Genomic DNA, 57,671 nt, shown 5'->3' on the forward strand with positions numbered 1-57,671 from the left:
AATCTGGGGGTGGATTATGAAGTGTTGGAAGCAATGGAGGGCTTTGGCCCTACTTCCTTGATCATCCGAGGGAAGAAGATGGATCTCAGCAAGCCTGAGGAAGAAGTCGATTGCGGCAACTCCGGCACCGGCATGCGTCTGCTCGCCGGTCTGCTGGCTGCTCAGCCATTTGAGTCGGTTCTCACCGGAGACGCCTCGCTTTGTTCTCGCCCCATGGGGCGGATCATGAAGCCGCTGGCTGAAATGGGGGCAAGCATTGAAGCGCTCGGCGAGAAGCCTGGCTGCGCACCACTCCGTATCACCGGAGGCAAGCTCAAGGAGATGACTTACGAGATGCCGGTCGCCAGTGCTCAGGTTAAAAGTGCCATTCTGCTTGCCGGTTTGTTTACCGAAGGGAAAACCACGGTGGTGCAGCCCTCGGAAACACGCGACCACACCGAGCGGATGCTGGCGTATTTCCAAGTGCGTTCGGTGCGCGATGGTAATCACATCTCCGTTTACGGCGGGCAGATGCCGGAATCTCGCGATTTCCGCATTCCCGGCGATATTTCATCCGCTGCTTTCTGGATTGTCGCTGCCGCCTGTCTGCCCGGTGCCCATTTGTTGATTAAAAATGTGGGCTTGAACCCCACGCGCACCGCGCTGCTGGACGTGCTGATCCGCATGGGAGCGCAGATCAAAGACGTCGTCCTCTCTGAAGAATACGGTGAGCCTTACGGCAACATCGAGATCACCGGAAAATCTCTGCATGGCACGGAAATCAAACCTGAAGAAGTGCCAAATCTCATCGATGAGGTGCCCATCCTCGCCGTTGCCGGTGCGCTGGCCCAAGGCAAGATGAGCATCCGCAATGCCAAGGAACTGCGGGTCAAGGAAAGCGACCGCATTTCCACCGTTGCCGACAACCTTCGTGCCATGGGTGCCGAGGTGGAGGAATACGAGGATGGAATGGAAATTTCAGGTGGAAAACCACTTCACGGACAGGTTCTGGATAGCTTTGGCGATCACCGGATTGCCATGGCCTTCGCCATCGCGGGTCTTCACGCCAAGGGCGAAACAGAGATCACCAACACCGATTGCATCAACACCTCATACCCTGGTTTCTCCAAACATCTCGAGGCCATCAAGGCTGGGAAATCTCCCAAGTAAGGAGAAGATCTAATATTACAATTTCATGTCCGATAGTTCAAACTTCGCCGTCGCCATCGACGGCCCTGCAGCCTCTGGAAAAAGCACGGTCGCTCGTCGGCTGGCCGAGCGCTTAGGTCTGATTATGATTAACACCGGCGCGATGTATCGTGCCATTGCCTGGGCGACCATCGAGAATGAGGTGGACGCGGCAGATAGTGCTGCGGTGCTTGCCATGTTAGATAAGCTTGAGGTCACCTGCGGAGTGAAGGATGGCACATCCACCATCCTGATCGACGGCACCGACCCAGGCGATGCCCTGCGCGAGGACGCGGTGAATTCCCGTGTCTCCACGGTGGCGGCGATCCCTGAAGTTCGTCATCTGTTAGTGGAGAAACAGCGTGAGTATCTCAAACTGGGTAGCCTGGTGATGGAAGGCCGCGATATCGGTTCGGTGGTTTTCCCCGACACCCCTTACAAAATTTACATCGATGCCTCGGAGGAGGTTCGCTTGGCTCGCCGCTCCGCCGAAGGGCTTACCGATGTGGTGAGCAAGCGCGATGAGGAGGATAGCAAACGTAAAACCTCACCCTTAGTCGTGGCAGAAGGGGCAACGGTCATTGATAGTTCTGAAATGGATATTGATGAGGTTGTGGAAGCCGCTCTGGCGACGCTTCGCACACAGGGAATGAACGATTAAACATTTTGATATAGCTTTATGAAAACGATCTACTGGTTCTGTTACCGTCTTTGGCAGAAGTGCTTTGTGTGCTTTTTTGCTTATCGCGTGATTGGCAAAGAGAAATTGGTCACCGATGGCCCGGTGCTCATCGCATCGAACCATGAAAGCTTCCTCGATCCGCCGCTGGTGGGGATCGCATATGAACAAGAGGTCTACTACCTGGCTCGCAAAACCTTGTTCCGTGGCTTTGGGGCCTGGCTCTATCCTCGACTCAATTCCATCCCGGTGGATCAAGAGCGTCCGGACATGACCAGCCTGAAAACGATCATCAAGCTACTCAGACAGGGGAATCAAGTGGTGGTCTTTCCTGAAGGGGCTCGCACCTTGGACGGCAAGCTCCAGAAAGCTGAAGCAGGAACCGGTTTGATTGTGGCGAAAAGTAAGGCGGTGGTTCAGCCGGTTCGTATTTTCGGCGCCCGCAAAGCGCTTCCACGAGGTTCTAGCAAGATGAATTTCTGCCCGATCACATTGGTCGTGGGCGATCCGATTAGCTTCACCCCGGAAGAGCTCAAGGCCAAGGGACGTGACGATTACCAGAAGATCTCAGATAAGATCATGGCAGAAATTGCCAAATTGGAGATGTAAGCATCTGCAGCGTAGAGATCTGCAGCGTAAGGAAGTGCGATGACCTGAGAGCCTGACGCTCTCGCCTGCGTCGGAATGCCCCCTTCGTGATGCCGTGGCTGTTTCCGTCACTTGATGATCACTAGAAGCGCTCGGTGATCGCTGCCAGTTTCCCAATCGGCAGGGTCTAGGATCTTGCTGTTTTCCTGATCAATGAAGGGGGTGAGGGCTAAGCTGCTCATGCAGAAATCGATGCGCGAGTAAATGTCCTCGCGTTTCCAGTGATGGGTCCAGAGCTCGCCTCGGGAGTCGGCAAGCTCGATCATTTCTAGGCGCTTGCGGCTATTGGCACGGCCCTTGATCGTGTAAACGGATTTGGTCCGTTTGGTGTCGTTGAGATCACCGTAAACCATCAGCATGGCCTTGGGGTCGTCTGTCAGTATGGTATCGATGTGTTTGCGCACAATAGCTGCTTCGTTACGGCGCATCATCTCCTCATCGGCCTCCTTGATGGGGCGTTTCGATTTTAGATGGGCTCCGATGAAACGGACGGTTTTGTTTGGCAGGTGGATGCTGGCATCAAGCACGCCTCGGCTGATCTGAAATGGGTTGCCGGAGAGGGTGTAGCTATCGACTTTTGGTTTGGCGGTGGCAACGATCGGGTATTTTGAAAGGATGGCCAGTGAGCGGACGGTATCGGCTCCCTGTACGAGGTGAGCATGAGGGAGGTCGAGGCCTAGCTTGGCCAAGCGCTGTTGCAGATCGCTAAGGTCTTTCTTACTGCCAATTTCGCAGAGCCCCAAGATATCCGGCTTGCCGTTGACGATGACCTTCAGTACGGCGGAAATTTCCTCTTCCGGCTTTCCTCGTCTGTTCGCCTTGCCGTCGATGTAACGGATCATGGTGAGGTAGTTTCGCAGGTTGTAAGCGAGGAAACGGACATTGCCGCTGGGTTCCGATTCTGTGATGGCGCTTGAATCTGGCTGGTCTGGTTCCTCCGTGCTCACCATCTGGCTTGAGCTCGGAGCGGTTTCAGTCTGATTGTTCCAGTCTTCCGTGGAAGCGGTGGATTTTTCCTCTCCACAGCACGAGAGAAGGAGGCAAAAAAAGGCCCCGAAGATCATCGAGGCGCTTTTGATTGAAATTGGGGGTTGGAGCATGACCGTCTTAGCTTTCGGATTCCTCGGAGCGGGCGGTGCTTTCCTTGGGCTTGCTGGACGAGGTGGTGACTTCGTCCTCGCCGCGGGTGATCTCATGTTCGAATTCTTCTTTGGCTTTTTTAAATTCGCCCATGCTCTTACCTAAGCCGCGAGCGAGCTGAGGAAGTTTTTTAGCTCCAAAGAGCAAGAGGATGATCAGGAAAATGACCACCATTTCTGGATATCCGAGAGGTCCCATAATAAGATAGATGTGTTGGTAATTGAATGCGGACTCCGCTGTGGGAGTCAATCGACGATAAGGTCAGAATGCCGGTTTGGCAAATGGAATCGCCACTCCGGTTACGCACCCTGTGACGACAACTTTCAAGATTCCGCGGCAATCTCACGCGATCTAGCCGCTGCGGCTGCCACTCCGGTGGCGACGCTTTTCTCGAAACCACTGTCAGTCAATGCCTTCAAGCCTGCCAGGGTGGTGCCACCGGGTGAAGTGACCTGGTTGCGAAGTTCGGCAGGGGACATCGGTGATTGTTCCACCATTCGGGCGGCGCCAATGACGGTTTGGGTGGCGAGCTGCAGTGCGTCATCGGCATCGAGGCCTTCTTTCACTCCCTGCGCAGCCAGTTCTTCGATGAAGGTGTAAACATAGGCTGGACCGCTGCCGGACACTCCAGTGACTGCATCAAGCTGGTCTTCGCGGGTTTCCAAAACGATGCCGACCGAACCGAGAAGTTTCTGGGCAATGGCAATGTCCGCATCGGTGGCATGGCTTCCTTTGCTGATGCCGGTGGCTCCCATTCCGATGAGCGATGGGGTGTTCGGCATGGCCCGGATAATGCGTGTGCCCTCTGGGCTGGCGCCTTCCATGCTCTGGAGGGTGATGCCGGCGGCGACCGAGACCAGGCAGGTATCTCCAGGTAGTTCGGCTGAAATCTCGTTAAGAATATCGATGATTTGGTAAGGTTTGCAGCCGAGCAGCACGAGATCGCTTTCACGGGCGACTTGGCTGTTGTTTTCAGCCACCACGGCACCGCATTTATCGGCTAATGTTTGTGCTGACTCCTTGCTTCGGCTACTCAGTAGCACGTCACTGGAGGCGACTAAGCCTGCTGTAATTGCGCCTTCAATCAATGCTCCTCCCATGCGGCCGCAGCCAATCAGTCCAATCTTCATGCGCCGATCTATGGACCACGTAGTTTGCAATGCAAGGGCTGAGGCTGACTTTATCTAACAGATATCCTGGTTTCAAACAGGTGCTTGACGCTTGTGGTTGCAATTTAAGCAGGTGATTGAATCATGTGCTTCATGCCTGCTGAAAAAGTCACCACGAAAGAGAAGATCCTGAATGCGACTGAGCACCTGCTGGCTGAGCGTGGCTTTGATGCTGTTTCTTTGCGCGACATCACCAATAGGGCGGAGGTCAACGTGGCGGCGGTGAATTACCACTTCGGTAGTAAGGAAAAATTATTCGAAGCCGTGCAGTGCCAATGCATGAACCCTATCAATGAACAGCGTATCCAATTGTTGGAAAGCTTGACGGCCGGTGGGCAAGTCGCTGGTATTCGCGATATCTTGGATGCCTTTATGAGACCTTTCCTCACAATGACGATTCAGAGCGAGCTGAAAGAGCAGGTTTTTTACAAACTCATGGGGCGCTGCTTAAGCGATCAGCATCAGGATATTCCCGATGCGGCGTTGCCTTTGTTGGACAAAATGGTGGCTGATTTCAGTCGAGCCATCAGCGCCGCGCTGCCACATCTCCCCGTGGATCAGCAATTGTGGCGGCTGCATTATAGCTTTGGAGTCATGATTCACACCTTGATGTATGCCGATACCGTGCAAAAGCTCACCAAAGGTGCTTGCGGTGAACCGGACATGGAGCAACAACTCGAGTGGATGATCGATTTTTGCCATGCAGGATTCCTCAACAAGGAGGAGATGACTTCATGAAATTGAATCAGGCTCAGGCGATAGCTCGTCGTTATTCAGTCTGTGGTCTGGCCACATTATTGATAGGTTGCGTGGGGAAACCACCGGCTTCTTCGATCGGAAAAGTCGCAGGCGTAGCTCCCGGGAGTTGGTCGGCGACCCAACAGGCGAAGGCAGGTGTTGATGACAACTGGGTTTCCCGTTTTGGCGACAGCCGACTAAATGGGCTTGTGCGCGAGGCCTTGTCGCAAAACCACGACATGCGCATTGCTGCGGAGCGTGTTTATCGTGCTGCCGAGGCGGCTAAAATCTCCGATGCCACCTCGCGCCCGCAGGTGGGGCTGAGTGCTGATGGCACGCGCCAGAAAGTGAACTACGTCGGCTTTCCCTTTGGCGGTGCGTTTATTTCCAACTCCTTTGGGGTGGAGATGTCGGTTGATTGGGAACCGGATATCTGGGGCAGTGCCAGAGCGGGGAAATCGGCGGCCTTGGCCGAGTGGCAGGCGGGCGGACAGGATTACCGTGCCGCCCGCGCATCGCTCGCTGCGCAGGTGTGCAAGGCATGGTTTGCACTGGCCGAGGCCAACGAACAGGTGGCGCTGGCGAAAGAAGCGCTGGCCATCCGGAAGAAGACAGAAACGGCGGTGCGTGAGCGCTTCGAGCGGAATTTGATCGAGGAAGGTGGCTCGGCATCCCAGCTGAGACTGGCTCAAACCGATGTCGCCTCGGCAAAGGCGGACTTGTCCGGACAGCAGGGGGATCTGGAATCGGCACGGAGGCAGCTTGAGTTGTTAGTCGGGCGTTATCCCGCAGGAAAAATCTCCGGTAGCGTGCGTATGCCGCGGGTGCCATCGAGCCCACCTTCCGGGCTACCATCGGAGCTCTTGCTGCGTCGTCCGGATATCATCGCAGCCGAGCGCCGCTACTCCGGCACCATCAAACGAGTTAAAGAAGCCAAGCTCTCCGTCTTTCCCAGTTTCAAACTCACAGGCACGAGTGGCACAACCACCTCCTCCCTGGGGCAGATTCTCAACAGTGATTTTGGTGTGTGGTCGCTCGGCTCAAGCATTGCCTTGCCGGTGCTGACGGGGGGACGAGTCACGTCGGAAATCCGCAGTCGGCGGTCTAACCAACGTGAAGCATTGGCGACCTTGCACAAGACGGTGCTGGAAGCATTCGGCGAGGTGGAAAAAGCCCTGGCCGCGGAACGTTGGCTGAAACGTCGCGAGGCCGAAATGGCCGAGGCTGTGACCCTGGCCAAGGATGCCGCGCAAGCTGCCGATGACGATTTTCGCGATGGCAATGGTGACGCCCTGACTCTTTTCTCCGCCCAGACGCGCCGCATCCAGCTGCAGTCTCAATATGCTTCTCTGCGCCGAGTGCGCCTGACCAATCGGGTCGATCTCCACCTCGCCCTGGGCGGTGGTTTTAAAGTTTCCCCCTAACTCACATCGAATGAAAATCTCTTCAATCAACTCCCACCGCAGCGCTGCTGGCTCTGTCCGCACCGTGGTGATCATCGTCGTGGTCCTGGCCATCCTGGTTCTCGGGCTGATCGGCATGGTGGTCCTGCAGAAAACCGGACCCACCGCCGATAAAAGCTCTCCTCCACGTGCAATTCCCACGGTGAAAATCATCGTGGCTGAAAAAGGCGACCACCAACTCTACGTTCGCACCCAAGGTGAGGTGAAGGCGAGTATGTCCACCCAGTTATCGTCGCAGGTGATGGGGCGTGCCACCATGGTATCGCCGAAGCTGAAAGCCGGCGGGTCGTTTGCCAAGAATGAGGTGATGATCGAAATCGAACGGGCGGATTATGTCTCGGCTCTGGCCCGTGCGGAGTCCGCGCTGGCAGATGCCCAGTTAGCGCTCCAGCAGGAGCAGGCGAGAGCGGAACAATCACTGCGCGACTGGGCGAAACTCGGCAAAGGGGCCGCCCCCGACCTGGTGGCTCGGAAACCTCAAATCGTCAGTGCCAAAGCCCGGGTGACCGCGGCCGAAGCTGATGTTGTGCGTGCCACCCGCGATTTGGAACGCACCACCATCCGCGCCCCCTACCGCTGTCGGGTGGATCAGGCCTATGTCGACTTTGGCGCCACCATTGCTGCTGGCATGCGGGTTGCGGATGTTTATTCCACCGATGTGCGAGAGCTGCGGGTGCCTGTGCCACTGGACGAGCTGGGCTATCTCAATGAAGGAGGGCTGGTAGGCTCACCAGTCGACATCGAAGCCGAGTTCGCCGGGGAAACCAGGACCTGGAGCGGGGAAATTATTCGCAGCGAAGGGCAGGTGGATCGGACCGCGATGATGATGTATCAGGTGGTGGAGATTGCCGCTTCCGATGAGCAACCGCTCAGCGACTTACCCCCGCCCGGACTCTTTGTCAGGGCATCCATCAAGGGACGTGAGATGAAGCAGATTGTGGAAATTCCTCGCACCGCACTGAATGCCGACCACTCTGTCTTGCTGGTCGATGACCAGGATCAGTTGCAAGTGGTGGACGTGAAAGTCGCCCGCACGATGCAGGATACGGTGCTGATTTCCTCCGGAATTTCCGCAGGTGATCGGGTCATCGTCAGTGCCATCGAGACACCTGTCACAGGGATGAAGCTTGAGATCGAAACCGTAGTCAACGAGGAGAAGTAATGGAAAAAGCCATCCATTGGTTCAGTAAGAACCACGTTGCGGCGAACTTCGTCATGCTGCTTGTTCTCCTGGCTGGGTTCACCACCTGGTTCAAGCTGAAGAAGGAAGTGTTTCCCAACGTTTCGCTCGATGCGGTGCTGATCCAGGTGCCGTTTCCCAATGCCACCCCCGAAGAGGTGGAAGACGGGATTTTGCTGCCGGTGGAAGATGCCATCGCAGATGTCGACGGCATCAAGCGGGTGACCTCGACCGCCATGGAGTCGATGGGCGCCGTCACCGTGGAGGTGGAAACTGGCTACGATGTCCGCGAGGTGATGACGGATGTGAAAACCAAGGTGGATGCCATCACCAACCTCCCGGAAGAAGCGGAGAAGGCGACCATTGAAGAGGCTCGTCTGGATATGCAGGTGATGAGCGTCGCGGTCTCAGCCGATGTCGATGAAAAGACTCTGCGGCAAATTGGGGAGAGGGTTAGAGATGGTTTGTTAGACTACCAGCCAGCACCTCCAACCAAAGATTTTGCCGGCATGAAGGACGGCATCATGCGGATGCTGCGCGGCGTCCCGAAGATTACCAAGGCGGAGCTGTCAGCGGTCCGCCCCTATGAGATATCCATCGAGGTGTCCGAGCAAACATTGCGCAGCTATCAGTTAACGCTGGGGCAGGTGGCGGATGCGGTTAGACGCAGTTCGCTCGATCTTCCCAGTGGCTCCGTGCGGACCTCTGCCGGTGAAGTGGTGATCCGTGCCAAGGGCAAACGTTACACCGCGAAGGAGTTCGAAAATGTGGTGGTGGCCACCAAGCCGGACGGCTCTCAACTGCTGCTCCACGACGTTGCCGAGGTGGTCGATGGTTTTGAAGATGTCGACATCAGCTCCCACTTTGACGGTCGGCGCACGGTATTGATCAATGTGTTCCGCACTGGCGAGCAAGACACGCTTCTGATGGCGGAAGGGGTGCGTGATTATATTGAAAATGTCGCCCCCCAGGATCTCCCCGAGGGCGTTCAGTTAGAGCTGTGGAATGACGGCAGTTTGCTCTTGGACGGTCGACTGAGCCTGCTGCTTCGCAATGGTGCTACCGGCTTGATTCTGGTGTTCATCGTCTTGGCGCTGTTTCTTCGTCCGAGCCTGGCCTTCTTGGTGGCACTCGGGATTCCCGTTTCCTTTGCAGGAGGAATCTGGCTGATGCCTGAAATGGATATTTCGGTGAATATGATTTCACTCTTCGCCTTCATCCTGGTGCTTGGTATCGTGGTGGACGATGCCATTGTGGTGGGTGAGAACGTTTACAGTAGAATCCAAAAAGGAGAGCATCCACGTGAAGCCAGTTGGAAGGGCACCCACGAAGTTGGCACGGTGGTCATTTTCGGCATTCTAACCACCATGGCCGCATTCACGCCGATGTTAGGCTTGAGTGGAGTTAGTGGTAAAATTTGGCCGAACATCCCCCTCATCGTCATTCCGGTGCTGTTGTTCTCGCTGCTGCAATCGAAGTTGGTGCTGCCGTCTCACCTGGCATTGCTGCGGCCTCACAACGACAATCAGAACGTGAATTTCATCTTCCGTTTGCAGCGTCGCGTGGCCAAGGGGCTGGAGCGCTTTGTCGAGCATTTCTACCGCCCGCTGCTTAGCTGGTGCCTGCGCTTCCGCTACATTGTGTGGTCGGCATTCATCGCCTTGTTTTTCCTGATGATCGGTCTGGTGGCCGGCAAGTGGGTGCCCTTCGAGTTTATGCCCAAGGTGGAAGGGGACGTGGTCACCGCCAAATTGGAAATGCCGGTGGGTATTGCCTTCAAGAGCACCGAGGCGGAAATCGAGAAGATGGAGAAAGCCGCCCAGCGCGTGGGAAATCGGCACAAGGACATCCATGGAGATCCGGTGCTGGTACACGTCCTCGCCACAGCTGGCACGCAGCCGTTTCAGACTGGCTTCGGCGGCCAAAGCGTGCCCATTGGCAGCAATGTGGGTGAGGTCACTGTGCAGCTGTCTGCCGCTGCCGATCGCACGATCTCCGCCGACGAGTTCATCACCGAGTGGCGCAAGGAGATCGGAATGATCGCCGGGGTAGTGGAGCTGAGTTTCCGACAAGAAACCGGTGCCGGCGGGAATGCCATCGACATTGAAATCTCCGGTCGCGATCTCGAGATGTTGCAAAAGGCGTCCGACCACATTACCTCCGAGTTAGCTGGCTACAGCGGGGTGAAAGATATTTCCACCAACAGCCGGAAAGGCAAACGTGAGATGGTCTTCGATGAAATCACTCCGGCGGGTAAAGCGCTTGGGTTTGACTTGGCGAGCGTTTCCAACCAAGTCCGCCAGGCATTTTATGGCGACGAGGTGCAGCGTATTCAGCGGGGGCGTGATGAGGTGAAGGTGATGGTGCGCTATCCGGAGGACGAGCGTCGATCAATTGAAAATCTGGAGGATGTTAGACTGCGAACCGAGACCGGCGACGAAGTGCCACTCGGCGTGGTGGCCAAGGCGGTGCCAGCACGTGGACCGGCGTCGATTCATCGGGTCGACCGCAAACGGGCGATCAAAATCAGCGCGGACGTGGATCGGGCCAGAGCCAATGCCAACGAAGTGGTCGATCGCTTTAACTCGGAGGTGTTAGATGATCTCTCGGTGAAATTCCCTGGAGTCAAGTGGGACTATCTTGGTGAGCAAAAGGATCAGAAAGACAGCATGACCGAGATGAGTCAGAAATTCATCTTTGCCTTGTTAGGTATCTATGTGCTGATGGCAATTCCGCTGAAATCCTACGTGCAGCCGATCATCGTCATGGCTGTGATTCCTTTTGGCATCGTCGGAGCGGTGCTGGGTCACATTGTGATGGGAATGGAGCTCAGCATCATGTCGATGTGCGGGCTGATTGCGCTCTCCGGTGTGGTGGTCAACGATAGCTTGGTGTTAGTCGAATACGTCAACCGTCACCGCAAGGAAGCTGGCGGACTGCATGAGGCGGTGAACAATGCCGGTGCCGCCCGATTCCGCCCGATTCTGCTGACCTCGCTCACCACCTTTGCGGGGCTCATGCCGATGCTGGTGGAGACGGATATGCAGGCGCGTTTCCTGATCCCAATGGCGGTGTCGCTTGGTTTCGGCATCTTGTTTGCCACCTTCATCACCTTGCTGTTAGTTCCCTCGGTGTATGTGATGATGGAAGACCTGGCTAATTTGTTCAGAGGCAAAAAACAAAGCAGCGAGAGCTAATCGATCACTCCAGGCTGCCACCGCATGAGGACCCGTGCCCTGCGGTGCAGCCGAAACAATGGTCGCCGATCTGGATGGGGATTTCAGCGTAGCTGTTAGGATCGATATCCCAGACCATCAGCGGTTCTTGGGTGGTCTCGTTTTTCAGTCCCATCTTCAGCATTTGGTTGAAATCGCAGTCGAAGACTTCGCCGGTCCATGAGCTGTTGATGGTGTTCCTGCACATCAATCCATCGACGGTGGCGGGGTTGAATGCCTCGCGCAGCGTTTGCATGTATTCGTCCAGCTGACCATTGCGTTTCAAGTAGGAAGCAAAGCGGGCGATCGGCATGTTGGTGATGGCGTAGAGATCGTTGAAATCGATTCCGAAATGCTTCTTCATCTCGCGTTTGTAATCCGCCTTCAGAGCCTCCTGTTCCGGCGGCAGGAAGCCTCCGTTTGGGTTGTAGACAAAGTGCAGCGGCAGCTTGGGGTTCCGACCGTAACCGAGCTCGTTGAGCTTCTGGAAGGCGGAGATGGAGGAGTCAAAGACGCCGTTGCCGCGCTGTTCGTTGACATTTTCCGGGCTGTAACACGGCATCGAGGCGATGACCGTGATTTGGTGGCTGGCGTGATACTCGGGGATCCACTCGTAACCAGGTTCATTGATGATCGTGGCATTCAGCCGGGTCATGACCTCGCGCGGCTGATTAAAGGAACGCACGCTATCCACCAGGTGCCGAAAACCGGGAACCATCTCGGGAGTGCCGCCTGTGAGGTCGAGGGTGGGGATGTCTGTTTGGGCAAACCATTGGATGATGCGATCGATGGTTTCATCGGTCATGATCTCCTTACGGGCCGGCCCGGCATTCACATGGCAATGGACGCAGGTCAGGTTGCACAGCTTGCCGGTGTTTAGCTGTAGAATTTCAGGTGTCGATCTGGTGAGTGGCGTGTGGGCTCTGGCGAGTGCTTGTTGGAAAGATTCGGGCATTGGGGACATGTGTGATAAACCTCGGGTCGTTTTGTAATGGCAATGAGTGAAAATACTCATATTGTATGAATCATCCACTCGCTGGATTATTCCAACAAATATCATCCGCTATGACCATCCTATACATTATTCTCGCGATCCTCGTCGGTGTTGTTCTCATTGCTGTGTTCTGGGCAATGGGAACTTACAACGGCTTAGTCAAACTTCGCAACCGCTACCGCAATGCCTTTTCCCAAATCGACGTGCAGCTGAAGCGTCGGCACGACCTCATCCCGAACTTGGTGGAAACTGCCAAGGGGTTCATGAAACATGAACGTGAAACGCTCGAGGCTGTGATCGAAGCTCGGAATATGGCCAGCAGCGCACGCAAGGATGCCAGCACCGAGGACGCCGAATCGATGGGCGCTCTGATGGCTGCCGAAGGCGGACTGGGCAATGCCTTGGGGCGCTTGTTTGCGCTGTCCGAAGCCTATCCGGATATCAAGAGCAACGCCAATATGATGCAGCTAAGCGAGGAGCTGACATCGACCGAAAACAAGGTCGCTTTTTCCCGTCAGGCATACAACGACGCGGTGACGGAATACAACACCCGCACCGAGGTGTTTCCAGCCAGTGTCATTGCCGGAACGTTTAATTTTGGCCAGGCGACCCTTTTCGAAGTGGCCTCCGAGAGCGAGCGCGATCCGGTGAAAGTCGAATTTTAAGCATCAGCGGACGGGGCACAGTAGTAGGAGGGCAGGAAAACTTTTGCGTAACGAGCGTATTTCGCGGTCGAACCGGAATAATCAACCCCAGCAATGTGCGTGCATTCCGTGCATTGCGTGGTTCAAAATGAGTGATCAACCCCAGCAAAAAAAAATCGCCCAATTCGTCAGATTCGTGGTCAAACGCCGTAGGCATCAACCCAAGTCTTTCCCTCAGATACGGGACTCATTTCGCAAATTTTCTCAGTAACAAAAGATGAACTTCTTCCAAGCTCAGGACGATGCCCGCCGTCGCACCAAATGGCTGGTGCTCTATTTCATCTTGGCGGTGATCGGCGTGATCCTCTCGGTCTACGCCATCGTGGCGGCGGCGATGACTTACCTGGGGGCTGGCAATCCGCTGATGCCCGGCGTGTTCATCATGACCGCTCTGATCACAGGCGGCGTCATGGGGACGGGGAGCTTATTCAAATCCATGCAGCTGAATGGCGGGGGCTCGGTCGTTGCGCGCGACATGGGCGCACGCCAGGTGGATGCTCATACCACCGATACCGACGAGCGGCGGCTGGTCAATGTGGTGGAAGAAATGGCCATCGCTTCAGGTGTCCCCGTGCCGGAAATCTGGCTGATGGATGATGAGCTGGGTATCAATGCCTTCGCGGCCGGCACCGAGCCGGGGAATGCGGTGGTGGCGGTGACCCGTGGCTGTCTCCAGCGTCTAACACGATCTGAACTTCAGGGGGTGGTGGCGCACGAATTCAGCCATATTTTGAATGGCGACATGAGGCTCAACATGCGCCTGATGGGCCTGCTGTTTGGAATCTTGATGATTTCAATGATCGGTCGCACCCTGTTCCATGCCCTGCGCTTCGTCAACGTCCGCGGCTCGTCACGCGATAGCAAAGGTGGCGGGGGTGCCGTGGTGATTGCGATTTTGTTAGCCGGGGTGGGCTTGATGATTGTGGGCAGTATCGGCGTCTTTTTCGGTCGACTCATCCAAGCGGCGATCTCGCGTCAGCGCGAGTATCTCGCGGATGCCTCGGCGGTGCAATTCACGCGTGATACCGATGGTATTGCCGGCGCGCTGATGAAGATCGGCGGCCAGCAGTATGGATCCAAGATCAATGCGGCCAAGGCGGCGGAGGCGAGCCATTTGTTTTTTGCCGACGGGGGCATGTTCAGTTACGGCTTGGCCACCCATCCTCCCTTGGATCAACGGATCAAGGCCCTGCAGAAAAGCTGGGACGGTGAGTTTATCGAGACCCATCTGCCGGACGTCGCCACCGGCCGTTCCGCATCAAGGGACGCTCGGATGAGCGGGTTTTCCGGCCACACACCACCACCGCTTCCCGGTCGCGGTAATGTGGACCGGGTGGAAATGCAGAACCTGGGCGAACCCTCGCAGGTGAATATCAGCATCGGTAGCCAATTGCATGAGAGCCTGGAGCGCGAGTGGATCCACGCCTGCCACGACCGCGAAGAAGCTCAAGCGCTGATCTTCGGCCTGCTACTCGCCGAGGACAACGAGCTGCGTCAGGAAGAGGTGCTGTTTGTCAACAATGGGGCTGGCCAGGACGCCGGGGCCTTGGCTGTGGAGTGGAATCACTCCCTCTCCGGATTGCATTCCTCGGTGAAAATCGCCTTGATCGACCTCTGCGTCCCGACCCTGCGGAGACTGAGCCGACCCGAATACGAGCGCTTTGTCGAAATCACCCAGTGGCTGATTGCCAGCGACGGGCAGGTGGACCTTTTTGAATTCATGCTGCAACACATCGTGGAACGGCATCTCGACAGTCATTTCCAGCGTCGGGGATACGGTAAGATTCGTTACCGGAGGATCGAGCAGCTGGAGCGGGAGTCCAATGTCCTGCTCACCACCTTGGCGGCACTTGGTGGCGAACAGCAGATGCAGGAGGCTTATCAGGCGGCACTGAGCGATTCCGGCAAAACGATGGAAATGCTGCCTCCCGAAGCCTGCGGGCTGAAGAACGTCGAGCAAGCTTTGGAGAAATTCGATGCTGCCACGCCCTTGGTCAAAAAGCAGCTGCTGCGGATGCTGGGAGTGGCGGTGATGCATGATGGCGTGATTGAAAGCCGCGAGGCGGAGCTGCTGCGCGCCACCGCGGATGCCATCGGCTGTGCGGTGCCGCCCTTCGTCAAAAACCGTTGAAGATCAGTGGTAAGTGGTGTTTTATTCCAGCTGATACCATGTGGGTTTTGCAGCAGTAGATGGGGATTTTAGAAACATGAATCTTATTGCCCCGTATCTAAGGCCACTGAATACTTCCCTGCAGATGATTTCCCATAAAAACGTTCTTATTCTCGGACTGTCCTTGATCACCGCCTCCAGTCCCGCGGTCTTCGGTCAGAAGAAAATGCTCTCCCAGCGCAAGCAGGCGTTCTCTCCAGAGCAACAGCTGAAGCAGTTCCAACTGCCAGAGGGGTTTGTCATCGAGCTGGTGGCTTCAGAAAAAAATGGCCTGATCAACCCGATCGATCTGACCTTTGACGATGCGGGTCGACTGTGGACGCAAACGGCACGGATGTATCCATTGGACCCGGTGACCGGCATCCGATTCAGCCAGGCGCTGAAAATGATGAAGGACCCGAACTTGGCGGAAAAATTCCCCCGGGTGGCGGAAATTCAGCAGCTTTATAAACTGGAAAAAAAGGGGAGAGACCAAATTCTCATTGTTGATGACCCGACAGAGACAGCCGATGGCCCACTCAAGGTGTGGGCGGACGGGCTCTCGATTCCACAAAGCATCTACCCCTACAAGAACGGTTGTTTCGTGGCGCATGGGTCGGAGTTTTTATACCTCAAAGACAGCGATAACGATGGCAAACAGGACGAGTTCGAGAGCGTGATGAGCGGCTTCGGGTTTTTCGATACCCACACCATGGCGCACTCGATTGTGCGAGGTCCCGGCGGCTGGCTGTATTTCACCCACGGCGCTCTGAACTCAGGTAAGGTGAAGGTGACCAAGACCGGCCAAGAGCTCGAGGTGAGCTACGCCAAAAACCTACGGGCCAAACTGGATGGCAGCAAGCTGGAGATCATCGGCACCGCCAAGGACAACGTTTGGGGTTACCAAATTCGCTCGAATGGTCAGTGGTATTCTACATCGGCCAACGACAACGGCCTCTCCGTGCTGCCCACCGAGGAGCAAACGGGCATCAGTGGTATCGGTGGCGATTCCATCCGTCCCTACCAGCCCTTGTTGGACAAGGTGCACAAGTTCCGGGTCGGTGGCACAGGCATCTCCGGTCTCGCGTTTTCAGAGGATGGTGCCTACGGGTTTCCCAAGGAGTGGAAAAACGTCGCCTTTCTCGCCAACCCCATCACCAATGGCATCAGCTGCGTGAGGATCGATCGCTTACCGTCCGGCGAGGTCAAAGCCGAGCTCCTGCCGGATTTCCTCAAATGCGAAGACGACTGGTTTCGCCCGGTGAATATCGAGTTCGGCCCGGACGGCTGTCTGTATATTGCCGACTGGTATAACAAGGTGGTTTCCCACAACGAGATCAGCACCGATCACCCGGACAGGGATCGGAAACACGGCCGCATCTGGAGAATCCGCCACAAGGATCAGAAGACCTTTGAGATTCCCAACATTGCCAAGGTGGCCAATCAGGACCTGCTCAAGCATCTGAACGGACGCACGCTCTGGGAAAAACGCGCAGCGTGGCAGCAGATTGTCGATCGCCAAGCCACGGAATTGACACCAGAGCTGAAGAAGCTGGCACTCGACCGCTCGATCGACCAAAGCGTCCGCATTCTCGCCATCTGGAGCCTCGAGGGCCTGAACCAGTATGACGAATCGGTGCTCAAGCAACTCATCGCCGATCAAGATGGTGACATTGTCCGGGAAGCGATCCGCACGCTGTCGAACTCCAGCCTGCCAGCGGCAAAAGTGGCCGCGCTCATTGGCGGTCAGATTGAGTCCGAGAATGCCATGGTGCGCTCGCAAAGCATCAGAACCCTCGAGGAAATTGGCAAAGCGGACCTGAACAGCATCGATCTTCTGGTCACTGCCTGTAAGCCGGCAGCTCCAGGGAAAAGCTTCGGTGGCGCCTACGAGCGCAACTTCGAGCGATTCTTGGCTCGCAAGGCGCTGGAGAATTACCCCAGCGAGTTGGTGCAATACCTCGCGACGGATGCCGCGAAGAAGCAGCCGGCTGGAAATGTTTTGTGGGCGATTCAAGCCCTGCCAGCGCAGCAGCGGGTGGACGTTTTTGTCAAAGTGTGGGACCAAGCAACCCAGGGAGAAATCGATCAAAACACCTTCATCGCGGTGAGTAAGATGCTCAACAATCCGAAGGTGCTCGCCACCGTGCAAACGACCTTTGACAAGCGGGCCGACGAACTCCTGCCGATGGCCATCGCGAATAAGTCGATGATCGACGGGCCGGCGGTGTCGCAATTCTATCAAAAGAAAATTGCCGCGCTGTTCAACTCCGGTGACGAACAACAACAACGTGAAGCACTGCAATTGGTCAATGACCTGCGGGCGCCGCATCATCTGAAATCGATTACTAAAATTCTGGGGTCGAAATCCAAGTCGAGCCTCCACCAGGCGGCAATCGAGGCGGTGCTGCACAGCAAAGGAAACCACGCGGAACTCTACCAGGCCGTGGCGGCCGATCCGGCATACGGTTTCGAAGTCCGACTGCACGCCGCCGCCGCCCTCTGCATCAGCGATGGCAAGGCTGCGAGGGGAGTGGTGGCCAAGATGGTCGACGAACTGAATGACGCTCAGAAAAGCCAGCTGGTCCGCCGATTGAGCTTCAGCAAACAAGGCAACAACGTCCTGTTCCCGCTCTGGAATCAGAAAAAGATCACGCCGAAGCACTGGGACTACCCCTCCGCCGCCAGAGTGGCTCAGCTGCAGAAGCGCAATAAAACTGCGAAGGCCATCTACGCTGCGATGAAGAAGCAAGAGATGTCCGATCGGAAAAAGCTGACTGAAAAGGTGGAGCATTACGCCAAGGTGGTGGATCAACTGAAAGGCAACCCCATGGTTGGCCAAGGTCTGTTTGGCTCCTGCCTCGCCTGCCACGCGGTGGGGGATCAAGGGCAGAAGATCGCACCGCCACTCGACGGCTCGGCTTCGCGCGACACCGAACATTTGCTAACCGCCATCGTCAACCCGGACGAAGCCATGGAATCGGCCTTTGGTCTGTATTTCGCGACCCGGAAAGACGGATTGGGCGTGGAAGGTTACTTGGCTAAACGCGACGACAACGGCATTGTCATCGCCATCCCCGGAGGTGCCGAGGTCTTCATCGCTCGCTCCTCTCTGATCGCTGACGGAGCCATCAATGGGCGTTCCTTCATGCCGCGTGGCTTTGGTGAGCTGCCCGATCAAACTATGGCCGATCTGCTGGCCTATATCAAAACGCTGAAGTAAGCGGCGGCTTCTAACTCATTTTTTCACCATCGCAGTCCGGAGCGTCCCGGGCTGCGTTTTTTTTTGTGGTCGTTGGGCTCAGCATCGTCTCTCTGTGACAGCGACCGACTTCCATCTTTACACTTTTATGAAGGCGGCTCATTTTGATTGAATTAATCATTCATGAATAAGCTGTTATTTTGGTCGATCACCTCTGCGCTGGCGGGGTTTCTCTTTGGTTTTGATACCGTCGTGATCTCTGGCGCCGAGCAGAGGATTCAAGAGCTTTGGGGGCTGAGCGATATGTTGCACGGCTTTGCCATCGGCGCGGCGCTCTACGGCACAGTGATCGGTGCGCTCATCGGCGGCTGGCCGACGGATCGCTTTGGTAGAAAACAGACACTACTATGGATCGGCGTGCTGTATCTCGTGTCGGCCATCGGTTCGGCGCTGGCACCGGATGTCTATTCATTCATTGCCGCCCGTTTCATTGGCGGTTTGGGCGTGGGGATCTCAACTATCGCAGCTCCTCTCTATATTTCCGAAATCGCTCCAGCCGACAAACGTGGAAGATTAACCGGCATGTTCCAGTTCAACATTGTGTTCGGGATTTTGATCGCCTTTCTCTCCAACGCCCTGATCAGTGACGTGGGCGAGGATGCCTGGCGCTGGATGTTGGGCGTGGAGGCCTTTCCTGCCCTCGTCTACGCTCTGATGTGTCGCTTCATTCCCGAGAGCCCACGCTGGCTGATCGGTAACCGTGGCGATCGGGAGGAGGCTAGCCGCATCCTGCGTGAGGTCGATCCCAGCGCCTCCGCGGAGTCGGTGGATCTGCTGGTGGACGAGATTCAACAACATTATCACCAACAAACGAGCCGTGTCCGTCGGCCATTCTGGGTGAAGAAACTCAAGGCTCCGATTCTGCTCGCCCTGCTCATTGCCTTTTTCAACCAACTCTCCGGCATTAATGCGATCCTCTACTTCGCGCCCCGGATTTTTGAAATGACAGGGCTGGGGGAAAAAGCGGCGCTGCTGCAATCCACCGGCATCGGGGTGACCAACCTAGTGTTCACCTTTGTGGGGCTGTGGATGATCGATCGGATGGGGCGTCGAGTGCTGCTCTACATCGGATCGGTCGGTTACATCCTCTCCCTGGGGCTGGTCGCCTGGGCATTCCAGTCCGAGCACTACTCCATCGTGCCTGCCTGCATCTTCGCCTTCATCGCCGCCCACGCCATCGGTCAGGGGGCTGTGATCTGGGTATTCATCGCGGAAATTTTCCCCAATGAATACCGTGCCAGAGGGCAATCGCTCGGTTGCTCCACCCACTGGGTTTTCGCTGCCTTGCTGACCACCTTTTTCCCAAAAATGGTCACCGCCTTCGCTCCGGCCACCGTCTTCGCCTTCTTTGCCGGCATGATGGTGCTCCAGCTCATCTGGGTCTGGCTGATGGTGCCGGAAACCAAGGGCATCAGCCTGGAAAGCCTGGAAGACGATCTCGTGGCGGAGCGATAGGACGACAAAAAAACGCCCCAGTTTTTTCAAACTGGAGCGTTTCTTGGAAATGGTGGAGGCGACGGGAGTTGAACCCGTGTCCTAGATGTCTTCTACTTGAGCTTCTACATGTTTAGCTGATGATAGGTGTTTAAGAAGACGTGTCGCTCACCAGCGGCTAACGTTTTCCGATTAACCTGTTGAATCTCACCTTGGACCCGGTCACCCGATCCTTGGCCAGTCCACTGTTTTGGCGCCTTTTACCCTAGTGGACGTCGGGTAAATAGACGTTGCCGTCAATTAAGCAGCAAGTGCGAGCTCGTTAGAGTCTGCAATTAGTTTGTTTGAACGGCTTTTTTAAGAGGCCAACCGATCAACCTCTACATGCGACCCATGTTTCCAACATCCAGTCGAAACCATGACGCCCCCAAAAAGATGTCATCCTTCAGGAGATGGGGAGAAGGTGCTTCACATTGGCGGATTTGCAAGTGGAAATTTGGGCATAAAAAATCCCCCGATAGCGTGAGCTACGGGGGGATTTCGGAATATAGAACGGTTAATCGTTTAGTTGCGGATGCTGGAGTTCATGATGGTATCGAGTTTACCATTCTTGAAACTGACCATTTTTCCCTGTTTACCGTCACCTGTTGGAAGGCTGACCTGCCAAGCGTGGTAAGGTTGATCTTTTTGACGCATTTCACTGCGAAGGTAGTAGCTGACGTAGACTTTCTTATCGGTAATAGGTGCGAAGCCCAGGGCTTCGAGAGCGGTCTTGGCTTTGCTAACGGAGTCTTCGATCAAGACCTCACTGGGAGCGGGGAGCTTGCTGAAGTCGAGGTCTTCAAAAATGCGCATCGAGCTTTTGTCTCGGGCGTAGTAGTTGGCCTTACCTTTGTCATCAACGCTGACGCTGTGCGTTTTATCGCCACCGTCGTAGAAGCTGAATGACCAGCGTTTGCGGGTGCCATCGTAGTTGCTGGACATTGAGTAGAGTTTCATCTTTTCACCCGCGGCGGCGATCGTCTCGTTCTTGAGTGCGATATCGAGGGCTTCCTTGGGGGTATTGACATCGGCCATAGCGGCTGTGGCCATGGCAAATGCGGCAAAACATGTGGTTGCGAGTTTGTGGGTTATTGTTTTCATAACGTATATTAGATTACACAAACGTTCGGATTTCTAGCAAGACGTAATGACGAAAAAACTATTCATTATTTAGAATATAAAAGCCTCGCAAAGATGAATATGAAACTCATCTGCAAGGCTTGGTGTGTTGGTTGTAAGTTATTTACTATGAATGTTTTACAGGGTGTGACCCATGCGGTCTTTTTTCGTCTGCAAATACTTCTGGTTGTGAGGATTGGCAGGTAAACTGAGCGGGATTTGCTCGATGATTTCGAGGTTGTAACCCTCGAGCCCGATCATTTTTTTCGGATTGTTGGTGAGCAGTTTGATCTTTCTGACGCCGAGATCGTAGAGGATTTGCGCCCCCATGCCGTAGTTCCGCAGGTCTTCGCCGTAGCCCAACTTTTCGTTGGCCTCGATGGTATCCAATCCTTGCTCTTGCAGCTTGTAGGCGTGGATTTTGGCGGGCAATCCGATGCCGCGTCCTTCCTGGCGAAGGTAGAGCAGGACGCCTCCTTCTTCGGCAATCTGGCGCATGGCCGCATCCAACTGGCCCCCGCAGTCACAACGCTGGGAGTGGAACACGTCACCGGTGAGGCATTCCGAGTGCACCCGCACGAGCGTCGGCTCATCGGGAGATATCTCACCCCGGGTGAACGCGAGGTGATGGCCGCCGCTGGTGGTGTCTTCGGCATCGACGTAGTAGAGGTGACAGTCGAACTTGCCGTAGTCGGTGGGCATGTCGATGGTCTCGCCGCGCTGCACCAGTTTTTCGGACCGGCGACGGAATTCAATCAGGTCGGCGATGGTGCAGGCTTTGAGTTGGTGGGTTTGTTGATACTCGCCGAGGTCACCGGCGCGGGCCATGGTGCCGTCTTCGTTCATGATTTCGCAGATGACACCGGCCTCCGGCAGTCCGGCCATGCGGGCGAGATCCACGGCGGCTTCGGTGTGTCCGGCGCGGCGCAGCACCCCTCCGGGGATCGCTTGCAGGGGGAAGATGTGGCCCGGCTGGACAAAGGCATCTGCCTTCGCCTCGGGGTTCGCGAGCAGGTGAATGGCGCGCGCGCGGTCGGCGGCGGAGATGCCCGTGGTGACGCCTTCGGCGGCATCGATGGAAACGGTGAAGGCGGTCTTCATCGATTCCGTGTTGCGCGCGGTCATCGGCGGTAAATCCAGCTCGGTAGCGCGCTGGGCGGTGATGGGGGCACAGATCAGGCCGCGACCGTGATTGGCCATGAAGGCGATGATTTCAGGGGTCACCATGGAAGCGGCGGCCACGAGGTCGGCCTCATTTTCGCGGCCGGGGTCGTCGGTGACGATGACCATTTTGCCAGCGGCAATTTCGGAGATGATCTCATCGATGGGATGGAGTGTGAGTGAGGACATGTTCTGTAGAATTTGGAAAATGGAGTTAGGAAATGGGATCTTTCGCTGGTGGGGCCGTCAGGGTGAGGCTGTGGCCGGATTTGATATGGAGATCGCGCTGCGGGAAGGGGATCTCGATTTCGTGCTCTTTGAAGGCCTTCCAGACAGCGAGCAGCACTTCGGAGCGAATGTTGCTGACCCCCTGAGGCGCGTCATCAATCCAGAAGCGCACCTGAAGATCAATCGAAGAATCACCGAATCCCATCAGCAGGCAGTTGGGTTCGGGGTCATTGAGCACCCGGGGCAGCGAGCGGACTGCCTTTTTGCAGATCTCAATGGCTTCCGGCACATCGGTGGCGTAGGAGACGCCGACGTCTGCTTTGATGCGGACAATGCGATCGGTGAACGACCAGTTGACCACCTTATTGGTTACAAAGTCCTCGTTCGGGATGAGGATCTCTTTGCGGTCGCGGGTGATCACCGAGATGTAGCGGGTGCGGATGGAATTGATCCAGCCGAAGGTGCCGTCGATTTCGATAACGTCGCCCGGCTTGATCGATTTATCCAGCAGGATGATTACGCCGGAGACCAGGTTGGAGATGACCTTTTGCAGACCAAAACCAAGACCGAGACCCAGGGCTCCGGAGAATACGGCCAGACCACCGAGCGGGACGCCGCCAATTTTCAAGGCCCAGATGCAGGCGCCGAAGTAGAGTAAAATTCGCGACCCCTTACCGATCAGCACCTTGATCGACGGGGGGATGTCGCTGCGTGGTTTGACCACGGCATCGATGAAGCGGGTGGAAAGCCCGACCAGCCAGAGCAGCAGAAACAGGGCGGCGATGCCGGCTGTGATCGACCACAGGTTAATCTCGATGCTACCCAGCGGCAGGCGGATGTTTTGCAATGCCTGGCTGAGCGGGGTCAACCAGCCAAAGAGGTGTAGGGCGAAAATGAAAAGCATGGCGCCACCGAGCAGTCGAGGCGCGGCCCGGCCTTTCGACAGAGCGGTGGCAAACTGATAGATGACAAAGGCGGTGACCAGCAGGGCGGTGGTGTAAATGTAGCCACTGGGCACGGGGGCAAGGCCCTTGGCGACCTGACTGGCCGACCAATTTATCCGCGCCGACCAAGTGATCCACAGCAGGAAGCAGGTCAGCGCCGGCACGCCATTGATGCCCTTGCCAAGTTCAAAGAAGCGGGTGACGAACTTCTGGCAGACCGAGCCTGGGGCGAACAGGGTTCTGCGAATCAGGTGGGTGCCCACTACGCCACCAGCCGCACAGAGAATGATGACCGCCCACTGCCAGTAATCCTGGCGGTCGTTGACGAGGGCAAAGAGGGTGCTCTTGATGGCTTCGAGGTCGATCATCGGGGTGGTGAACACTAGGTGCTGACGTGGCAAATAGCGAGTTTTAACACTCTACCACATTCACCGCAAGTCCGCCACGTGAGGTTTCCTTGTATTTCTCCTGCATATCCTTGCCGGTGTCCTTCATGGTTTTGATCACCTTGTCGAGCGAGACGAAGTGGGTGCCATCGCCTGACATGCAGATGCGGGCAGCGTTGATCGCTTTCACCGCGCCCATGGCATTGCGCTCGATGCAGGGGATCTGGACGAGACCTCCGATCGGGTCACAGGTCAGCCCCAGGTTGTGCTCCATGCCGATTTCCGCGGCGTTCTCGACCTGGTGGTGGTCGCCTCCAAGGTAATCGACCAATGCCCCGGCCGCCATCGAGCAGGCGACACCAACCTCACCCTGGCAGCCGACATCGGCGCCGGAAATCGAGGCGTTTTTCTTGTACAAGGTGGCAATGGCTCCCGCCGTCAGTAGGAAACGGTGCACCGCCTCGCGTTGATCGTTGTTTTTCTGGTGGGGGCTGTGTTTGAAGCGGGTGGCGTAGTGCAGCACCGCGGGGATGATGCCGGCGGCGCCATTGGTGGGCGCAGTTACCACGCGGCCTCCAGAGGCGTTCTCTTCGTTGACTGCGAGGGCGTAGAGATTGACCCAATCGAGGATGCTCAAGGGATCTGTCAGTCCGGTCTCCGCCTTGCCCATGAGTTTTTTATGCACTGCCTTTGCTCGTCGGTTGACGTGCAGGCCGCCGGGCATGATGCCTTCGTTCTCGCAGCCGGAGCGCACGCACTCCTGCATCGCCGCCCAGATTCGGTCTAAGGCCGCGCGGGTTTCCTCCTCGGGGCGCACCAAGTTTTCATTGGCCATGATGATCTCGGGGATTGAGATATGATGTTGATCGCAGAGTGCCGTTAAGGCATCGGCGGAATCGAAGGGATAGACAGGCTCAACCTCGTTGCCAAAGTTGGGGTTGTTCATCTCCTCCTCGGTGGCGATGAACCCGCCGCCGAGCGAGTAGTAGATTTCCTCCATCAGCACCTCACCTGCCGCATCCAATGCCAGAAGATGCATACCATTCGGGTGCATTGGTAGTGGTTGGACGCGATGAAATGTGAGGTGTTCGCGCTCGTGGAAATCCACCTCATGGGGGGCATTCCAGATGAGCTTCTGGCGAGATCGGGTCGCTTCCAGAAGCTCGGGGATGCGTTTGGCATCGATCGATTCAGGATCGTTGCCCATCATGCCGAGGATCACCGCGGTATCGGTGCCGTGGCCTTTTCCGGTGGCGGCCAGGGAGCCGTAGAGGTCGCATTTCAAACAGGCAACCCGATCGGCCACAGGGGCTGACGCGAGGTCTTTGGTGAACTGATAGGCGGCGCGCATGGGGCCCACGGTGTGGGAGCTTGAAGGACCGATGCCGATGGTAAATAGATCGAGAACTGAGATCATTACAAAAAAGCTAGGCGGGATCGATTTCTTCCAAAGCACTGAACACGGGACCTGGCACGTAGCGGCGGACCGTTTCCTGCCAACCAGCCGGGCCGATCAGACTCTTAACCATGCTGGACGAGAGTTCGGCGATATCGCGTGGAGGCATCAGGAAGGTGGTGGTGATGTTGGGCGCCATATCGGCATTGATGTGGCGCATCACACGCTCGTATTCGTAATCGTCCGCCGCCCGGATGCCACGCAGGATATACTGGGCACCGACTTCGCGGGCGTAATCGACCAAATAACGATTATTGAACTCGGAAATCGTGAGTCGCTCGCAGGAAGGAATCGATTCCCGCAGCAGTTGCAAGCGTTCGTCCACGCTGAAGCTATAATTCTTGGCTGGGTTGCTTCCGATAGCGACATAGAGTCGATCGAAGAGTTCCAGGCCCTGTTTGATCATCCAGAGGTGACCATTGGTGGGGGGATCAAAAGATCCGGCGTAGACGGCGGTGCGCATGAGAACGTGTTAGGTAGGTGTGATGGATGCTGGTTTAGTCTTCCCAGATCATGTGAGTTTTCGCGAGATTGTTGGCGCGCTTGGCCGCTTCCTCCGCGCGGGGGCCTTTGAACGTGGCGATACGGCGGGCGAATTTCACCGCAGCCTCCCAGCGTTTGTCGCTTTCCAACATGGCGAGGGCCTTGAATCCACAGCGGTAGAACCATAGCCATTCGACTTCGTTCAGGGGCAGAACTTGACCGGCATCAGCCTGGATAATGACATCAATGTAGGAGTCCAGAGCCTTGCCGCGTTGTTTGTTGCTTTCGTAAGTCTGGCCTCGGAGGAAATGAATACGGTTATGCCATGCCAGTGGCAGGTTTTTTTCCGCGAGGAGGTCGTTGTAAATGGCGATGGCTTGATCGTATTTCGCACTATCGGTTGACCCCTGACGGTGCAAGCAGTCGGCTAACAGCACGCCGGCAGCCCGACGGATGGAAGGGTCCTTAGCCTTTTGCAGCGGAGCCAAGGTCTTCTCGGCTTTCTCATACTGGCGTAGGTCGATCAGCACCCGGCTCTGCTGAATGCGAGCTTCAGTGGCGAGCGGGTGATCGCTTTCGATGATCTGTTGGAACATCGAAATGCTCTCTTCCCGGGCCTGGGAGGTGCCTCCCAAGCGAGCAGCCATGGCGGCGTAAAACTCGGCGTAAGGTTTGTAGGGGCTGTCAGGATATTTGGCGGCAACCTCTTGGAAAATCCGGCGTGCCTTGTTGAAATCCTCGTTGTGATAGTGAGCCTCGCCCATCTTCACCATCATGCTGGGCAGGTAGAGGCTGTCTTTGAATTTGCGAATGAAGCTTTCGGCAATCTTGGCTGCGGCCGGCCAGTTCTGGATCAACTCCTCGGCACGGATAGCGATGCGGGCGATGGTGTGCAGGTCTTCCTGGGTGGTGAGTCGACTGCGAATGATCTCGAGGTGGGCCTTGGCCAGCTCCACGTCCGGGGGGCTGATATCGACACAGGCAGATGCCAGAGCGAGGTGGGCTTCGTTCACTCGCGGATGGTCCGGGTGCGCCATGATGAAACTATCCAGATCGCTTCGGCCGGCGATGTCACCCTGGCTACATTTCCACAAGGCTCGCTCGAGTGTTAATGAGGTCAGGATTTTTTGGTCCTGGGTGGAGGCTGCGATTTTGTCGAAACTCTTCAGATTGCTGGAAAGCAGTGACATCACACCGGCATTGATGCTGGCGGCGGAGGCGATGTCCGACGAGGCGGATTCGAGCGCAAAGTTAAATGCCGGCAGAGCCTGCTTCGGTTGGCCGGCCTTGGCTAACAGCAGTCCACGAAGAAAGCTCGCTTGATCTTTGAGGCGCGGGGAGAAGGCGATTTTTTCCATCACCTCGAGCGTGTAAGTCGCCAGCTCCGGTTGATTACGTTTGAGATGGAGGTAAGCGGTGTCGAGCAGTGAGGCCGATGATAGGCGCATGTAGAGCTCGTTGGCGTAGATGTTGTGGGAAAACTGGATGGCTCGCAATCGCGTCAGTAAGGCCAGGGCCTTGAGGTGGTTGTTCGGATCGGCCGAACGCGCGAGCAGTTTGGCCCGATAGTAGAGCGAGAGGGTGATCCGATCGCTGTAGGCGGTGGTGGAGGGAGTTTGGATGGGGATGGCATCGGCGCTGGCGCCGGCGAGGTAGAGGGGATTATCGAGCACCGGTGCCTCATCGCTCCATTCACGCAGCTTGACCAAGGTGGGGTGATCCATGGGGACTTCTTCAGGCAGGAGACGAATCAAGCGCAGGAACAGCGGCTGCAGGACTGAGGAGTCGGGGTGATCGGTGATGTATTGCACCAGGGTGGCGATGGCTTTGTCATTTTGCTCACTCGCGGCCTGGGCGTCGGCGAGTCCCAGCACGCAGGCGCGGAAGATGCGCTCGCTGAGGTGGTCCGGGGCGGTGATTAACGACTGAAAACGATTGATGGCCTCCTCGGCCTTGCCCTCGCTGAGCTGCTTTCGGGCATTCAAATACTCCTTCAATTTCGCGGCGCCGGAATTTTGCTCATCGACTCGGTTCAGAGCTTCCTCGGCGGCTTCAAAGTGGCCGAGGTTGATGTGGATCTCGGCGGCGAGCAGGTTGGCGGTGTTGCGGATTTCGGGGTGCTTGGATTGATCCAAGGCGGTGAGTGTGGCAGTTGCGGCGGAGGTTTGGTTCAGTGCCAGCTGGATGCGGGCGCGAGCGAGTTGGGTTTCACTGAATTGGGCATGAGTCTTGGGCACCTCGGCGAGAGCGGCTTCTGCTTCTTGGTAGCGGCCCAACGATGCAAGCGCTTCCGCTTTCCAAACGACGGCAGATGAAACCTCGGCAAGCTTCTCACTATTCAGGATTTTCAGCGCTTCTTCGGCCTGCAATCGGGTGCCTTGCTGGGAGAGGCTGGAGCGGATCAATGCCTCGGCGAGGGCCAATGAAGTATATGCTCTGGCGTCCTCCCCGAGCTTTGCTTGATCGAGCACGGTGCGGAATTTTTGGATCGCAATGTCCGCCAGTTGACCATCCATCGCCTTGGCCCCTTCCTGATAGGTCGCATTTTTGGCCAGCTCACGCATCGCCTTAGATTGACTGGGCGCGGCGGTGAGTGAGATGGTCAGCAGGCTGATCAGGATGAGAAGTCGCAGAAGCACAAACGCATTATGCTTTATTTTGGGCAGAATTACAGGATTTGTTCGTGGAAAATAATGATCGATTTACGAGGAATTGTTTTGGGTTCCAACCAATTTTCACCTGCAATGGCGGCGATATGAAACAACTCACAGACATCGGTGAAGATGCGTTGATTGCCCGACTGGTGCGAGACCTGGAATCGGGTGCCGATGTGGTGACCGGACCGGGCGACGACTGTGCGGTGGTGGACATCGGACATGCCGACCGGTATCAACTTTTAAAAACCGACTGTCTGGTGGAGGGGGTGCATTATCTCGCCGATGCCGAGGCTGAAAAAGTAGGTTGGAAAGCGATCGCCAGAGTGGTCAGCGATTTTGCCGCAATGGGTGGCACGCCTTCGCAACTTCTGGTCACCCTGGTGATGCCCGGTGGGCAATCGGTGGACTATCTCGAGCAGCTGTATCGCGGCATGCAGCAATGCGCGGCGCAATTCGGTGCGGTGATCAGCGGAGGTGAAACCAGTTCCGTGCCGACCGGTTCAGCCGCGGTGATCTCGGTCGCCGGCACCGGCTGGGTGCGCAAAGACCAGTTGGTTTTGCGCAGTGGTGGGCAGGTAGGCGACCTGGTGATGGTGACTGGCTTGTTAGGTGGCTCCATCCGTGGAAAACACCTCAGCTTCACACCGCGTGTCACTGAGGCGGCGTGGCTGGCCGAATACTTTCCGCTGCACGCGATGATGGATCTCTCCGATGGGGTGGCGAAGGATTTACCCCGACTCGCGACCATGAGTGGCTGCGGATTTATCATTCGGGAGGATCAGGTGCCCTGTTCGGAAAACGTCGACGTGGCGGCAGCCTTGGGAGATGGCGAAGACTACGAGCTGCTGTTCACGATCGCTCCCGATCATTTGGAGCGACTGCAGAGTGAGTGGGGGCGGCAATTTCCCGATCTCGCCCTCAGTGTGTTGGGTGAACTGACTGTGGCAGAGGTAGGGATTCAGTCGGAGGCTGGCGGCTGGGAACATTTCACATCCTGACGGAGCGTCCGCTTGCGTCTGACGTAAGCGACTCCACCCAGTAGTGCGATGGCCAGGGCGATCAGCTGATAGCCGGACATTCCGGCGAAGGGCTTGGGGGTGGCACGGAGGAACTCGTGGAAAAAGCGGAACAGGCCGTATGCCATCAGGTAGAGGTGGAAGTGCTGCCACTGCTGGGATCGCCTGCGTCGCAGCCAGATGAAGACGAGGATCGCTGCGACATTGAAGGCGATCTCCATCGGCACTGCCGGCCAGCGATTGATCCCCGCCGGGAGTTGGCAGGCTATGCCCGGGCAGCATCCCTGACTCAGACATCCGAATCGTCCCAAGATGATGCTGATGGGCACAATAAGGGCGAAACGGTCACCGGTGATCTTACGGTATCCGAACCATTTCTTGAAGACCTCAACACCCAGATAGCCTCCTAACAGAGCTCCGGTGATCGATTTTCCCGACAGCCAATGCAGCCATCGATCGTCGCCGGTATGCATCCACCCTTCGGAAACGAGGTAGGCCAATTTCGCTCCCACGAAGGCACAGGCGAGGGCGCAGAAGTAAACCTTCGGGAGGAGGGCGTCATCACGCGACATCTGGAGCCAATAAAAGGCACTCAGTAAGATCGCTGCCAGCATCGTCAGGCTATACCAGCTGAGCGATGTGTTCTGGAGAATCTCAGGCATTGGCGACGATGGCAACTGCGCAGAGGCCAAAGGCCAGAACGATGACGGTTGCTGGAGCGACGAGGATTTGCCAGAAGGCGAATTTGACACTGTGCTCTAACAGAGGTTGTAAAAGTGGGGTTCCATTTTCCTTGGGAACACCGGGCGCTAGGAAGGCGTCACAGGCGCCGATCAACAATGTGATGATTGCAGCTAAAAACAGATACACCGCCCCGTGCAGTGGGTAAAAATTATAGCCTAGACTAAGCAATATTAAACAAGTTGGCCCAGGAGATATCCAGATCATGAAGCGGAAAAACTTGATCCCAGGGTTCGGTTCGCTACGTAACAAGGGCTGTTGTGGCGGATGCCTTTGTTCGAGGTCGAACACGTCTTCCAAGGGCGACTGTGGATCTTTTGGTGGCACGGGTTCCATGATGTCTAACTGTTTTGTATTCCGGAGTGATAATAGCGGCAGAAGGAATCTAGTTTTCCATCGGGGCGGATGACATGGGTGCAGCAGCGGTCGATGCGATCTTCATCCCAGGTCCATGAATCCATGAAGGGTTTGATGAACAGGCGGAAGGTATCTTTTTCCTCCATTTCGAACTTGTGCAGAAGTTCACCTAAGGCGGTGTTCTCACAGCCGCATTGCTGCAGGTCCGCCAGCTCGTAACGCACCTTGTCCTGGAGGAAATCCTGCACCGTGGAGAAATCGATGAAGTCGCTGATGGAGCGCACACCGAGGGGAGTTTTCAGCAAATACCCAATCGTCGCGCAGTTGGGATCGCCACAGGGGAGGGGTGTAAAATCTTCGAACTTGATGGTTCCGTCCGACTGATCGACGCAGCCTAAAATAATATCCGCGGCATTTAGTCGTGATGCTTCGGGTGTGAGTTGATTCGCAGCAATGCCGTCGGGCATCCGGCCCGACCAGAACATCGGTTGAAAACTGACTCCGCGGCAGTTGTCGTGGGCAAGGCCGAACTGGATGGTGCTCCAGAGCTCGGCGACGTTCTGAGGGGTGACGGTCATGGCGAGAGTGACGGGAATGTTTTCCTGCGCACAGCGTTCCATGACGCGTTGTTTCATCGCTCTGAGGTCCCCACCGCGCAGAGCTTTCTGAGCTTCCGGGCCGGTGCCATCGAACTGCAGGTAGAGTTGGAAATTGCCACGGCGCGCCCGTTGCCCCAGTTCGGTGAGGAAAACATCGTCCTTGGCGATGAGAACACCGTTGGTATTGACCAAGACATAATCGATGCCGTCACGCTCATGAATCCAATCGAGCAGTTCGAAAAACTGCGGGTGCAAGGTGGGCTCGCCACCGGAGAGTTGCAGGATCTCGATGTTCTTTTTACGATCTAACACACCTTCGATGCGTTCTTGGATGTTTTCCAATGAGTGGTAGTCCAGCTTCTCATTGACGCCGGTCGGTGAGGCGGCGAAGCACGTGGGGCAAGCCAGATTACAGGAATCGACAATTTCGATCAGCGCGAGGCAGGTCGAGAGCGTTTCCACCGTCTGTCCCTTCTCGGCAAGTGCATTTCTCCCCAAGGTGCCATCGTTGCCGGTAGGGTCCGCGCAGCAGGCGCCACTACCGCAGCAGGCATTATCGTCGCTGCCCTTCGACATCCAGTAGAACCGAGCATCGGAAGAAATACACATGCTCGCCTCGCCGTGTTCTGGGCAGGTGCGCGTGAGGTAAACTTTCGATGGGGTTGCATTGGTTTTCCAAACCTCTGCGGGGCAAAGGTCATGGCAAACCGGGCAGCGTGAGCGGGTGTGCTTGAGATGGGTTCGGAAGGATGGAAGAGAAGCAATCATAGAAGGTCTTTGATGCTTCTAACACAGCCTCCACGGATCGAAGAATCGAAAAAACAACCGAAAACATCGGCTCAAGCAATGCTTCCCATGGTGTCACCCATACGGGCGTAAGTTTCCACCTGCTTCGCTGAATTGGCTAACAAATCATCGGCGAGCTGGATTTTCCCCGGCTCAAAAACGGTGATCGTGGAAGATCCGCCAAAGGCAAAGTATCCCTTCTCGGCGCCTTTGGTCATCGCTTGGTTAGCTTGATAGGTCTGCAAAATGCTGCCCACACAGGTGGCACCAATTTCCAACATCAGCACGGTCCCCATCGATTCGGTCTCGATCTGAGTGACGGTGCGTTTGTTTTCCCAAAGGTAAGCGAGCCTGCGGCGAAGCGCGATGGGGGAGACGGAAAACAGCGGACCGTTGATCAGTTGGGTCTCCCCGGGTGTGCCGCTCACTGGGAAGTGAAAGCGATGGTAATCCACCGGGCAGAGGCGGGAGAGAACCAGCGATCCACCACGGAATCGCTCGGTCAACTGGTCATCGACTAACAACTTGGCCAGATCGAACTGCTGGCCTTTGACAAAAAATCCACCGATGTCATCGATGTTGGCAAAACCGAGATGTCGGCCGTCGGCAGGGAAAACCACCTCGGCGTCAGAGACTGGGCGGGCTTCCTGCTTGAGCTTGCGATAGAAAAACTCATTGAAGGTGGCGTAGCTCTCCGGTGCATCGGCAAACTCGGCGGCATCCATATCATAGTCATCGATGAATGGCAGCACCTTGCTCTGGCTCTCGGGCTGATCCATCCTGTGGCCATACCATTTCGAAAAGAAAGGACGTTTCACGAAGCTGTGCAGCGCGATTTTTCCCAATGGATTGCCGTAGGCCCACTGCAGGAAGCTTTCACCGTAGACCTGCTCGGTTTCCATCGTCTGCGAATAGCGGTTGTAATACTGGATCTCTTTCACTGGCGCGGAGACTAGCACTAGCGAAGCCGCAGCGACCAGCATAACCCGCAGCGATGATTGTAGAATGAGGTACAAAAAAACAGGCGGGGAGAAGCTCCCCGCCTGCATATATGGAATTCTTTGTTTGGTTAGTTTGTTAGTAGAGGCCTAACCCTGTTAAATCGATTAAATGGGACCGATGCTGGTTCTCGACCGTGACGTTCGCCTTCGCTTACGCCGACTTGAGTAGCTTCTGTGCTTTAGCGATGGTGGACTTGCTGAGCTTGCCGTTCACTTTACGTGAGTTATCGAGCAATTCTTTAAGTTCCGCCAATGTGGCATCAGCAGTTTTCAGTGCCTTCCGTTCTCCACCGTATTTCTTATCAGAGAAATATTTGGTGAATGTGGTTCCAGTACGGCTAAGGCAAAGGCGCCAGCCCTGGAATGCGGTTGTTTCGTATGTGAAACGCGTTAGGTTCTTTTTGGATTTCATAGTGTTGTGTGTGTTGATTCCGAAAGACTGTTAACTGATAGATTGGGTTCTGTCCAACGAAGTTGCGTCATTTTTTGTGATTTTTGTCAAACAAACGTTCTAACAAGATAACAGAATGAGTCTTCACAGTCCCATATTTCAAAGGGGGGACAAGGGATTGAGGTATAAAAAAACACGCAACCCAAAAGAGGGTTGCGTGTTAATTTTTTGTTAAGATATTGTTGGGTGATAGGGTGATTCCCTAACAAACCCTACTCATCGTCTTCAGTGGCGGCGACAGCGAGGTCTTCGATGTCGGTCCACTCGATGTATGCCATCGGAGCGGAGTCACTGGTGCGTGCACCGAGCTTGGTGATCCGGCAGTAACCACCCTGGCGGTCTTCGCAGACTGGGGCGATTTCGCTGAACAGCTTGGCCACCACGTCTTTCTGACGGAGGAAAGCCACCGCCTGACGGCGAGCGTGGATGTCGCCGCGTTTGGCGAGGGTCACCATTTTTTCAGCCACTGGGCGGAGAGCCTTGGCTTTAGCGAGGGTGGTGCGGATGCGGCCGTGTTCGATCAGGCTGCAAGCAAGGTTAGCAAGCAGTGAACGACGGTGTGCGGCGTCGCGTTGAAGTTTGACAGTCTTTTTTCTGTGTCTCATTGGGATAAGGTCCTTTCGGACAAGTTAGTGGATCGGAAATGATCCGTTATTAATCATTAAGGTTTTGGGCGATAAGGTCAGCGAGGCCGACAGGAGCTTCTTCTTCTGCACCGAGGCGAGGAGCGGCCACGGATGGCAGCGAGCCGGTGAGCAGGGAAGGATCGATGTTCATGCCGAGGCCAAGGCCGAGTTCGACGAGCTTTTCTTTGATCTCGTTGAGCGACTTCTTACCGAAGTTACGGTATTTGAGCATTTCTGCTTCAGTCTTGGTGGCCAGCTGTCCAACGGTGGTGATGTTCGCGTTGTTGAGGCAGTTGGCGGCACGGACGGAGAGTTCGATCTCGTTGACGCTCATGTTGAGCAGTTTCTTGAGAGCGGCGTTCTCTTCGCTCTGCTCGGCAGGTGCTTCTTCGAAGTCGACGGCGTTTTCATCGTAGTTGACGAAGACGTCGAGGTGGTGACGAAGGATGGCAGACGCTTGCAGCAGGGCATCGGATGGGTCGACGCGACCGTCGGTCCAGACGTCGAGAACCAATTTATCGTAATCGGTCATTTGACCCACACGAGTGGCTTCGACGGCGTATTTCACGCGGACGACGGGTGAGAAGATGGAGTCAATCGCGATGACGCCGATGGGCATGTCCTTACGCTTGTTTTCGTCGCCAGTGTTGAATCCACGGCCGACTTTGACTTCGAATTCGCAGTCAAACTTCACCTTGCGGTCAAGGTGACAGATGATTTGGTCTTTGTTGACCACCTCATACATGTTGTCGTCGTTGATGTCGGCAGCGGTGATGACGCCTTCTTTTTCCAACTTGATGGTCAGAACGCGAGGCTCTTTGCCATGGTGTTTGAACTTAACCTTCTTGAGGTTGAGGATGACGTCGGTGACATCTTCCACGCAGCCTGGGAGGCTGGAAAATTCGTGTTGAACACCGGCGATACGCACGGACGTGATGGCGGCACCCTCGAGGGAGGAAAGCAGCACACGGCGCAGTGAGTTACCGATGGTGTGACCATAACCACCTTCAAATGGCTCAGCGGTGAACTGGGCGTAGGTCTCGGACTCAGTGTCCTCGTTTTTGGTCAGGCGGCTTGGGAGTTCGAAACGGTCCAGCTTGAATGCTGTGCTTGTTTCTTCTTCTGTGGTTTCAATGGTATTATTTGTTTCTTCAGACATAATGTAGTCGTGTTAACCGGGTTACCCTCCGGCGAGTATGGACCAGCGGATCGTCAAGGAGTGACAGTTGGCTGATTTTCGGAGGACCTACGGCGATTGGATGAACTCGCGGGGCGGGGAATTAAGGGGATAAGCACTTGGAATGCAATCGTTTTTTTATGAATTTACTTGGGCCGCAGAGAGGGGGGAACAGGCTTGATGATTGGACTGGCGAGACGATGTGAAGGGAATGTTGGAGCAGGGGGATCGGCAAATGCAATTCGTCGCTGTTTGCGGTATCGTTTTTTCCGCAATGTGTGTAAGTTGCAGGTATGAGACTTACTTCCTCCCCGATTTCTCAAACATTTCTCGTTCGCTTGCTTTTTGCCGCGCTGATGCTGACGTCGTTCACCACGGCGGCCAGTGCTGAGAAGCGTGTTTTTGGTAAGTCCGATGAAGAAAGCTTCGCCGGCAAGGTGGTGGTGATCGAGGTGGGTGAGAAGGACCTGATCAATAAACACGCGTTCAAATTCTGGCGCCGCGTGATTGAGCGGGTGAATGCGGAAGAGGCGCAGGCCGTGGTGTTTGATCTGAATACACCGGGTGGCCTGGCGATGGATACGGCGGATTTGATCATGGTGCAGCTGCAGAAGCTCAAGGTGCCTTCCTATGCCTTCGTCAATCAGAAGGCGCTCAGTGCCGGTGCGCTAGTGGCCTCCGGCACCGATGGAATTTACATGCATCCGGTGTCCGCCATCGGAGCGGCGGCCCTGGTTAATGGCAATGGCACAGAAATCGACGAAGTGATGCGCTCGAAGATTGAGTCCGCCTTCGATGCCTATGTGCGCGCCGTGGCCGAAAGTAAGGAGCGCAATGCGGATGTCCTGCGGGCGATGATGTTTCGCGAGAAGGAGTTCGAATTTGGAGATATCAAGGTGGAAAAAGGTGAGCTGCTTAGTCTGACGGCCTCCGAGGCAGCGCGAGAGTTTGAAGGCAAGCCCTTGCTGGCTAAGGGGATTGTGAAGTCCATCGACGAGCTTTTGGAAAAGGAAGGCCTCTCCGAGTATGAGGTCATCATAGCAGAGCCTTCCGGCATGGAGAAAATCGCATACTGGGTCACGGCAATGTCGGCTGTTCTTATTCTGGTCGGCATCGGCGGTGCTTATCTGGAGATGAAGACACCTGGATTCGGTCTGGGCGGAGGCATCTCTCTGCTTGCCTTTGGCTTGTTTTTCTTCGGCAACTACCTGGCTGGAAATATGGCAGGCTACGGGCTGATGGTGCTCTTTGTCATTGGGGTGATCCTGGTGATTGTGGAGCTGTTTGTTATTCCCGGAACCTTGGTGGCGGGAATTGTCGGTGGCGTTTTGATTTTGGTGTCTCTGTTTATGGCCATGATCGATGGTTACGCGTTTGAAGACAATAGCGTGCGAGGCTGGGACACGGCACAATCGTGGGATTTTATCAACGGACCTTCGCTGGCTCTGGCTATTGGCTTGATCGGCTCGGTGGTGCTGGTGCTGCTGATGATGAAATTTCTGCCTTCGGTGCCTTTGTTCAATCGTTTGGTGATGACTCGTGAGTTGGTAAAAGGGTCCGGGATGGAGGTTTCCCCGGATAGCTCGGAGCACATTGGCCTGCGCGGCAAGGCGATTACGGACCTTCGCCCTGCTGGTAAGGGGGTGTTCGAAGGCAAGGTGCTGGATGTTACCGCAGCCAACGGCTTTATAGAATCCGGGCAAGAAATTGTAATTCTCTCCGAAGACGGCCTTCGTATCCTCGTGCAGGAGCTGAAGTAAGGGTAAGCTTCCTAGTCGACTTGATAAGCGGTCTATGGACGACGCTGCGGCTGGCTTTGTCTGTTGTTGCTCCTACAACTCACCGTGGGATTTGCTCTAATCCTTCCTGCTGGATACGCTGGGCCTCTGGCTCGGCATCCTTTTCTTCCAATGGTGTGATGCCTACCACCCCGATGGCTGTGAACATCAGCCCGAAGGCCAAGGGGGCTAGGGTGAACAGGAGTCTGTTTCCTAAGGTGAAATGTTCGGCTTTGAGCGTTTCAGGATCATAGAGAACGGTGACGCATTCGCCGGCCTCTGGGCAAGTGGAGCCTCCGTATTGGGAGGTGAACTCTTGAACTTTCCCCTCATGTTGAAAGGTGATTCGAGGGTGCTTGTTCATATCGGCCCCTTGGAGGTCGATGGCGCTCACGGTGCCGGATGTTTTGATCCAGGAGGAGCGTCGCCACCAGAACCATTCATGCCAGCCTGTCAGAACCAGACAGGCGGCTCCTACCAGGATGGCGATGGTATCGACCAGCAGCTCCATGTCGTTTCACGGATGAGGGGCTGGACTTGGGCGGAGCGGGGTGCGTGGTTGCGCTATTCGCTCTGGTGCATGGATTGTCCGGCTTGGACGACGTGGAGCACGTGATTGGCGATCGCTTCGAAGTGGTTGTTGATGTCGATGTTGATCATCTCCAGTCGGACATCGCCGTCAGCCATGCGTTTCATGGCGCTCTTGTTGAGCTTCTTACGCATGGCGATGGATGTGCTCTTGATTTCTTCCGCCTTGTTCATCTGCTCATCGCTGATGCTTTGTAGCAGGTGGGCGTCGGCAAATTGGATAAACTGGGCGGTGTTGCCGGCGTATTCGCGCAGGGATTCGATTTGATCCGGAGAAAACTGGCGGTTCTTCTTGTAGCGGCGCTCGTTTAGTTTCACCAGGCGGTAGATGCAATCGACGCACTCCTCCAGTTCCTGGGTGATGCGCAGCATGCCGGCGATGCGTGAGGCGTGCTGGGTGCCGATGTCCTTGGAGGAGCAGCGCACCAGATACTCGGTGATTTCCTGCATCATGATATCAGCCTCATCCTCGATCTGTTTCAGCGCCTTGACCTGCTCGGACATGTCATCCTTCGGGTGTTCGAAGACGTCGATGAAGCCATTGAACATCTTCACGCACTGCTCGGACATGGTGCGGATGGCATTTTCCGCCTCGGCGATGTTGAGTTCGCCCAAGTCAACCAGGGTTTGGGAGATGTAACGCAGGTGGTGCTGTTCTTGGGTGGTTTGCTCGCTCGGGTCCTTGACCCATTTTTGCACGAGGTTGGCGATTTGTGGCACGAACCACACCAGTAGGAAAATATTCAGCAGGTTGAACATCGTGTGGAACAGGGCCACAGCAAAGGCAACCACGGTGAGGGGATTGTCCACTTCACCCTTGCCAGTTTTGATTTCCACAATTTCCTTGGGGAAAAGATCCACCAGTCCCCAGACAAAGGGGATGAGGATGCCAAAGGCCAGGATCGCCCAGATGGTGCCCACCACATTGAACAGGAAGTGAGCGCGGGCAGCGCGCTTGGCATTGACGCTGGTGCCGATGGAGGCCAGCCAGGCGGTCACGGTGGTGCCGATGTTCTCACCCATCACCACGGCGGCGGAGATGTGGAAGGCTTCCAGAGGATCTGTGCCGAACCAGCCATTCCACGCACAGGTGATGGTGATGGCCATGGCGGCGGAGGATGACTGCACCACCACCGTCAGGATGATCCCGGCGATCAGAAACAGCACGGTGGAGCCGGGGCCGAAGCCGTTCAGGAAATCGATGACGTTAATGACCTGTTCTTGCAAGTGGGCGTTCTCGGCGACACCGCTTTTCAGATCAGGCACCGCATTTTTCAAGGCCGCCAGACCGGTGAACAGGAGGCCGAAACCGATCAGTGACTCACCGATGGCTTTGATTTTTTCTTTGCCTACAAAGAACAATGGGAGGCCAATGCCGATGATCGGCAGGGCAACTTTGGAAATACTGAACTTTCCGATCCAGGCCACCAGCCAGGCGGTGATGGTCGTTCCCAAGTTAGCGCCCATGATCACCCCGATGGATTCGACCAAGGTCAGCAGGCCCGCGTTCACAAAGCTCACCACCAGCACGGTGGTGGCGGAGGATGATTGCACCAGCGAGGTGGTGAAAAAGCCGGTAAACACCGAACTCACACGGTTGTGAGTGAGCGTCGCAAGGGCCTTTCGCATGCCTCCACCGGCAGCCTTCTGGATGCCTTCGGACATGACTTTCATGCCGTAGAGGAAGATCCCTAATGACCCTAAGATGGTAAGGATCGTAAGTAAAGCGCCCCAGAAAGGGCTAGCAGCAAGAACGGGTGTGTAAGTCATGTGGAGGGCGGAGATAGGTGCTGTGTGTCGGAAATGTAACACCGCTTTTGTGACAACTCCGTCACACGGTCACTACGTTGTATGATATGCCTTGTAGAGGGCTGAGAAGTCAAGGGAGGCGTTGCCTTTTTTGCAGCCGTCTTCCATGGCGGCTGATGTAGCGGCGATTCCCGGCGTTTCGATCCCAGCCCGGTCGGCCAGCTCGAGCGCAAATCGGCTGTCCTTGAGCATATTTTCGAGCGAAAAGTGTGTGTCGAAATCGCCACTCGCCATGGTGGGGAGTTTCATAGCAGCGAGGATCGAGCCACAGACGTTCGAGGCCACCGACTCCGTCAGCACCTCCGGCTGGATGCCGTTGGCGGTGGTGATGGCAAGAGCTTCGGAGAGCGCCTGCACGGTGCTCGCTGAGATCAGATTGGTCGCGATCTTGATCACCGTGGCGCTGCCTACCGGGCCGATGAGTTTGATTTCCTTCGAGGTGGCTTCGAGCACTTGGCGGGAGTGGTCGAGCACTGCCTGATCTCCCCCGACAAAGTAAACCAGCTGCCCCTGACCTGCGGCGACCTTGCTCCCTGTGAATGGGCAATCGAGAAATCGGCAGCCGATTTCCTCACACTGCGCCGCCAGCCACTGGGTGGTTTCGAGGTCAATGGTCGAGTGGTTCAGCACCGTTTGTTGTGGCTGCAGCGTGTCTTGAATCGCGCCGAAGACCTCGCGCATGGCTTGGCCGTCCTTAAGGTAAAAGGCGAGAAAGTCTGCTCCGGTGGCAGCCTCTTGGGGCGAGCTTACGCTGTCCTCCCGGTCTTTCGGGCTGCGGTTCCAGGTTTTGACGGAAAATCCGTGTTGTTTCAGCTGATCGGCGCTGCGGGAGCCGATGATACCGAGTCCGAACACGGCGATGGTGGTGTCTGCAGGTGTAGTCATAGTCAGAGAGCAATGGTCTGGGGTGCTGGGGAAAACGAGCTGTTAATTTCTCCGTTTCAGCGCCAAGGCGGCCAGCTTGTTCGCGGCGGTGGAGATGGCTTTGACGTCCTCCTCGCTGGGTTGTCCGCCCTCACCGAGGGTCATGACCTTCTTCATTTGCTCGAGAATCCGGCGCATTTCTTTCACGTTCTCCCGATCGGAGATGCGCGGATCGAGCGAGCCTATCGACCCCTCATAGTAGTCGGCAATGTCCTCGCGGTAGAGCTGTCTGGCGCGCTCGGGCGTGTATTTTTTCTGCACCGCGTGGGAGCTGACCTCCAAGGCGCGGATCCAGCCACCGAGGGAGATCAGGTGGGCCAGATCGACATCGCGCAGGTGGATCAAATCCGTTTCCACGTCTCTTTGAGTGGCGGTGAGTTCCTTTTTCAATGCCTCGACATTGTTTTTCTTAGCATTGTCCAGCAGGCTGGCGGCGTGGCGGTTGACCCGCTCACCGGCGCCGAGAGCTCGGCCGTAGCGCTGCAAATCCTTTGCCAGAGGTTCGATCTTGGCCATCTGACCGCCTTGCACGGCCATGAAGCCATCGGCAATGAGAAAGCCAATCTCCATCGCCAGGTCGGTGCGGTCCAGCGGCATGCGCTTGGGCATCTCGCGCACCAGTTCATCGGCGGGGAGGGGGGCGAGTTTGTCGAGATCGTCGAAAATGCGCTTGATCGATGGTGCGGTGAACTCGTTGACACCCAGCTCTTCACGCACATGAGGGTCGTCGATTAGGTCATCCGGGACAGAGGGGCGGGTGACCGGCTGGGGGTCGTCGTCGTCGGCGACGATGGGTGTCAGTCCGGATGCCAGGGCCAGAAGAACCAAGGCGGCGCGCGTCATCGTTTTCATGGCTCTAACTAAGTCCCGCATGGCGTAAATTGCAACGGCATTTGTCCGCCCCTCGCTTTTCTCCAATCAGGGCTTGGAAAAAGCGGTGAAGGAACGACAATTCAGCGCACTTACCCAACCACAGATTTTATGAGCATACTACTTGGTGTTAATATCGACCACATCGCCACCCTGCGTCAGGCGCGCTACTCCGACATGCTGGACTCGCCCAATGCGGAGCCCAGTCCACTGCAAGGAGCTTTTGATGCCAAAGCCGGCGGTGCGGATTCCATCACCATTCACGTCCGCGGCGATCGTCGTCACATGCAGGAGCAGGATGCTTTTGAAATTCGTGAGAAAATCGATCTGCCACTGAACTTCGAGATGGGTAACACCGCTGAAATGGTCGCCATGGCCTTGAAGCTGAAGCCGGATTTCGTCTGTCTGGTGCCGGAAACCCGCGAGGAGGTCACCACCGAGGGTGGATTGGACGTCGATGGCCTTTACGATAGCTTGGAGCTCACCGTTTCCACGCTGCAGGCGGAGGGGATCAAGGTCAGCATGTTCATCGATCCGGATGCCAACCAGGTGGAAGCTTCCGCCCGTATCGGAGCCGAGATGATCGAGCTGCACACCGGCTGCTTTGCCAATGCCTTTGGCGATGAGCGGAAAAGTGAAACCGAGCGCCTCCGTGCGGCCGCCGAGCTGGGGCACTCTCTCGGGCTGCAGGTGAATGCAGGGCACGGGATCAATCTGCAGAATTTGCCGGAGCTCATGACTGTGCCTCATTTGGCGGAGCTCAACATCGGCCACACACTGATCGCCTCATCCGTGCGTATCGGACTGACTGCGGCAGTGCTGGAAATGCGTCAAGCGATCGATTCCAACGCGTCATGAACATCTACGGCATTGGGATCGATGTGGTCGAGGTGGAGCGGATTGGCTCCTCCATGGCGGAGTTTGGCGATCGCTTTGCCGATCGCGTGTTCACCGCGCCCGAGCGCGATTACTGCGAGCGTCAGAAGCGTCCGGAAATCCACTACGCGGCACGCTTTGCGGCTAAAGAAGCCGTGGCCAAGGCGCTGGGCACAGGCATCGGTAAAGATCTCGCCTGGCTGGATATGGAAGTCCGCCGTCGCGACAGCGGAGAGCCTGAGGTTTTCCTCTCAGGCGATGGAGCCAAGTTTGCCGAAAAAATCAAACTGGCTCAGATTAAGATCAGCCTCACTCACGCCCAGCACTACGCCGCGGCGAACGCCGTCGTGCTGGTGGAGTAGAGGGATCGTTGCCGGAGCGCCTTACTTGGCTTTGGCAGGAGCTTTAAGCTCGAACTTACGGTGAGAGCTCTTCTCAGCGGTGGGGAAGTCCTCAGGGATGGGGAGCGTCACTTTTCCAGAGGCTGCCCACTCGACACCGCGGGTGAAGGTGGTGATGAAGCCGACACCTTCGAAGGAGTAGTCATCGTGACCCAAGGTGGTGTGGAAGACGCGACCCTTGTGGTAATCGAGAACCATCAGGATGGGCTCGTGACGATTGGTCGGGGCTCTTTTTGTCATGTCCTTGCCGGTGGCGAGGATGGTCATGTTCTGTGCTGGTCCGCGCAGTTTGGCGTAGCATTCGTCCTTGGCGGTGATCCAGTGCTTGGGCATGCCCTTGGTGATCGGATGATCCGGAACGCGAATGGTCACAGGGACGTTGTGCTGGGCACCGTGGGAGCCTGCTTTGCCCGGTGAGGTGTCGCGCACCAGTTTGCCATCGTTATCGTAGTAAACGTAGGGCCCGTCCTTTTCGGTCCGACCGTCCCAGCCGCCGAGACCGATCATTTTGTTATACTCTTCCCATTTGCCGAAGGAGTTATCCGCGGCGTGCACGGAGACGAATCCGCCGCCTTCTTTCATGTATTTCACAAAGGCATCTTGGGTGGCTTTGGGCCAGGTGCTGGCGCCCCAGCCGAAGTTGGAGACGACCACATCGTAGTCGGAGAACTTCGGGTTGAAATTCGGATCGGGCTTCGATTTGGGCAGATTCTGGGTCTCGCCAGCGTCAGCCAGTGGCAAGAACTCCTTCTCGCGATTGCCTTTCCAGGTGAACTTGGAGCGGATCACCTTGACCTCGAACAGGCCGGTGTCTTCGAGATACTGTTTCATCATGATGGTGGATTTTGGCCACACATCATGGTTGTTTTGCCCGTCGATGATCAGGGCTTTCATTTTCGCACTTCCCACCGCGGAGAGCGATAAGACGGACATCAGGCAGAGGACGGTTGTTTTCATGGTGTTAGGTAATTCGTGCAATGGACCACGCAGTGTGGGCAGTCCTTACAATACCCAAGAAATAAATGCTCTCTGTCAGCGAGCAAGCAGTTATTGTGGAAGCATGTGCCAATTCTGTGGTGGCGATTGCCGGATTCAGGACGCCAGCCAATCGTCTAACTGGATTTCCACCGCAGAACGCAGCAAGTCGATCAAGGTGGCGTCCATGAAGGGGAAATCATCGGGGATATCGAGTGAGACGATTTCCGGCAATTCCATCTCGGCGCGGAACCGCTCGCGCAGTCTGGCCGCGTGACGGTTCTCCATGACCATCACCAAGTCGGCCCAGGCGAGCAGCTTGGCCGAGACCACGCAGCGGCTCTGCGGACTGAGTCCGGCCGAGCGCACTGTCAGCCTGGCATCATTCTGGTAGATCGCCGCAGCCGTGGGGCTACGCCACTGGTTCTTGGCGCAGACGAAGAGGACACGAATCGGGGGCATGGGCGTATCGGTGGAATAAAAAAATCCCACCGACCGTTGAGGTGGGTGGGATAGTTTGGAAATGGCTCCTGCACTTGGGATCGAACCAAGGACCTAGTGATTAACAGTCACCCGCTCTACCGCTGAGCTATGCAGGATTTGATTTCCATTCTGTCGTCAGCCGCTGTCGGCTGGGACGGGCGGGAAAATGCCAGAATTCTGATTCTTTGCAAGAAGTTTTCGTAGGAAAAATGCGTTTTTTTTCAGAGGTCGATTTTCACCCCCTCCGGACGCAAAAACGGCGACACCGAAGTGTCGCCGTTGGATGAATGATGGGTTGATACTGGCTAATTGAAGCTCAGTTGTTTAGCTCTTCGCAGGGTTTACTTCGGCTTCGAGATTGGCATCGAGAAGCTCGCGACGGAGGTTGATGCCGCGCAGTTTGCTCCACATGTAAACGATGGGGGAAGCGATGAAGATCGAGGAGTAAGTTCCGATCACAACACCCATCATGATGGTGAAGGAGAAGTCGCGCAGGGCAGTTCCGCCGAAGATGAACAGCACGAGCACGGCCACGAAGGTCGTGATCGATGTCAGCACGGTCCGTGACAGGGTGCTGGTGATGGCGTTGTTCATCACCTCCTTGACATCACCACGTTTGACCCGGAGGTCCTCACGGATGCGGTCAAACACCACGATGGTATCATTGATGGAGTAACCGGCGATGGTCAGGAAGGCGCCGACGTGGATCAGCGAGAGCTCTTCGCCGCTGAGCACCACAAAACCGAGACAGATGATGATATCGTGAATCAAGGCTGCGAAGGCACCGAGTGCGAAGGAGAATTCGAAACGCACGGTGATGTAGATCATGATGGCGATCAGGCCGATCAGCAGGGCCCACACCGCGGTGGTGAGGAATTCCTTACCGAGCGAGGCGCTCACGGTCTCCACATTGGTCTGCCACTTGTATTCCAGCACGGGCTCGTTGGCGCCGTCCAGTTTGGGTTGACCGTTGTTGTCCAAGGCGGGCACTTGCTCTTGCAGCACAGGGAAGCTCTTGCGCAGACCTTCCTCGATGACGGGAACATCTTCCACGGCGCAACGCACGGTCAGCAGGTGATTGCCGGCGGAGTTGGTTTCCTCGAACGAGCTCGCGGTTTTGGAAAGGGTGAGCGACTCGATCACGTCGTGGGCCGCTGTTTGGTCGATCATCACATCACCTTCAAACTGGAAGGTCAGCTGGGCGCCACCGGCGAAGTCGATGCCGAGAGCGTTGTCGTTTTTGATCCCCAGAGTGGAAATACTGGCGAGAAGGAGCACAGCCGAGACGCTGAATGCCAGTTTGCGCTGACCCAAGAAGTCGAAGGCGCGGTTTGGGATCAGGTTCATGAAGTTCAGCTTCTTGATCTTCTCCTTGTCAGAGAACCACCAGAACAGCACGCGAGTGCAGAGTAGGGCGGCGAGCATGGAGGCGAGAATCCCGATGGTCAGTGTCACGGCGAAACCTTTGACGGTGCCGCTGGCACGCCAGAACAGGATGAGCGCGGTGATCAGGGTGGTGATGTTGGCATCGAAGATGGCGGAGAAGGCCTTATCGTAAGCGGCGGAAATAGCGGCTTTGATGGACTTTCCTGCGGCCAATTCCTCACGGAGACGTTCGTAGATCAGCACGTTGGCATCCACGGCAACACCGATGGTGAGGATGATCCCGGCGATACCGGGGAGGGTGAAGGTGAAGCCGAACATGGCCATGGTGCCGAACAGCACGATGATGTTGAAGGCCAGGCCGATGAGAGCGATCATCCCCGCGAAACGGTAGTAGATCAGCACAAAGATGAGTGTCAGTCCCAGACCGGCGATACCGGCAAAGATTCCCTGATGCACGGTTTCCTTGCCGAGGGTAGCGGAAACGGCGCGTTGCTCTTCCACCAGCAGTGGGTTTTTCAAGGGGTTCAGCAGGGCTGCGGCCAGTGATTTGGCCTCGGCGGCATTTTCCATGCCGGAGATTTCGAAGTTCTTGCCGAGTGACGACTGCACCACGGGGGCGCTGAGCACTTCACCGTCGAGCACGATCGCTAGGCGGTCTTGGCCGTGGCGCATTTGCTTGGTGAGGTCAAACATCTTGGTGGCACCGTCGCTGTTGAGTTCAACAGAGAGTTTGCCTTCGTAAGGGCCGTAAAGTTCCTGGGCGTGGACCACGTAGGAGCCGTCGAGCGAGGCGCGGCGGCTGACGAGGATGTTTTCCGCCGTGGCTTTACCGTCTTCGTCAGTGTCGCGGAGGACTTTCAGCTCGTAGCCGGGGACGATCTCATTTTCAGGGTCGGCAGCCACACGGTCAGCCAAAATACGGCTTTCGGGGTGCACGGTCTTGAGTTCGAGCTTGGCGATTTGTTCAAGAGTAATACGAACCTCTTCGGCTGCCTGCGGGGAGACGCCGGGCATTTGCACCAGAATACGGTCTTCACCTTGGGCGATGATCAAGAGGTCGCTGGTGCCGAATGCGTTCAAGCGGTCTTCCACCGTCTTGATAGCTTGCTGCACGGAGTTGGAGCTCAGGGGGATGGGCTCACCATTGGTGTCCTTGCTGGGTTGCACGCGGAGGGTGAACGAGGAACCACCCACGAGGTCGATGCCGCCCTTGAGGTTGGAAGCTTCGGCGATCGGAGTTTTTCCGGTGATCACGTCCATCCATTTTTCCTTGGGAACAATGGCGAGCATGCTGAAGACCGCGATCAGGGCCACAATGATGGTGCCGATGTTGCGTTTCTTCCGCTCGAAATCTGTGGCGAAATACCAGAAGAACAGGGCAAGGAGTCCAAGGCCTGCGAGAAAGACCAGTAGGCGGTCGTCACTAAAGAGAGAGGCTAGCATGAGTATCGGTTATTGGTTTGTCTGAGAATCGGGGGAATTAGTCGCCTAACGCACAATGGTCAGGTGAAGGGTGCATGTAGTCGCTGAGCAGCTGTTTGGCAAGCGGGGGATTGGGCTGGGGGCGATTTTTTGCAATCTTTGAAGGATCTGGCGCAGGTCGTGGCCGCTGAGGCGACAAGTTTGAGGTGAATGTGGGCTGTTTTTGCAGGGAGGATTACTTGGTGCCAGGTGGGTAGCTTGCAAGCATGTGCCATTTTGTTGCCGTGGCGTTCTGGCTCATGGGTCGGTTGCCGCCACGATGGGGCGCTCGTGGATGCGTTGGAGTGGCTGGCGCAGTGACGACATGAAGGAGGCGATCAAACCTTGGCTGTGGGGCTGTTTTCCATGCCTGGAGTTTTAAAAGCGTTTTCCCAAGGTCGATTGCTCTACCGGGGCGCTGAGCACCTGGTCATCGAGGCCAATGGTGCGTGAACCTCTGCGGGTGCCGCTGAGTGCTTGGAGGCGGAACTGGGTGCCTCCGGCGGGCCCGTGTTTGCTCTTGGCCCGGTTTGCGTTTCCTCCGCCGCTGTTAGTGCGGCGGAGGGCGCGAGTGATTTTTTACAAGCTGCTGTCAGAGCGTTCTGCAGCGTGGGCTTGGGGGGGGACGATGAAAACCGTCGTGGGGAATGAGGGTCGGGTGCTGGCGCGTGGCCAGAGTGCCTTACTTTTTCTCCTCGGTCTTCGCTTCCGCGTCAGCCTTGGCGGTGAGCACGGTGGCGATGGCGGATTTGTCGTATTTCACGAAAATGCCTTCGGAGAGTTTCAGGCTGACTGTTTTCTCGCTGACGGCGTTCACAGATGCGTGCATGCCGCCGATGGTGACGACCTTGTCGCCTTTTTTCAGGCCGGCTTGTTTGGCGGCGAGGGCTTTGCGTTGCTTCTGTTGAGGGCGAATCAGGACGACCCAGAAGATGACGAACATAAGCAGCATCATGATGATGGGGCTGCCGAAGAGTCCGCCGGAGTTAGTATCGGCGGCGAGGATGAGGATGGTGTTATTCATGATTAGGATTGGTTGAGGTAGCGCTTGGTAAATTGGGTTTTGAACTCGACAAAAGTGCCGGCTTCAATGTGCTCACGCGACTGTTGCATGAGGCGCAGGAAGAAATGCAGATTGTGCAGGGAAAGCAACCTTAAAGCGAGCATTTCCTTGGCTCGGAAAAGGTGGCGGATGAAGGAGCGCGAGTATTTCTGCAGCGCCGGGTGGGTGGTCTCATCCAGCGGTGCGGCATCGAACTCAAATTCTTTATTTTTAATGTGCAGTGGGCCGTCGAGGGTGAAGGCGAGGCCGTGGCGCGCGACACGGGTCGGCATCACGCAATCGAACATATCCACCCCGCGGGCAATCATCTCGAGCATCTGCGGCGGCGTGCCTAGGCCCATGGCGTAGCGCGGCTTGTCTTCGGGCAAAAAGGGCACCGCATTTTCGATGGCGCGGAGCATTTCGTGTTCCGGCTCTCCCACGGAGATGCCACCGACGGCGTAGCCATCGAAACCGATCTCCACCAGCTCCTTAGCCGATTGTTCACGGAGGTCGGAGTAGATCGAGCCCTGAACGATGCCGAAGATTTGCTGCGGTAGATCGTGCTGCAGGTTGGCGCCCTCAGGTTTGAGCTGCCACGGCACGTGTTTGGAGGCATTTTCCTGGTGCCATTCCTTGCAGCGGCGTGCCCAGCGCGTGGTTAGGGCCAGGGAGTTAGCCGCGTATTTCTCCTCACAGGGGTATGGCGGGCACTCATCGAAGAGCATGGCGATGTCGCTGCCTAAGGTGGCCTGGATTTCCATGCTGGCCTCGGGGCTGAGCATGGTGCGTGAGCCATCGATGTGGTTGGCAAAGCTGACACCTTCCTCGGTGATCTTGCGTAGTTTGGCCAGTGACCAGACTTGGAATCCTCCGGAATCGGTCAGGATGGGTTTCTCCCAGGTGCTGAACTTGTGCAGTCCGCCCATCTGGCGGATCACCTCCAGGCCGGGGCGCAAGTTCAGGTGGTAGGTATTGCCCAAAATAATCTCAGCGCCGACGATATCGATCAGTTCATCGGGCGACAGAGTTTTCACCATGCCCTGGGTTCCCACAGGCATGAAAATAGGGGTCTGAATATCGCCGTGCGCGGTCTTGAGTGTGCCGGTGCGTGCCGAGGTGTCAGGGCAGGTGTGGTGGAGTGTAAACGACATGGAAAGGTTGGAAGTTGGGACAGTGGAAAAAGATGGAGTGGCGCCTAGGGCATCAGGATGAAATCGCTGACTAACATTCGGTGGTCCGAGGCGGGAACGATGACCGTGTGCGAGCGCACGGGACGAAGCAGGGGAGAGCTGTAGATGTAATCGATCCGGTGCAGTGGGATGCGGCGGTGCCAGGTGTTGCCCCAGCCAGTGCCTACGGTGGCGAAGGAATCGATGAAGTCCTTGCGCAGCAGATCGTGCAGAGGATCGGTGGCCGGTGCGTTAAAATCGCCGGCCGCGATGACGGGGCGCGTAGGGTAGGGCGTGTTGTGCTTGAGTAAGGACAGGCTGTAAAAGACCTCGCGGCGCTGGAGTTGGCGGTTCAGCGCGTGCGATTTCCAACAGCTGCGACGCCAGAGGCGCATGTCGGTGTTGGCGGAGCGAAGGTGGAAATTGGCGCAGTCGATCATCCGTCCCGAGGGGAGTTTCAGGGTGATGTGCTGGCTGTGTGGCATGGGGTTGTGGATGCCGAGGTGGACTTTCCAGCGGGTGATGATCGCGGAGTTCGAGCTGGTGCGGTAATCGCCACCATGGGCATAGAGCGCATCGGCGATCATTTTGGCCTGCCAGGGGTGAACTTCCTGCAGCAGGAGGATGTCCGGATGGTAGGAGGCCACGCGCTCGGCTTGGGCGGCGACCTCTTGCCGGTTGTGTTTTTTTCCACCCCAGTTCAGGGTGCAAACACGGAGGGTGTCCTGTCCCATGAACTCTTCCGCCGGACCCGGCTTCGGGGCTTCTTGACCGATGCGTGCCAGCGGCAGGGATTCATCGGAGAAAAACAGCATGGTGAGCGACCAGATGATGGTCATCACCAGCGAAAGCGGCGCCCGCCAGAAGACGTACGCCGTAGCGGTCAGTGCCAGCCCGATCAGTCCCCACATCCATAAGGGGTAGACGGTGAATGCCGCCATCATGTCCGGCTGCCGCGTGTAGCAGGCGGCGGTGAAAACATGCAGCCCGAAAGATGCGATGATCAGTAGTCGTGGAGGCCAGCGGCGCATGTTCGGGGGGCGGGAGGCAGAGGGCTGGGGTCAGGGCGCGAGGCTCACATTCCCGGAAGGCCCATGCCGCCAGTGAGTTTGCCCATTTCTTTGGCAGCCATGTCTTTTCCTTTGGCTGCGGCTTCCTGAACGCCAGAGAGCACCAATTGCTCGAGGAATTCCACGTCTTCGGGGTCCACAACGGAGGGGTCGATGGAGATCGATTGAATATCGCCAGCGCCAGTGGCCACCACGGTGACCTTGCCTCCGCCAACGGTGGCTTCAACGGTTTTGGCTGCGAGTTCTTCCTGAGTTTTCTGCATCCCGGCTTGCATTTCCTGGGCTTGCTTCATGAGTTTTTGAATATCCATAGTATTAGTATCGTTGTTTTTGAGAGTGGGTGGGGATGTTGATGTGTGAGCTTAAGACTTCAGTGTTCCTTCGAAAACTTCGAGGGCTTTTTGGATTAAGGGGTCCTGATAGAAGGTGTCTTCTGCCGGGAGCTCTTCATCTTTTTGCTCGGCTTCCGGTTCGGATTTTTCCTCCGCTCTGGGCTCTGGGTTGAGGGATGGGCCAGCTTGGGGAATGGCGGCGGCCGGGCCGTCATCGGCGGCGTCGATCAGGGCGTCAAAGCCAAGTTTTTCCGAGGCGGCAGGTTTGGGCTCTTGTTTCGGCTCTTCCCACGGTGGGGTGGAGTCGGCAGCCGGTTCTGGGGCGGGTGTTGGCGCCGGAGCCGGTTCGGGTTGAGGATCCGCTGTTGGCTCTGGGCTCGGTGCTGGCTCCTGGGCGGCTGGGGTTTTGAATTCCGGTGCTGGTTCTGGCTCGGGTTCCGGAGGTTCCGGGGTTTTGGGTGTCTCGGGGAAATGGGTTTCCGCGGCAGCGGGCGCAGGGGCTTCCTTGGGTGCGACTGACTCGCTGGAGGCTTCGATGGTTCCTGCTCCGGCGAGCGCTTTGATCACGTCGCTGATGCGGGCATCGTTGAGCGATTGGATGGCTTTGATCAGGCCAATCTCAAAATGGAGGCGTTTGTTCGACGCCCATTTCATCCGACCTTCGGTGTCTGCGAGGACGTCGATCAGTGCCAGCAGTCGATCCGTGGGTGTCTTGGTTGCCACCTCGCTGAGTGCTTCCCAAACGGCGACGGGGAACCCTTCGTTGCCGGCATTGGGGTCGAGACGGTTGACGAGCAAGGCGCGTAAGCAGCCAATCAGCTCGCCCAGCAGCTGGGTGAGTTCTTTACCCGACTCCGCCTGCTGGTGAATCAGCTCCAGAGCACCGGCATTGTCTTTTTGCAAGAGATGGCTGGCGAGGGCGGCGACGGTTTCCCGAGAGGTGAAACCGAAAATTTCCAGCACGTTCTGCTCGGTGATGGTGTCGCCACAGAAGGCGACCAGCTGGTCGAGCATCGATTGGGCGTCACGCATGCCGCCGTCGGCCCCTTTGGCGATCGCCCAAGCCGCCGGATCGTCCAGCGACACCCCTTCCTCGGAGGCGATGAACTGCAGGTGCTTGGCGATGGTTTCCGTGGGGATCGGGCGCAGGTCAAAGCGCTGACAACGGGAAATGATGGTGGGCAGGATCTTGTTTGGCTCGGTGGTGGCGAAGATGAACTTCACGTGCTCCGGCGGTTCCTCCAGTGTTTTCAGCAGGGCGTTGAAGGCGGCTGTGCTCAGCATGTGAACCTCATCGATGTAATAGATTTTGAATTTCCCCTGCGAGGGCGCAAACTGGACGTTCTCACGCAGTTCGCGAACCTGTTCGACGCCATTGTTCGAGGCACCATCAATCTCGAGGACATCGAGTGAACGACCTTCGGCAATTTCCTGGCAAATGTCGGAGTCGGGGTCGAAATCAATGCTCGGGCCCTCGGGGCAGTTGAGTGCCTTGGCGAGAATTCGGGCGGTCGAGGTCTTGCCGGTGCCGCGTGGGCCCACAAACAACCAGGCATGAGCGAGTCGGTCGCGCTCGATGGCATTCCGCAGTGTCGAAACCACGTGATCCTGGCCGAGGACGTCGGCAAACGTTTTCGGGCGATATTTTCTGGCAAAAACCTGGTAGCTCACGCGGGGTAACTTAGTGGAGATGCGGATTTTGAAAATGGCGAAATTCAAAAATTCTCTGGATCGCCTCGTGGGTTGTGATGCATCAAATGGGTATGCCCAATTTGCCCAGCACCGAAACCAAGGAGAAACGCTACCGTGAAGCCTATGAGAAAATCACCAGCATGCTTGAGGGTGAATCAGATGAGGTCGCTCGCATGGCCTCGGTGAGCTCGATTCTGGCTGGAACCTTCGGGCATTTTTACTGGACCGGCTTCTATCGGATGGTCGATGGAGGGCTGGTGGTGGGTCCCTATCAGGGCACACCCGGCTGCCTGCGCATCGCTCTCGATCGCGGCGTCTGCGGTGCCTCGGCTTCGCAAAAGCAAACCATCATCGTGCCGGATACCCATGCGTTTCCAGGTCACATCGCCTGCGATGCACGCTCGCTGAGTGAGATTGTGGTGCCGGTGTTCGATCCCGAAAGGAAGTTGATCGCGGTGTTGGATGTTGATTGTGACCAGTTGGAGGCCTTTGACGATCAGGACCAACAGGGGCTCGAGCGCATTGTGCGGGCGGTGTTTGCTGAGGCCGAGTAGTCGGCTGTGGTGATCATGTGACCGAGATGTCTGAGGATTGATGTTGAACCTCCATGCCGACCCGTTAAGGTCAGTGCAGCGCATATGCCGCGATCTTTTAATTATGAGTGATTTTACCCTGTTCCGTGAAAAAATGACGGCCGCCAATGTGAGCGAGGCTGCCATTCGAGCTTTCGAAAACAACTACCAAGCCCTGCTACGCAAAGAAAGTGGCATGATTGCTGAGGATGATATTAAACCCGCCGAGGGCGTGCCTGAGCTGGACTCGGTGACCAAGGATGGCGAGGCGTTCGATCCCGCGCTGTTAGCTCAAACCGTGGTGATCAAGCTCAATGGAGGGCTGGGCACCAGCATGGGACTGCAGAAGGCCAAAAGCCTGCTGCCGGTCAAGGGGGATACCACCTTCCTCGATATCATTGCCAACCAGGTGCTGCACCTGCGTGAAACCACCGGGGCGAAGGTTCGCTTTTTGTTGATGGATAGCTTCAGCACCTCCGAGGACACAATGGAGCATATGGAAGCTTATGCCGACCAAGATCTCTCCGGCGCGGAAAACATCGAGCTGATGCAGAACCAGGTGCCGAAAATCGACGCTGAAACGCTGGAGCCTGTCGAGTGGCCGAAAAACCCATCGATGGAGTGGTGCCCGCCAGGTCATGGCGACCTCTACGCTGCACTTGCCGGCAGTGGTTGGTTGGACAAACTCTTGGCTGACGGGGTGAAATACGCCTTTGTCTCGAACTCCGATAACCTCGGCGCCGTGCTCGACGCCGGCTTACTGCGTTATTTCGCCGAAAGTGATCAGCCGTTTCTGATGGAAGCCACTCGCCGCACGGGGGCGGATAAAAAAGGTGGCCACCTCGCCGTGCGCAAGGCTGACGATCAAATGCTGCTGCGAGAAGTCGCGCAGACCGCTGAGGAAGATCTCGGCGATTTTCAAAATATCGATCGCCACCAGTTCTTCAATACCAACAGCCTGTGGATCCGACTCGATATTCTCAAGGAATTGTTGGACCAGGCGAATGGTGTGCTGCCGCTGCCGATGATCCAGAATAAGAAGACAGTCGATCCCCGCGATAAAACTTCCACTCCTGTCTATCAGTTGGAAATTGCCATGGGTGCGGCGATTGAGTCCTTCCCTGGTTCGGGGGCTGTTTGTGTGCCTCGCTCGCGCTTTGCTCCGGTGAAGACCACATCGGACCTCTTTGCGCTCCGCTCGGATGCCTACGAACAAACACCGGACGGTAGGATCGCGCTGTTAGCTTCCCGCCAAGGAAAACCACCGGTCATCGATCTCAGCGATGAATATAAGATGGTGGACAGTCTTGAGGGTCTGGGGATGCCGTCACTGATTCAGGCTGAAAAACTCACGGTGTCAGGTCCTGTGCGCTTTGCGGATGGGGTGACCATCATTGGCAAAGTGGAGTTCATAAACGACACGGGGGAGACCAAATGGGTCGCTGGAGGCACCTACAAGGATGAAAAAGTAGAACTTTGAGAGAAAAGAACAATCAGAAAGTCACTAATCGAGCAGTATTTTTCACCTGTCGAAAAAGTCTGTTTTATGAGGTTGCAAGGCTTGATTAATTTGGTCATATCCGCCGCGCAATGACGAGCTTTGATACTCTAGATATTCCTGATAGTGGCTATGATGCCGTAATCTTTGACCTCGACGGCACGCTGGTAGATTCCATGCCGGCTCACTTCAAAGCTTGGTGCGGCGCTCTGGCGAAACACGGAGCTGGGAGTGTGTTTCCGGAGGATGTGTTCTACGCCATGGGCGGTCGTCCTACCAAGGATATCGTGAGAGAGCTGAATGGTGAGTGTGGATTGAAATTGGACCCCGAAATGGTGGCCATCGATAAACGCTCGGCATTTCTCGATAGCCTCGATGAGGTTGAAATCAACGAGGAGGTCGTTGCATTCGCTCGCAGCCTGCGTGGGAAAATGCCGATGGCGATCGCAACCGGCGGCACCCGCTTGGTGGTCGAGAAGACCTTGCAGTCCACTGGCCTCAGCGATCTGTTTGATGAGGTGGTGACCGCCAACGATGTCAAATGTGGCAAGCCGGCTCCGGACATTTTCCTGGAAGCGGCATCGCGCTTGGAGATTGCTCCCGAGCGTTGTCTGGTGCTCGAAGATGCACCCGCAGGAATCATGGGAGCGCAATCAGCCGGCATGGAGGTCGTCTGCGTGCCAGCCCCCGTGAGGATTTCTTAAGCCGCCTCACTGAGTATGTCATCCATGACCTGGACCGCTCCTGCCAAGGTAAACCTTTACCTCAAGGTGCTCGGTCGGCGTGTCGATGGCTTTCATGATCTCGAGAGCCTGATGGCGCCGCTCAGTCTGGCGGATCATCTGCATTTTGAAAAAGCGGATGCCTTCGAGCTCTGCTGTGATTCCCCGGGGGTGCCCACCGATGAGAGCAATCTCGTTTCCAAAGCGGTTAGAATTTTTCAACGCGTCACCGGCAAAGATTGTCATTGGCGGATTCGCTTGGAAAAAAATGTGCCACACGGTGCCGGTCTCGGCGGAGGCAGTAGCGATGCCGCCACCGCCTTATTGGCGCTGAACGAGCTGGAGCAAGCTGGCTTGTCCGAGGAAAAACTGGCGTCGATGGCGGCTGAAATTGGTTCGGATATCCCATTTTTTATCTACCAGAAAATCTGCAAGATTGAAGGGCGGGGAGAGGTAGTTCGGCCTGTTCGCGAGGATGAAGTTCCCGGCTTGTTAGGCACGAAGATACTCTTGCTGAAGCCGAGCTTTGTGGTCTCGACGCCCGATGCTTATAAACATTGCATGACGGCCACCGAGTTGCCGGATGTGGATTACGCCCCGACGCCGATGCCTTGGGGATCGATGATCAACGACCTCGAGCGGCCGGTGTTTAGGAAATACCTCTTTCTCGCCGAACTGAAGATGTGGCTGCGGAAGCAGCCGGAGGTGGAGACCTCGATGATGAGTGGCTCAGGCTCGACCATGATGGCGATCTTGGCCGACGCCAGCCAGAGCGATGCCGTGATCCGCCATGCGAGAGAAGAGCTAGACCCGACGCTTTGGGCGCAATTGGTTACTGTCTGTTAGTTTGTGATGAATCCGCTCGGTAAAACCATCCTGAAGGACGTCTCGAGATCGTTTTACTTGAGCATGCGTCTGCTGCCGAAGGGAATGCGCGAGCCGATTAGTCTGGGCTATCTCTTGGCGCGAGCCAGCGACACGCTGGCAGATACCGAGGAGCTCGATCCGGAGCTTCGGTCGGAGATGTTAGACGGTTTTGTCAAGGCACTGACTGATGATCAACGGGCCCCTTGGCTGGCGCGACTCGCCGAGGAGGTGATTCCGCGGCAGAAGCATGAGGGGGAGAAAGTTTTGTTGCAGAACATGGAGGGCGTTTTCCGCTGGTTGGATGCGCTCGACGAGTCCCCGTCTTCCACGGCGGAGGTGGTCCATTACGCATCGCCTGAGGAAAGCCAAAGTCTCGCCGCACAGCAGCACGCGGCTATCTTGCGCGTGATGGGGCATATTTTGCATGGGCAAAAACTTGATATTGAACGCTTCGAGTTGCGCGACGATTTTCGTTTCACCCTCGATGCGGAGTTAGAGGAATACTGCTACCTGGTCGCCGGCTGCGTCGGAGAGTTCTGGACGGAGATCGGTTTCATCTCACTGCCCAACTTTTCCAAAGTCGATGCCGCCAAGATGAATCGATGGGGCGCGAATTACGGCAAGGGGCTGCAGCTCATCAATATCCTGCGTGACCTACCCAATGATCTGCGCGCGGGTCGTTGTTACCTGCCCGGGATGGAGTCGATCGAACCAGAGGCCATCATGGAGGAATCGCGACGTTGGCGTGAGCGCGCTCGCATGTATCTCGCAGACGGCGCCTCATACGCTCATGCGCTCAACCATCGGCGCACCCGCACCGCCACCGCTCTGCCGGGCATGATCGGTGCGCGAACCTTGGATTTATTGGATCGCGCCGATTGGTCGACCTTGGAATCGGGTGTGAAAATCTCGAGAAGCGAGGTTTATCGCTGTGCCTGGGATGCACTTTGGCTGCCAATCTGAGCCCCGCAAAGGCAGAGACAGCACTTGCGCGAAGCAGGCGGATGGATTAAGGCATGGGCGTGGCTACGACTGATACTACCCAGCAACTCCCGGATGCTCACGGGCATTTTGGCACCTACGGCGGCATGTTTGTGCCGGAGACCCTCATGGACCCGATGCAAGTTCTTGCAGCGGAGTATGAAAAAGCAAAGGCTGATCCTGAGTTTCAGAAGGAACTCGATTATCTGCTGCGGCAATATTGCGGCCGCCCGACACCACTTTACTACGCCGAGCGATGGACGGAAAAACTCGGGGGTGCAAAAATCTACCTCAAGCGCGAGGACCTGCTGCACACCGGAGCTCACAAGATCAACAATGCCATCGGCCAGATTCTGTTGGCCAAACGTCTAGGCAAAAAACGCATCATTGCCGAGACCGGTGCCGGTCAGCATGGTGTGGCCACCGCGACCGTCTGCGCCCGCTTCGGCATGGAGTGCATCGTTTACATGGGGCAGGTGGACATGGAACGCCAGGCTCTCAACGTGGCTCGCATGGAGCTGTTAGGGGCGAAAGTGGTGCCCGTCACTGCCGGACAAGCCACCCTCAAGGAGGCGGTGAACGAAGCCTTGCGCGATTGGGTTTCCTCCGTCGAGCACACCCACTATATCCTTGGTTCAGCCTTGGGATCGCATCCGTTTCCGATGATGGTGCGTGATTTTCACCGGGTCATTGGCCTGGAAGCGCGCGAGCAAATTCTCGAACAAGAAGGACGACTGCCTGATTTGTTAGTCGCCTGTGTCGGTGGCGGATCCAATGCCATCGGCCTGTTCCATCCCTTCATCAACGATACGGATGTCAAACTCATGGGGGTCGAAGCAGGGGGCGATGGGATTGTTCCCGAGCGCCACGCCGCACGTTTCCAAGGAGGCAAACTCGGTGTGCTTCAAGGGTCGAAAACGTGGTTGTTGGCTAACGACGACGGACAGATCGAGCTGACACACTCGATCAGCGCCGGTCTCGACTACGCGGCAGTGGGTCC

Annotated in this window: 50 protein-coding genes, 1 tRNA gene and 1 other RNA gene (2 of these 52 cut by a window edge); 21 read left to right on the top strand and 31 right to left on the bottom strand. The window is 56.4% G+C overall.

Annotation, left to right across the window (positions count from 1 at the left end; genetic code table 11):
- The 3 genes in view from aroA to JO972_RS02730 are tightly spaced (at most 25 nt apart) and all read left to right on the top strand, a layout consistent with a single transcriptional unit that may run on beyond the window.
- On the top strand, positions 1-1,149 hold the 3' portion of the coding sequence (gene aroA / locus JO972_RS02720) for a 3-phosphoshikimate 1-carboxyvinyltransferase (RefSeq protein ID WP_309488461.1). Its footprint begins 174 nt before the window's first position; 1,149 of the gene's 1,323 nt are visible here — the last part of the coding sequence; its start codon lies beyond the left edge, outside the window; it ends in the stop codon at positions 1,147-1,149.
- A 25-nt stretch (positions 1,150-1,174) separates the two neighbouring features.
- Positions 1,175-1,828, top strand: a complete 654-nt coding sequence (cmk, locus tag JO972_RS02725; RefSeq protein WP_309488462.1) for a (d)CMP kinase — start codon at positions 1,175-1,177, stop codon at positions 1,826-1,828.
- 18 nt (positions 1,829-1,846) lie between these two features.
- The gene (locus tag JO972_RS02730) at positions 1,847-2,455 is read left to right on the top strand and encodes a lysophospholipid acyltransferase family protein (protein ID WP_309488463.1); all 609 of its coding nucleotides are present in this window, start codon (positions 1,847-1,849) and stop codon (positions 2,453-2,455) included.
- 107 nt (positions 2,456-2,562) lie between these two features.
- Here JO972_RS02730 and JO972_RS02735 read toward each other — a convergent pair whose 3' ends face one another.
- The 3 genes from JO972_RS02735 to proC form a co-directional block, all read right to left on the bottom strand.
- Complete coding sequence (locus JO972_RS02735; RefSeq protein WP_309488464.1) at positions 2,563-3,594, bottom strand: endonuclease/exonuclease/phosphatase family protein; 1,032 nt, start codon at positions 3,592-3,594, stop codon at positions 2,563-2,565.
- 7 nt (positions 3,595-3,601) lie between these two features.
- Positions 3,602-3,832, bottom strand: a complete 231-nt coding sequence (locus tag JO972_RS02740) for a Sec-independent protein translocase subunit TatA/TatB (RefSeq protein WP_309488465.1) — start codon at positions 3,830-3,832, stop codon at positions 3,602-3,604.
- Between the two features lie 125 nt (positions 3,833-3,957).
- A complete protein-coding gene (proC, locus tag JO972_RS02745) occupies positions 3,958-4,764 on the bottom strand; it encodes a pyrroline-5-carboxylate reductase (protein ID WP_309488466.1) in 807 nt (268 codons plus the stop codon).
- A 132-nt stretch (positions 4,765-4,896) separates the two neighbouring features.
- Between proC and JO972_RS02750 the strand changes: the two genes are divergently transcribed.
- The 4 genes from JO972_RS02750 to JO972_RS02765 are packed head-to-tail and all read left to right on the top strand — an operon-like array spanning position 4,897 to position 11,381.
- Positions 4,897-5,541, top strand: a complete 645-nt coding sequence (locus JO972_RS02750) for a TetR/AcrR family transcriptional regulator (RefSeq protein ID WP_309488467.1) — start codon at positions 4,897-4,899, stop codon at positions 5,539-5,541.
- The gene (locus JO972_RS02755) at positions 5,538-6,965 is read left to right on the top strand and encodes an efflux transporter outer membrane subunit (protein WP_309488468.1); all 1,428 of its coding nucleotides are present in this window, start codon (positions 5,538-5,540) and stop codon (positions 6,963-6,965) included. Before JO972_RS02750 ends, JO972_RS02755 begins: the two co-directional genes overlap by 4 nt.
- 10 nt (positions 6,966-6,975) lie before the next feature.
- Positions 6,976-8,166, top strand: a complete 1,191-nt coding sequence (locus tag JO972_RS02760) for an efflux RND transporter periplasmic adaptor subunit (protein ID WP_309488469.1) — start codon at positions 6,976-6,978, stop codon at positions 8,164-8,166.
- A complete protein-coding gene (locus JO972_RS02765) occupies positions 8,166-11,381 on the top strand; it encodes an efflux RND transporter permease subunit (RefSeq protein ID WP_309488470.1) in 3,216 nt (1,071 codons plus the stop codon). The genes JO972_RS02760 and JO972_RS02765 overlap by 1 nt, the downstream gene beginning before the upstream one ends.
- Before the next feature lie 4 nt (positions 11,382-11,385).
- On the opposite strand, the gene arsS is transcribed toward JO972_RS02765, so the two are convergent.
- Entirely contained in the window at positions 11,386-12,354 is a 969-nt protein-coding gene (gene arsS, locus JO972_RS02770; protein ID WP_309488471.1) for an arsenosugar biosynthesis radical SAM (seleno)protein ArsS, read from the bottom strand.
- Between the two features lie 110 nt (positions 12,355-12,464).
- Between arsS and JO972_RS02775 the strand changes: the two genes are divergently transcribed.
- The 4 genes from JO972_RS02775 to JO972_RS02790 all read left to right on the top strand — a co-directional run bounded on the left by JO972_RS02775 (position 12,465) and on the right by JO972_RS02790 (position 19,963).
- Complete coding sequence (locus JO972_RS02775) at positions 12,465-13,058, top strand: LemA family protein (RefSeq protein WP_309488472.1); 594 nt, start codon at positions 12,465-12,467, stop codon at positions 13,056-13,058.
- Between the two features lie 256 nt (positions 13,059-13,314).
- Positions 13,315-15,228 (top strand): M48 family metallopeptidase, encoded by a 1,914-nt coding sequence (locus JO972_RS02780; protein ID WP_309488473.1) that lies wholly within the window; start codon positions 13,315-13,317, stop codon positions 15,226-15,228.
- A 76-nt stretch (positions 15,229-15,304) separates the two neighbouring features.
- Complete coding sequence (locus JO972_RS02785) at positions 15,305-18,469, top strand: DUF7133 domain-containing protein (protein WP_309488475.1); 3,165 nt, start codon at positions 15,305-15,307, stop codon at positions 18,467-18,469.
- Between the two features lie 162 nt (positions 18,470-18,631).
- Positions 18,632-19,963: a sugar porter family MFS transporter gene (locus JO972_RS02790; RefSeq protein ID WP_309488476.1), complete on the top strand. Its 1,332-nt coding sequence runs from the start codon at positions 18,632-18,634 to the stop codon at positions 19,961-19,963.
- 50 nt (positions 19,964-20,013) lie between these two features.
- On the opposite strand, the gene ssrA is transcribed toward JO972_RS02790, so the two are convergent.
- The 7 genes from ssrA to JO972_RS02825 all read right to left on the bottom strand — a co-directional run bounded on the left by ssrA (position 20,014) and on the right by JO972_RS02825 (position 28,400).
- Positions 20,014-20,371, bottom strand: a transfer-messenger RNA (tmRNA) gene (gene ssrA / locus JO972_RS02795).
- Positions 20,372-20,506: 135 nt separating this feature from the next.
- Entirely contained in the window at positions 20,507-21,085 is a 579-nt protein-coding gene (locus tag JO972_RS02800; RefSeq protein WP_309488477.1) for a hypothetical protein, read from the bottom strand.
- Positions 21,086-21,241: 156 nt separating this feature from the next.
- Positions 21,242-22,453, bottom strand: a complete 1,212-nt coding sequence (locus JO972_RS02805; protein ID WP_309488478.1) for a bifunctional 3,4-dihydroxy-2-butanone-4-phosphate synthase/GTP cyclohydrolase II — start codon at positions 22,451-22,453, stop codon at positions 21,242-21,244.
- A gap of 25 nt (positions 22,454-22,478) precedes the next feature.
- Positions 22,479-23,804: a mechanosensitive ion channel family protein gene (locus tag JO972_RS02810; RefSeq protein WP_309488479.1), complete on the bottom strand. Its 1,326-nt coding sequence runs from the start codon at positions 23,802-23,804 to the stop codon at positions 22,479-22,481.
- A 43-nt stretch (positions 23,805-23,847) separates the two neighbouring features.
- Positions 23,848-25,239 (bottom strand): L-serine ammonia-lyase, encoded by a 1,392-nt coding sequence (locus JO972_RS02815; RefSeq protein ID WP_309488480.1) that lies wholly within the window; start codon positions 25,237-25,239, stop codon positions 23,848-23,850.
- 10 nt (positions 25,240-25,249) lie between these two features.
- The gene (gene coaD / locus JO972_RS02820; RefSeq protein WP_309488481.1) at positions 25,250-25,741 is read right to left on the bottom strand and encodes a pantetheine-phosphate adenylyltransferase; all 492 of its coding nucleotides are present in this window, start codon (positions 25,739-25,741) and stop codon (positions 25,250-25,252) included.
- 34 nt (positions 25,742-25,775) lie between these two features.
- Positions 25,776-28,400 (bottom strand): tetratricopeptide repeat protein, encoded by a 2,625-nt coding sequence (locus JO972_RS02825; protein WP_309488482.1) that lies wholly within the window; start codon positions 28,398-28,400, stop codon positions 25,776-25,778.
- A gap of 116 nt (positions 28,401-28,516) precedes the next feature.
- Here JO972_RS02825 and thiL point away from each other — a divergent pair, with 116 nt between their 5' ends.
- Positions 28,517-29,416: a thiamine-phosphate kinase gene (gene thiL, locus JO972_RS02830; RefSeq protein ID WP_309488483.1), complete on the top strand. Its 900-nt coding sequence runs from the start codon at positions 28,517-28,519 to the stop codon at positions 29,414-29,416.
- Here the strand turns inward: thiL and JO972_RS02835 are convergent.
- From JO972_RS02835 to JO972_RS02865, 7 genes are all read right to left on the bottom strand, one after another.
- A complete protein-coding gene (locus tag JO972_RS02835) occupies positions 29,377-30,096 on the bottom strand; it encodes a prolipoprotein diacylglyceryl transferase (RefSeq protein ID WP_309488484.1) in 720 nt (239 codons plus the stop codon). The two genes, thiL and JO972_RS02835, sit on opposite strands and share 40 nt — an antisense overlap.
- A complete protein-coding gene (locus JO972_RS02840) occupies positions 30,089-30,511 on the bottom strand; it encodes a hypothetical protein (RefSeq protein WP_309488485.1) in 423 nt (140 codons plus the stop codon). The genes JO972_RS02835 and JO972_RS02840 overlap by 8 nt, the downstream gene beginning before the upstream one ends.
- 5 nt (positions 30,512-30,516) lie before the next feature.
- On the bottom strand, positions 30,517-31,899 hold the full coding sequence (locus tag JO972_RS02845; RefSeq protein WP_309488486.1) for a radical SAM protein: 1,383 nt from the start codon (positions 31,897-31,899) through the stop codon (positions 30,517-30,519).
- A 71-nt stretch (positions 31,900-31,970) separates the two neighbouring features.
- Positions 31,971-32,900, bottom strand: a complete 930-nt coding sequence (gene asd / locus JO972_RS02850; RefSeq protein ID WP_309488487.1) for an archaetidylserine decarboxylase — start codon at positions 32,898-32,900, stop codon at positions 31,971-31,973.
- A 169-nt stretch (positions 32,901-33,069) separates the two neighbouring features.
- Entirely contained in the window at positions 33,070-33,330 is a 261-nt protein-coding gene (locus JO972_RS02855) for a hypothetical protein (protein WP_309488488.1), read from the bottom strand.
- 251 nt (positions 33,331-33,581) lie between these two features.
- A complete protein-coding gene (gene rplQ, locus JO972_RS02860) occupies positions 33,582-33,974 on the bottom strand; it encodes a 50S ribosomal protein L17 (RefSeq protein WP_309488489.1) in 393 nt (130 codons plus the stop codon).
- 49 nt (positions 33,975-34,023) lie between these two features.
- Positions 34,024-35,154 (bottom strand): DNA-directed RNA polymerase subunit alpha, encoded by a 1,131-nt coding sequence (locus tag JO972_RS02865; protein ID WP_309488490.1) that lies wholly within the window; start codon positions 35,152-35,154, stop codon positions 34,024-34,026.
- Between the two features lie 311 nt (positions 35,155-35,465).
- On the opposite strand from JO972_RS02865, the gene JO972_RS02870 reads away from it, so the two are divergent.
- The gene (locus JO972_RS02870; RefSeq protein ID WP_309488491.1) at positions 35,466-36,932 is read left to right on the top strand and encodes an NfeD family protein; all 1,467 of its coding nucleotides are present in this window, start codon (positions 35,466-35,468) and stop codon (positions 36,930-36,932) included.
- A gap of 79 nt (positions 36,933-37,011) precedes the next feature.
- Here the strand turns inward: JO972_RS02870 and JO972_RS02875 are convergent, their stop codons facing one another.
- The 4 genes from JO972_RS02875 to JO972_RS02890 form a co-directional block, all read right to left on the bottom strand.
- Complete coding sequence (locus JO972_RS02875; RefSeq protein WP_309488492.1) at positions 37,012-37,461, bottom strand: DUF3592 domain-containing protein; 450 nt, start codon at positions 37,459-37,461, stop codon at positions 37,012-37,014.
- 53 nt (positions 37,462-37,514) lie between these two features.
- Positions 37,515-39,308, bottom strand: coding sequence for a Na/Pi cotransporter family protein (locus tag JO972_RS02880; RefSeq protein WP_309488493.1), 1,794 nt, complete (start codon positions 39,306-39,308; stop codon positions 37,515-37,517).
- A gap of 72 nt (positions 39,309-39,380) precedes the next feature.
- The gene (locus tag JO972_RS02885) at positions 39,381-40,232 is read right to left on the bottom strand and encodes an NAD(P)-dependent oxidoreductase (RefSeq protein WP_309488494.1); all 852 of its coding nucleotides are present in this window, start codon (positions 40,230-40,232) and stop codon (positions 39,381-39,383) included.
- A gap of 42 nt (positions 40,233-40,274) precedes the next feature.
- Positions 40,275-41,123 (bottom strand): hypothetical protein, encoded by an 849-nt coding sequence (locus JO972_RS02890; RefSeq protein WP_309488495.1) that lies wholly within the window; start codon positions 41,121-41,123, stop codon positions 40,275-40,277.
- Positions 41,124-41,252: 129 nt separating this feature from the next.
- On the opposite strand from JO972_RS02890, the gene JO972_RS02895 reads away from it, so the two are divergent.
- Together JO972_RS02895 and acpS are read left to right on the top strand one after the other, a co-directional pair.
- The gene (locus tag JO972_RS02895; protein WP_309488496.1) at positions 41,253-41,999 is read left to right on the top strand and encodes a pyridoxine 5'-phosphate synthase; all 747 of its coding nucleotides are present in this window, start codon (positions 41,253-41,255) and stop codon (positions 41,997-41,999) included.
- A complete protein-coding gene (acpS, locus tag JO972_RS02900) occupies positions 41,996-42,379 on the top strand; it encodes a holo-ACP synthase (RefSeq protein WP_309488497.1) in 384 nt (127 codons plus the stop codon). Before JO972_RS02895 ends, acpS begins: the two co-directional genes overlap by 4 nt.
- A gap of 21 nt (positions 42,380-42,400) precedes the next feature.
- Here acpS and JO972_RS02905 read toward each other — a convergent pair whose 3' ends face one another.
- The 9 genes from JO972_RS02905 to dnaX all read right to left on the bottom strand — a co-directional run bounded on the left by JO972_RS02905 (position 42,401) and on the right by dnaX (position 52,010).
- Positions 42,401-43,375, bottom strand: coding sequence for a ThuA domain-containing protein (locus JO972_RS02905; protein WP_309488498.1), 975 nt, complete (start codon positions 43,373-43,375; stop codon positions 42,401-42,403).
- Positions 43,376-43,510: 135 nt separating this feature from the next.
- The gene (locus tag JO972_RS02910) at positions 43,511-43,855 is read right to left on the bottom strand and encodes a low molecular weight protein tyrosine phosphatase family protein (RefSeq protein WP_309488499.1); all 345 of its coding nucleotides are present in this window, start codon (positions 43,853-43,855) and stop codon (positions 43,511-43,513) included.
- Positions 43,856-43,917: 62 nt separating this feature from the next.
- Positions 43,918-43,992: transfer RNA gene (locus JO972_RS02915), tRNA-Asn, on the bottom strand.
- A 208-nt stretch (positions 43,993-44,200) separates the two neighbouring features.
- Positions 44,201-46,705 (bottom strand): protein translocase subunit SecD, encoded by a 2,505-nt coding sequence (gene secD / locus JO972_RS02920; RefSeq protein WP_309488500.1) that lies wholly within the window; start codon positions 46,703-46,705, stop codon positions 44,201-44,203.
- Between the two features lie 700 nt (positions 46,706-47,405).
- On the bottom strand, positions 47,406-47,747 hold the full coding sequence (yajC, locus tag JO972_RS02925; protein ID WP_309488501.1) for a preprotein translocase subunit YajC: 342 nt from the start codon (positions 47,745-47,747) through the stop codon (positions 47,406-47,408).
- A 2-nt stretch (positions 47,748-47,749) separates the two neighbouring features.
- Positions 47,750-48,919 carry a tRNA guanosine(34) transglycosylase Tgt gene (gene tgt / locus JO972_RS02930; RefSeq protein WP_309488502.1) on the bottom strand — a complete coding sequence of 390 codons (1,170 nt, stop codon included), beginning with the start codon at positions 48,917-48,919 and terminating at the stop codon, positions 47,750-47,752.
- A 44-nt stretch (positions 48,920-48,963) separates the two neighbouring features.
- On the bottom strand, positions 48,964-49,968 hold the full coding sequence (locus JO972_RS02935; protein ID WP_309488503.1) for an endonuclease/exonuclease/phosphatase family protein: 1,005 nt from the start codon (positions 49,966-49,968) through the stop codon (positions 48,964-48,966).
- Between the two features lie 44 nt (positions 49,969-50,012).
- On the bottom strand, positions 50,013-50,318 hold the full coding sequence (locus JO972_RS02940) for a YbaB/EbfC family nucleoid-associated protein (protein ID WP_309488504.1): 306 nt from the start codon (positions 50,316-50,318) through the stop codon (positions 50,013-50,015).
- Positions 50,319-50,369: 51 nt separating this feature from the next.
- Positions 50,370-52,010 (bottom strand): DNA polymerase III subunit gamma/tau, encoded by a 1,641-nt coding sequence (gene dnaX, locus JO972_RS02945; protein ID WP_309488505.1) that lies wholly within the window; start codon positions 52,008-52,010, stop codon positions 50,370-50,372.
- A gap of 92 nt (positions 52,011-52,102) precedes the next feature.
- Between dnaX and JO972_RS02950 the strand changes: the two genes are divergently transcribed.
- The 6 genes from JO972_RS02950 to trpB form a co-directional block, all read left to right on the top strand.
- Complete coding sequence (locus JO972_RS02950) at positions 52,103-52,585, top strand: GAF domain-containing protein (protein ID WP_309488506.1); 483 nt, start codon at positions 52,103-52,105, stop codon at positions 52,583-52,585.
- Positions 52,586-52,688: 103 nt separating this feature from the next.
- Positions 52,689-54,083 (top strand): UTP--glucose-1-phosphate uridylyltransferase, encoded by a 1,395-nt coding sequence (locus tag JO972_RS02955; protein ID WP_309488507.1) that lies wholly within the window; start codon positions 52,689-52,691, stop codon positions 54,081-54,083.
- Between the two features lie 110 nt (positions 54,084-54,193).
- The gene (locus tag JO972_RS02960; protein ID WP_309488508.1) at positions 54,194-54,805 is read left to right on the top strand and encodes an HAD family hydrolase; all 612 of its coding nucleotides are present in this window, start codon (positions 54,194-54,196) and stop codon (positions 54,803-54,805) included.
- A 24-nt stretch (positions 54,806-54,829) separates the two neighbouring features.
- Entirely contained in the window at positions 54,830-55,669 is an 840-nt protein-coding gene (gene ispE, locus JO972_RS02965; protein WP_309488509.1) for a 4-(cytidine 5'-diphospho)-2-C-methyl-D-erythritol kinase, read from the top strand.
- A gap of 6 nt (positions 55,670-55,675) precedes the next feature.
- Positions 55,676-56,653, top strand: coding sequence for a phytoene/squalene synthase family protein (locus tag JO972_RS02970; RefSeq protein WP_309488539.1), 978 nt, complete (start codon positions 55,676-55,678; stop codon positions 56,651-56,653).
- Positions 56,654-56,712: 59 nt separating this feature from the next.
- Positions 56,713-57,671 carry the 5' portion of a tryptophan synthase subunit beta gene (trpB, locus tag JO972_RS02975; protein ID WP_309488510.1) on the top strand. The gene runs 250 nt beyond the window's last position, so only the first 959 of its 1,209 coding nucleotides appear in the window; its start codon is at positions 56,713-56,715; its stop codon lies beyond the right edge, outside the window.

Source organism: Oceaniferula flava, from assembly GCF_016811075.1.
GTDB lineage: Bacteria > Verrucomicrobiota > Verrucomicrobiia > Verrucomicrobiales > Akkermansiaceae > Oceaniferula > Oceaniferula flava.

Bases quoted from the DNA above. Each gene is read 5' to 3' on its own strand.
- cmk (WP_309488462.1), top strand. From the start codon at position 1,175: ATGTCCGATAGTTCAAACTTCGCCGTCGCCATCGACGGCCCTGCAGCC.
- JO972_RS02730 (WP_309488463.1), top strand. From the start codon at position 1,847: ATGAAAACGATCTACTGGTTCTGTTACCGTCTTTGGCAGAAGTGCTTT.
- JO972_RS02735 (WP_309488464.1), bottom strand. From the start codon at position 3,594: ATGCTCCAACCCCCAATTTCAATCAAAAGCGCCTCGATGATCTTCGGG.
- JO972_RS02740 (WP_309488465.1), bottom strand. From the start codon at position 3,832: ATGGGACCTCTCGGATATCCAGAAATGGTGGTCATTTTCCTGATCATC.
- proC (WP_309488466.1), bottom strand. From the start codon at position 4,764: ATGAAGATTGGACTGATTGGCTGCGGCCGCATGGGAGGAGCATTGATT.
- JO972_RS02750 (WP_309488467.1), top strand. From the start codon at position 4,897: ATGCCTGCTGAAAAAGTCACCACGAAAGAGAAGATCCTGAATGCGACT.
- JO972_RS02755 (WP_309488468.1), top strand. From the start codon at position 5,538: ATGAAATTGAATCAGGCTCAGGCGATAGCTCGTCGTTATTCAGTCTGT.
- JO972_RS02760 (WP_309488469.1), top strand. From the start codon at position 6,976: ATGAAAATCTCTTCAATCAACTCCCACCGCAGCGCTGCTGGCTCTGTC.
- JO972_RS02765 (WP_309488470.1), top strand. From the start codon at position 8,166: ATGGAAAAAGCCATCCATTGGTTCAGTAAGAACCACGTTGCGGCGAAC.
- arsS (WP_309488471.1), bottom strand. From the start codon at position 12,354: ATGCCCGAATCTTTCCAACAAGCACTCGCCAGAGCCCACACGCCACTC.
- JO972_RS02775 (WP_309488472.1), top strand. From the start codon at position 12,465: ATGACCATCCTATACATTATTCTCGCGATCCTCGTCGGTGTTGTTCTC.
- JO972_RS02780 (WP_309488473.1), top strand. From the start codon at position 13,315: ATGAACTTCTTCCAAGCTCAGGACGATGCCCGCCGTCGCACCAAATGG.
- JO972_RS02785 (WP_309488475.1), top strand. From the start codon at position 15,305: ATGAATCTTATTGCCCCGTATCTAAGGCCACTGAATACTTCCCTGCAG.
- JO972_RS02790 (WP_309488476.1), top strand. From the start codon at position 18,632: ATGAATAAGCTGTTATTTTGGTCGATCACCTCTGCGCTGGCGGGGTTT.
- JO972_RS02800 (WP_309488477.1), bottom strand. From the start codon at position 21,085: ATGAAAACAATAACCCACAAACTCGCAACCACATGTTTTGCCGCATTT.
- JO972_RS02805 (WP_309488478.1), bottom strand. From the start codon at position 22,453: ATGTCCTCACTCACACTCCATCCCATCGATGAGATCATCTCCGAAATT.
- JO972_RS02810 (WP_309488479.1), bottom strand. From the start codon at position 23,804: ATGATCGACCTCGAAGCCATCAAGAGCACCCTCTTTGCCCTCGTCAAC.
- JO972_RS02815 (WP_309488480.1), bottom strand. From the start codon at position 25,239: ATGATCTCAGTTCTCGATCTATTTACCATCGGCATCGGTCCTTCAAGC.
- coaD (WP_309488481.1), bottom strand. From the start codon at position 25,741: ATGCGCACCGCCGTCTACGCCGGATCTTTTGATCCCCCCACCAATGGT.
- thiL (WP_309488483.1), top strand. From the start codon at position 28,517: ATGAAACAACTCACAGACATCGGTGAAGATGCGTTGATTGCCCGACTG.
- JO972_RS02835 (WP_309488484.1), bottom strand. From the start codon at position 30,096: ATGCCTGAGATTCTCCAGAACACATCGCTCAGCTGGTATAGCCTGACG.
- JO972_RS02840 (WP_309488485.1), bottom strand. From the start codon at position 30,511: ATGGAACCCGTGCCACCAAAAGATCCACAGTCGCCCTTGGAAGACGTG.
- JO972_RS02845 (WP_309488486.1), bottom strand. From the start codon at position 31,899: ATGATTGCTTCTCTTCCATCCTTCCGAACCCATCTCAAGCACACCCGC.
- asd (WP_309488487.1), bottom strand. From the start codon at position 32,900: ATGCTGGTCGCTGCGGCTTCGCTAGTGCTAGTCTCCGCGCCAGTGAAA.
- JO972_RS02855 (WP_309488488.1), bottom strand. From the start codon at position 33,330: ATGAAATCCAAAAAGAACCTAACGCGTTTCACATACGAAACAACCGCA.
- rplQ (WP_309488489.1), bottom strand. From the start codon at position 33,974: ATGAGACACAGAAAAAAGACTGTCAAACTTCAACGCGACGCCGCACAC.
- JO972_RS02865 (WP_309488490.1), bottom strand. From the start codon at position 35,154: ATGTCTGAAGAAACAAATAATACCATTGAAACCACAGAAGAAGAAACA.
- JO972_RS02870 (WP_309488491.1), top strand. From the start codon at position 35,466: ATGAGACTTACTTCCTCCCCGATTTCTCAAACATTTCTCGTTCGCTTG.
- JO972_RS02875 (WP_309488492.1), bottom strand. From the start codon at position 37,461: ATGGAGCTGCTGGTCGATACCATCGCCATCCTGGTAGGAGCCGCCTGT.
- JO972_RS02880 (WP_309488493.1), bottom strand. From the start codon at position 39,308: ATGACTTACACACCCGTTCTTGCTGCTAGCCCTTTCTGGGGCGCTTTA.
- JO972_RS02885 (WP_309488494.1), bottom strand. From the start codon at position 40,232: ATGACTACACCTGCAGACACCACCATCGCCGTGTTCGGACTCGGTATC.
- JO972_RS02890 (WP_309488495.1), bottom strand. From the start codon at position 41,123: ATGAAAACGATGACGCGCGCCGCCTTGGTTCTTCTGGCCCTGGCATCC.
- JO972_RS02895 (WP_309488496.1), top strand. From the start codon at position 41,253: ATGAGCATACTACTTGGTGTTAATATCGACCACATCGCCACCCTGCGT.
- acpS (WP_309488497.1), top strand. From the start codon at position 41,996: ATGAACATCTACGGCATTGGGATCGATGTGGTCGAGGTGGAGCGGATT.
- JO972_RS02905 (WP_309488498.1), bottom strand. From the start codon at position 43,375: ATGAAAACAACCGTCCTCTGCCTGATGTCCGTCTTATCGCTCTCCGCG.
- JO972_RS02910 (WP_309488499.1), bottom strand. From the start codon at position 43,855: ATGCCCCCGATTCGTGTCCTCTTCGTCTGCGCCAAGAACCAGTGGCGT.
- secD (WP_309488500.1), bottom strand. From the start codon at position 46,705: ATGCTAGCCTCTCTCTTTAGTGACGACCGCCTACTGGTCTTTCTCGCA.
- yajC (WP_309488501.1), bottom strand. From the start codon at position 47,747: ATGAATAACACCATCCTCATCCTCGCCGCCGATACTAACTCCGGCGGA.
- tgt (WP_309488502.1), bottom strand. From the start codon at position 48,919: ATGTCGTTTACACTCCACCACACCTGCCCTGACACCTCGGCACGCACC.
- JO972_RS02935 (WP_309488503.1), bottom strand. From the start codon at position 49,968: ATGCGCCGCTGGCCTCCACGACTACTGATCATCGCATCTTTCGGGCTG.
- JO972_RS02940 (WP_309488504.1), bottom strand. From the start codon at position 50,318: ATGGATATTCAAAAACTCATGAAGCAAGCCCAGGAAATGCAAGCCGGG.
- JO972_RS02950 (WP_309488506.1), top strand. From the start codon at position 52,103: ATGCCCAATTTGCCCAGCACCGAAACCAAGGAGAAACGCTACCGTGAA.
- JO972_RS02955 (WP_309488507.1), top strand. From the start codon at position 52,689: ATGAGTGATTTTACCCTGTTCCGTGAAAAAATGACGGCCGCCAATGTG.
- JO972_RS02960 (WP_309488508.1), top strand. From the start codon at position 54,194: ATGACGAGCTTTGATACTCTAGATATTCCTGATAGTGGCTATGATGCC.
- ispE (WP_309488509.1), top strand. From the start codon at position 54,830: ATGACCTGGACCGCTCCTGCCAAGGTAAACCTTTACCTCAAGGTGCTC.
- JO972_RS02970 (WP_309488539.1), top strand. From the start codon at position 55,676: ATGAATCCGCTCGGTAAAACCATCCTGAAGGACGTCTCGAGATCGTTT.